59 protein-coding genes, 2 pseudogenes and 1 riboswitch are annotated in these 56,212 nt (G+C 53.7%); of the genes and pseudogenes, 43 read left to right on the top strand and 18 right to left on the bottom strand.

Translation table 11 applies throughout. The features are described from left to right. Positions 1-50: 50 nt before the first annotated feature. Both BRO54_RS06860 and BRO54_RS06855 read left to right on the top strand, forming a co-directional pair. Complete coding sequence (locus BRO54_RS06860) at positions 51-1,361, top strand: DEAD/DEAH box helicase (RefSeq protein WP_074043520.1); 1,311 nt, start codon at positions 51-53, stop codon at positions 1,359-1,361. A 41-nt stretch (positions 1,362-1,402) separates the two neighbouring features. Further along, complete coding sequence (locus BRO54_RS06855) at positions 1,403-2,302, top strand: deoxyribonuclease IV (RefSeq protein WP_074043519.1); 900 nt, start codon at positions 1,403-1,405, stop codon at positions 2,300-2,302. A gap of 20 nt (positions 2,303-2,322) precedes the next feature. Here the strand turns inward: BRO54_RS06855 and BRO54_RS06850 are convergent, their stop codons facing one another. Beyond that, positions 2,323-2,583, bottom strand: a complete 261-nt coding sequence (locus BRO54_RS06850; protein WP_074043518.1) for a DUF2624 domain-containing protein — start codon at positions 2,581-2,583, stop codon at positions 2,323-2,325. Between the two features lie 96 nt (positions 2,584-2,679). On the opposite strand from BRO54_RS06850, the gene BRO54_RS06845 reads away from it, so the two are divergent. The 4 genes from BRO54_RS06845 to BRO54_RS06830 all read left to right on the top strand — a co-directional run bounded on the left by BRO54_RS06845 (position 2,680) and on the right by BRO54_RS06830 (position 5,693). Then, entirely contained in the window at positions 2,680-3,561 is an 882-nt protein-coding gene (locus BRO54_RS06845; protein WP_079936347.1) for a YitT family protein, read from the top strand. Between the two features lie 83 nt (positions 3,562-3,644). After that, positions 3,645-4,400 carry a metal ABC transporter ATP-binding protein gene (locus BRO54_RS06840; protein ID WP_074043517.1) on the top strand — a complete coding sequence of 252 codons (756 nt, stop codon included), beginning with the start codon at positions 3,645-3,647 and terminating at the stop codon, positions 4,398-4,400. A 37-nt stretch (positions 4,401-4,437) separates the two neighbouring features. Continuing rightward, positions 4,438-5,271 (top strand): metal ABC transporter permease, encoded by an 834-nt coding sequence (locus tag BRO54_RS06835; RefSeq protein ID WP_074043516.1) that lies wholly within the window; start codon positions 4,438-4,440, stop codon positions 5,269-5,271. Then, a complete protein-coding gene (locus BRO54_RS06830; protein ID WP_042381080.1) occupies positions 5,268-5,693 on the top strand; it encodes a Fur family transcriptional regulator in 426 nt (141 codons plus the stop codon). The genes BRO54_RS06835 and BRO54_RS06830 overlap by 4 nt, the downstream gene beginning before the upstream one ends. Positions 5,694-5,709: 16 nt before the next feature. Here BRO54_RS06830 and BRO54_RS06825 read toward each other — a convergent pair whose 3' ends face one another. Continuing rightward, complete coding sequence (locus BRO54_RS06825; protein ID WP_042381078.1) at positions 5,710-6,276, bottom strand: nucleotidase; 567 nt, start codon at positions 6,274-6,276, stop codon at positions 5,710-5,712. A 97-nt stretch (positions 6,277-6,373) separates the two neighbouring features. Here BRO54_RS06825 and BRO54_RS06820 point away from each other — a divergent pair, with 97 nt between their 5' ends. Next, positions 6,374-6,721 carry a hypothetical protein gene (locus tag BRO54_RS06820; RefSeq protein WP_011231947.1) on the top strand — a complete coding sequence of 116 codons (348 nt, stop codon included), beginning with the start codon at positions 6,374-6,376 and terminating at the stop codon, positions 6,719-6,721. 61 nt (positions 6,722-6,782) lie between these two features. Here BRO54_RS06820 and ispG read toward each other — a convergent pair whose 3' ends face one another. Next, on the bottom strand, positions 6,783-7,907 hold the full coding sequence (gene ispG / locus BRO54_RS06815; protein ID WP_023634660.1) for a flavodoxin-dependent (E)-4-hydroxy-3-methylbut-2-enyl-diphosphate synthase: 1,125 nt from the start codon (positions 7,905-7,907) through the stop codon (positions 6,783-6,785). 82 nt (positions 7,908-7,989) lie between these two features. Then, positions 7,990-8,304: a LysM peptidoglycan-binding domain-containing protein gene (locus tag BRO54_RS06810; protein WP_042381076.1), complete on the bottom strand. Its 315-nt coding sequence runs from the start codon at positions 8,302-8,304 to the stop codon at positions 7,990-7,992. 298 nt (positions 8,305-8,602) lie between these two features. On the opposite strand from BRO54_RS06810, the gene BRO54_RS06800 reads away from it, so the two are divergent. From BRO54_RS06800 to pstA, 3 genes are read left to right on the top strand one after another with little or no spacing between them, the layout of a single operon-like run. Continuing rightward, entirely contained in the window at positions 8,603-9,493 is an 891-nt protein-coding gene (locus BRO54_RS06800) for a phosphate ABC transporter substrate-binding protein PstS family protein (RefSeq protein ID WP_074043515.1), read from the top strand. A gap of 56 nt (positions 9,494-9,549) precedes the next feature. Further along, positions 9,550-10,446 (top strand): phosphate ABC transporter permease subunit PstC, encoded by an 897-nt coding sequence (gene pstC / locus BRO54_RS06795; RefSeq protein ID WP_371878453.1) that lies wholly within the window; start codon positions 9,550-9,552, stop codon positions 10,444-10,446. A 1-nt stretch (position 10,447) separates the two neighbouring features. Beyond that, complete coding sequence (gene pstA, locus BRO54_RS06790; protein WP_074043514.1) at positions 10,448-11,371, top strand: phosphate ABC transporter permease PstA; 924 nt, start codon at positions 10,448-10,450, stop codon at positions 11,369-11,371. A 38-nt stretch (positions 11,372-11,409) separates the two neighbouring features. Here the strand turns inward: pstA and BRO54_RS06785 are convergent, their stop codons facing one another. Both BRO54_RS06785 and BRO54_RS06780 read right to left on the bottom strand, forming a co-directional pair. Continuing rightward, entirely contained in the window at positions 11,410-12,183 is a 774-nt protein-coding gene (locus BRO54_RS06785; RefSeq protein ID WP_074043513.1) for a DUF1189 domain-containing protein, read from the bottom strand. Positions 12,184-12,278: 95 nt separating this feature from the next. Next, a complete protein-coding gene (locus BRO54_RS06780; protein ID WP_074043512.1) occupies positions 12,279-13,958 on the bottom strand; it encodes a methyl-accepting chemotaxis protein in 1,680 nt (559 codons plus the stop codon). Positions 13,959-14,160: 202 nt separating this feature from the next. On the opposite strand from BRO54_RS06780, the gene sodA reads away from it, so the two are divergent. The 4 genes from sodA to pstB all read left to right on the top strand — a co-directional run bounded on the left by sodA (position 14,161) and on the right by pstB (position 19,393). Then, on the top strand, positions 14,161-14,775 hold the full coding sequence (sodA, locus tag BRO54_RS06775; protein WP_044730821.1) for a superoxide dismutase SodA: 615 nt from the start codon (positions 14,161-14,163) through the stop codon (positions 14,773-14,775). Positions 14,776-14,917: 142 nt separating this feature from the next. Then, positions 14,918-16,210, top strand: a complete 1,293-nt coding sequence (locus tag BRO54_RS06770; protein WP_074043511.1) for an MFS transporter — start codon at positions 14,918-14,920, stop codon at positions 16,208-16,210. Between the two features lie 71 nt (positions 16,211-16,281). Then, positions 16,282-18,396 (top strand): peptidoglycan D,D-transpeptidase FtsI family protein, encoded by a 2,115-nt coding sequence (locus tag BRO54_RS06765; RefSeq protein WP_074043510.1) that lies wholly within the window; start codon positions 16,282-16,284, stop codon positions 18,394-18,396. 187 nt (positions 18,397-18,583) lie between these two features. Beyond that, complete coding sequence (pstB, locus tag BRO54_RS06760) at positions 18,584-19,393, top strand: phosphate ABC transporter ATP-binding protein PstB (protein ID WP_119878022.1); 810 nt, start codon at positions 18,584-18,586, stop codon at positions 19,391-19,393. Between the two features lie 146 nt (positions 19,394-19,539). Here the strand turns inward: pstB and BRO54_RS06755 are convergent, their stop codons facing one another. Further along, complete coding sequence (locus BRO54_RS06755) at positions 19,540-19,989, bottom strand: endolytic transglycosylase MltG (RefSeq protein ID WP_074043509.1); 450 nt, start codon at positions 19,987-19,989, stop codon at positions 19,540-19,542. Continuing rightward, positions 19,986-20,336, bottom strand: coding sequence for a sigma factor-like helix-turn-helix DNA-binding protein (locus BRO54_RS06750; RefSeq protein ID WP_021322339.1), 351 nt, complete (start codon positions 20,334-20,336; stop codon positions 19,986-19,988). The genes BRO54_RS06755 and BRO54_RS06750 overlap by 4 nt, the downstream gene beginning before the upstream one ends. A 159-nt stretch (positions 20,337-20,495) precedes the next feature. Between BRO54_RS06750 and rpmG the strand changes: the two genes are divergently transcribed. The 5 genes from rpmG to BRO54_RS06725 all read left to right on the top strand — a co-directional run bounded on the left by rpmG (position 20,496) and on the right by BRO54_RS06725 (position 23,603). Next, positions 20,496-20,645 carry a 50S ribosomal protein L33 gene (rpmG, locus tag BRO54_RS06745; protein WP_011231931.1) on the top strand — a complete coding sequence of 50 codons (150 nt, stop codon included), beginning with the start codon at positions 20,496-20,498 and terminating at the stop codon, positions 20,643-20,645. 53 nt (positions 20,646-20,698) lie between these two features. After that, positions 20,699-21,271: a 5-formyltetrahydrofolate cyclo-ligase gene (locus tag BRO54_RS06740; protein WP_031206527.1), complete on the top strand. Its 573-nt coding sequence runs from the start codon at positions 20,699-20,701 to the stop codon at positions 21,269-21,271. Further along, entirely contained in the window at positions 21,261-22,034 is a 774-nt protein-coding gene (locus BRO54_RS06735; RefSeq protein WP_021322341.1) for a DUF92 domain-containing protein, read from the top strand. The genes BRO54_RS06740 and BRO54_RS06735 overlap by 11 nt, the downstream gene beginning before the upstream one ends. 77 nt (positions 22,035-22,111) lie before the next feature. Continuing rightward, positions 22,112-22,291: a hypothetical protein gene (locus BRO54_RS06730; RefSeq protein WP_021322342.1), complete on the top strand. Its 180-nt coding sequence runs from the start codon at positions 22,112-22,114 to the stop codon at positions 22,289-22,291. A 151-nt stretch (positions 22,292-22,442) separates the two neighbouring features. Continuing rightward, positions 22,443-23,603, top strand: coding sequence for a rhomboid family intramembrane serine protease (locus BRO54_RS06725; protein WP_074043526.1), 1,161 nt, complete (start codon positions 22,443-22,445; stop codon positions 23,601-23,603). Here the strand turns inward: BRO54_RS06725 and BRO54_RS06720 are convergent. Continuing rightward, complete coding sequence (locus BRO54_RS06720) at positions 23,600-24,463, bottom strand: hypothetical protein (protein ID WP_074043508.1); 864 nt, start codon at positions 24,461-24,463, stop codon at positions 23,600-23,602. The genes BRO54_RS06725 and BRO54_RS06720 overlap by 4 nt on opposite strands. 125 nt (positions 24,464-24,588) lie before the next feature. On the opposite strand from BRO54_RS06720, the gene BRO54_RS06715 reads away from it, so the two are divergent. The 4 genes from BRO54_RS06715 to BRO54_RS06700 all read left to right on the top strand — a co-directional run bounded on the left by BRO54_RS06715 (position 24,589) and on the right by BRO54_RS06700 (position 28,732). Beyond that, on the top strand, positions 24,589-26,052 hold the full coding sequence (locus BRO54_RS06715; RefSeq protein ID WP_074043507.1) for a spore germination protein: 1,464 nt from the start codon (positions 24,589-24,591) through the stop codon (positions 26,050-26,052). Positions 26,053-26,147: 95 nt separating this feature from the next. Then, complete coding sequence (locus tag BRO54_RS06710) at positions 26,148-26,360, top strand: YqgQ family protein (protein ID WP_074043506.1); 213 nt, start codon at positions 26,148-26,150, stop codon at positions 26,358-26,360. Positions 26,361-26,367: 7 nt separating this feature from the next. Next, entirely contained in the window at positions 26,368-27,321 is a 954-nt protein-coding gene (locus BRO54_RS06705) for an ROK family glucokinase (protein WP_074043505.1), read from the top strand. A gap of 250 nt (positions 27,322-27,571) precedes the next feature. Further along, complete coding sequence (locus tag BRO54_RS06700; protein WP_074043504.1) at positions 27,572-28,732, top strand: M14 family metallopeptidase; 1,161 nt, start codon at positions 27,572-27,574, stop codon at positions 28,730-28,732. A 34-nt stretch (positions 28,733-28,766) separates the two neighbouring features. Here the strand turns inward: BRO54_RS06700 and BRO54_RS06695 are convergent, their stop codons facing one another. Beyond that, on the bottom strand, positions 28,767-28,943 hold the full coding sequence (locus BRO54_RS06695; protein WP_044730834.1) for a DUF2759 domain-containing protein: 177 nt from the start codon (positions 28,941-28,943) through the stop codon (positions 28,767-28,769). Between the two features lie 169 nt (positions 28,944-29,112). On the opposite strand from BRO54_RS06695, the gene BRO54_RS06690 reads away from it, so the two are divergent. Together BRO54_RS06690 and BRO54_RS06680 are read left to right on the top strand one after the other, a co-directional pair. Continuing rightward, entirely contained in the window at positions 29,113-29,745 is a 633-nt protein-coding gene (locus BRO54_RS06690) for an MBL fold metallo-hydrolase (RefSeq protein WP_074043503.1), read from the top strand. A gap of 760 nt (positions 29,746-30,505) precedes the next feature. Further along, positions 30,506-31,639 carry a class I SAM-dependent methyltransferase gene (locus BRO54_RS06680; protein WP_074043525.1) on the top strand — a complete coding sequence of 378 codons (1,134 nt, stop codon included), beginning with the start codon at positions 30,506-30,508 and terminating at the stop codon, positions 31,637-31,639. Between the two features lie 83 nt (positions 31,640-31,722). On the opposite strand, the gene BRO54_RS06675 is transcribed toward BRO54_RS06680, so the two are convergent. Beyond that, entirely contained in the window at positions 31,723-31,965 is a 243-nt protein-coding gene (locus BRO54_RS06675; RefSeq protein ID WP_008879854.1) for a DUF2626 family protein, read from the bottom strand. Between the two features lie 158 nt (positions 31,966-32,123). Further along, a complete protein-coding gene (locus BRO54_RS06670) occupies positions 32,124-32,822 on the bottom strand; it encodes a helix-turn-helix transcriptional regulator (protein WP_074043501.1) in 699 nt (232 codons plus the stop codon). A 191-nt stretch (positions 32,823-33,013) separates the two neighbouring features. Here BRO54_RS06670 and comGA point away from each other — a divergent pair, with 191 nt between their 5' ends. The 8 genes from comGA (at position 33,014) to BRO54_RS06630 (ending at position 37,448) form a co-directional block, all read left to right on the top strand. Beyond that, entirely contained in the window at positions 33,014-34,087 is a 1,074-nt protein-coding gene (comGA, locus tag BRO54_RS06665) for a competence type IV pilus ATPase ComGA (RefSeq protein WP_074043500.1), read from the top strand. Next, positions 34,084-35,112 carry a competence type IV pilus assembly protein ComGB gene (comGB, locus tag BRO54_RS06660; protein ID WP_074043499.1) on the top strand — a complete coding sequence of 343 codons (1,029 nt, stop codon included), beginning with the start codon at positions 34,084-34,086 and terminating at the stop codon, positions 35,110-35,112. The genes comGA and comGB overlap by 4 nt, the downstream gene beginning before the upstream one ends. A gap of 187 nt (positions 35,113-35,299) precedes the next feature. After that, complete coding sequence (gene comGC, locus BRO54_RS06655) at positions 35,300-35,596, top strand: competence type IV pilus major pilin ComGC (protein ID WP_015375395.1); 297 nt, start codon at positions 35,300-35,302, stop codon at positions 35,594-35,596. Then, positions 35,586-36,023, top strand: a complete 438-nt coding sequence (comGD, locus tag BRO54_RS06650; protein WP_074043524.1) for a competence type IV pilus minor pilin ComGD — start codon at positions 35,586-35,588, stop codon at positions 36,021-36,023. The genes comGC and comGD overlap by 11 nt, the downstream gene beginning before the upstream one ends. Further along, positions 36,007-36,333, top strand: a complete 327-nt coding sequence (locus BRO54_RS06645) for a competence protein ComG (protein WP_074043498.1) — start codon at positions 36,007-36,009, stop codon at positions 36,331-36,333. Before comGD ends, BRO54_RS06645 begins: the two co-directional genes overlap by 17 nt. Further along, on the top strand, positions 36,312-36,758 hold the full coding sequence (comGF, locus tag BRO54_RS06640) for a competence type IV pilus minor pilin ComGF (protein WP_074043497.1): 447 nt from the start codon (positions 36,312-36,314) through the stop codon (positions 36,756-36,758). The genes BRO54_RS06645 and comGF overlap by 22 nt, the downstream gene beginning before the upstream one ends. Before the next feature lie 75 nt (positions 36,759-36,833). After that, positions 36,834-37,223 (top strand): competence type IV pilus minor pilin ComGG, encoded by a 390-nt coding sequence (gene comGG, locus BRO54_RS06635; protein ID WP_074043496.1) that lies wholly within the window; start codon positions 36,834-36,836, stop codon positions 37,221-37,223. Between the two features lie 45 nt (positions 37,224-37,268). Continuing rightward, positions 37,269-37,448 carry a YqzE family protein gene (locus BRO54_RS06630; RefSeq protein WP_011231910.1) on the top strand — a complete coding sequence of 60 codons (180 nt, stop codon included), beginning with the start codon at positions 37,269-37,271 and terminating at the stop codon, positions 37,446-37,448. A gap of 102 nt (positions 37,449-37,550) precedes the next feature. Here BRO54_RS06630 and BRO54_RS06625 read toward each other — a convergent pair whose 3' ends face one another. Together BRO54_RS06625 and BRO54_RS06620 are read right to left on the bottom strand one after the other, a co-directional pair. Further along, the gene (locus BRO54_RS06625; RefSeq protein ID WP_074043495.1) at positions 37,551-38,345 is read right to left on the bottom strand and encodes a YqhG family protein; all 795 of its coding nucleotides are present in this window, start codon (positions 38,343-38,345) and stop codon (positions 37,551-37,553) included. Further along, the gene (locus BRO54_RS06620; RefSeq protein ID WP_074043494.1) at positions 38,332-39,996 is read right to left on the bottom strand and encodes a DEAD/DEAH box helicase; all 1,665 of its coding nucleotides are present in this window, start codon (positions 39,994-39,996) and stop codon (positions 38,332-38,334) included. Before BRO54_RS06620 ends, BRO54_RS06625 begins: the two co-directional genes overlap by 14 nt. Before the next feature lie 219 nt (positions 39,997-40,215). Next, positions 40,216-40,305, top strand: a riboswitch (glycine riboswitch). Positions 40,306-40,490: 185 nt separating this feature from the next. Here BRO54_RS06620 and gcvT point away from each other — a divergent pair. The 4 genes from gcvT (at position 40,491) to BRO54_RS06595 (ending at position 45,933) form a co-directional block, all read left to right on the top strand. Next, entirely contained in the window at positions 40,491-41,585 is a 1,095-nt protein-coding gene (gene gcvT, locus BRO54_RS06615) for a glycine cleavage system aminomethyltransferase GcvT (RefSeq protein WP_074043493.1), read from the top strand. A 35-nt stretch (positions 41,586-41,620) separates the two neighbouring features. Then, positions 41,621-42,967 (top strand): aminomethyl-transferring glycine dehydrogenase subunit GcvPA, encoded by a 1,347-nt coding sequence (gcvPA, locus tag BRO54_RS06610; RefSeq protein ID WP_074043492.1) that lies wholly within the window; start codon positions 41,621-41,623, stop codon positions 42,965-42,967. Next, positions 42,960-44,432 carry an aminomethyl-transferring glycine dehydrogenase subunit GcvPB gene (gene gcvPB, locus BRO54_RS06605; RefSeq protein ID WP_074043523.1) on the top strand — a complete coding sequence of 491 codons (1,473 nt, stop codon included), beginning with the start codon at positions 42,960-42,962 and terminating at the stop codon, positions 44,430-44,432. The genes gcvPA and gcvPB overlap by 8 nt, the downstream gene beginning before the upstream one ends. Before the next feature lie 313 nt (positions 44,433-44,745). Beyond that, a complete protein-coding gene (locus BRO54_RS06595) occupies positions 44,746-45,933 on the top strand; it encodes an ROK family transcriptional regulator (protein ID WP_083221531.1) in 1,188 nt (395 codons plus the stop codon). Positions 45,934-45,989: 56 nt separating this feature from the next. Here the strand turns inward: BRO54_RS06595 and BRO54_RS06590 are convergent, their stop codons facing one another. After that, on the bottom strand, positions 45,990-46,364 hold the full coding sequence (locus BRO54_RS06590) for a rhodanese-like domain-containing protein (RefSeq protein WP_068894988.1): 375 nt from the start codon (positions 46,362-46,364) through the stop codon (positions 45,990-45,992). 209 nt (positions 46,365-46,573) lie between these two features. On the opposite strand from BRO54_RS06590, the gene BRO54_RS06585 reads away from it, so the two are divergent. The 4 genes and pseudogenes from BRO54_RS06585 (at position 46,574) to BRO54_RS06565 (ending at position 52,177) form a co-directional block, all read left to right on the top strand. Further along, positions 46,574-47,410 (top strand): lipoate--protein ligase family protein, encoded by an 837-nt coding sequence (locus BRO54_RS06585; RefSeq protein WP_066230505.1) that lies wholly within the window; start codon positions 46,574-46,576, stop codon positions 47,408-47,410. A gap of 254 nt (positions 47,411-47,664) precedes the next feature. Further along, positions 47,665-48,450, top strand: a pseudogene (locus BRO54_RS06580) (ribonucleotide reductase N-terminal alpha domain-containing protein); the annotation flags it as partial. A 401-nt stretch (positions 48,451-48,851) separates the two neighbouring features. After that, positions 48,852-50,639, top strand: a pseudogene (locus BRO54_RS06570) (vitamin B12-dependent ribonucleotide reductase); the annotation flags it as partial. A gap of 125 nt (positions 50,640-50,764) precedes the next feature. Next, complete coding sequence (locus BRO54_RS06565) at positions 50,765-52,177, top strand: glycoside hydrolase family 18 protein (protein WP_074043490.1); 1,413 nt, start codon at positions 50,765-50,767, stop codon at positions 52,175-52,177. Between the two features lie 39 nt (positions 52,178-52,216). Here the strand turns inward: BRO54_RS06565 and BRO54_RS06560 are convergent, their stop codons facing one another. Further along, positions 52,217-52,615, bottom strand: a complete 399-nt coding sequence (locus BRO54_RS06560; RefSeq protein ID WP_011231899.1) for a hypothetical protein — start codon at positions 52,613-52,615, stop codon at positions 52,217-52,219. Positions 52,616-53,391: 776 nt separating this feature from the next. On the opposite strand from BRO54_RS06560, the gene mntR reads away from it, so the two are divergent. Together mntR and BRO54_RS06545 are read left to right on the top strand one after the other, a co-directional pair. Beyond that, entirely contained in the window at positions 53,392-53,817 is a 426-nt protein-coding gene (mntR, locus tag BRO54_RS06550) for a transcriptional regulator MntR (protein ID WP_011231898.1), read from the top strand. Between the two features lie 87 nt (positions 53,818-53,904). Next, positions 53,905-54,786: a patatin-like phospholipase family protein gene (locus BRO54_RS06545; RefSeq protein ID WP_074043489.1), complete on the top strand. Its 882-nt coding sequence runs from the start codon at positions 53,905-53,907 to the stop codon at positions 54,784-54,786. A gap of 78 nt (positions 54,787-54,864) precedes the next feature. Here the strand turns inward: BRO54_RS06545 and BRO54_RS06540 are convergent, their stop codons facing one another. Continuing rightward, complete coding sequence (locus tag BRO54_RS06540; protein WP_074043488.1) at positions 54,865-55,221, bottom strand: SA1362 family protein; 357 nt, start codon at positions 55,219-55,221, stop codon at positions 54,865-54,867. 22 nt (positions 55,222-55,243) lie between these two features. After that, positions 55,244-56,167, bottom strand: coding sequence for a DUF1385 domain-containing protein (locus tag BRO54_RS06535; protein WP_176202421.1), 924 nt, complete (start codon positions 56,165-56,167; stop codon positions 55,244-55,246). Positions 56,168-56,212 lie beyond the last annotated feature (45 nt).

Below are 56,212 nucleotides of genomic sequence, written 5' to 3'. Positions count from 1 at the left end.
CTAAGCGTTAGCGTAGGTGGGAGAGCGTTCAAAGAAGGGAGTGGTGCTTGATGACAGAAACGCAGTTCACTCGTTTTCCATTTCAACCGTTTATCATCGAAGCGATCAAGACGCTTCGTTTTTATAAACCGACGGAAATTCAAGAGCGCATCATTCCGGGGGCGCTGCGCGGCGAAAGCATGGTCGGCCAATCGCAAACCGGAACGGGAAAAACACATGCGTACTTATTGCCGATCATTGAAAAAATCAAACCGGAACGCGCCGAAGTGCAAGCCGTCATCACGGCGCCGACGCGCGAGTTAGCGACGCAAATTTATCACGAAACGCTGAAAATTACGAAGTTTTGCCCGAAAGATCGGATGATCGTCGCCCGTTGCTTGATCGGCGGGACGGATAAGCAAAAAGCGCTCGAAAAGCTCAACGTGCAGCCGCATATTGTCATCGGCACGCCGGGGCGCATCAACGATTTCATCCGCGAGCAGGCGCTTGATGTGCATACGGCCCACATCCTTGTCGTCGATGAAGCCGACTTGATGCTCGATATGGGCTTTATCACTGATGTCGACCAAATCGCTGCCCGGATGCCGAAAGACTTGCAAATGCTCGTCTTTTCAGCGACGATTCCAGAAAAGCTGAAGCCGTTTTTGAAAAAATATATGGAAAACCCGACCTTTGTCCACGTCGACCCGAAACAGACGGCGAACGAAAACATCGAACATGTGCTCATCCCGCTGCGCGGACGAGAGAAAACAAAACTTCTTCATGATGTGCTCATCAGCTACAACCCGTATTTGGCCATCGTATTTGTCAACACAAGGAAAATGGCTGATGAGGTCGCCGACCGTCTCGCTGAACAAGGGGTGAAAGTCGGCGTGTTGCACGGCGATTTGACGCCGCGCGAGCGGAGAAAGATGATGAATCTCATCCGCGATTTGGAATTTCAATATGTCGTAGCCACTGATTTGGCGGCGCGCGGCATCGATATTGAAGGCGTCAGTCATGTCATCAACTACGAGCTGCCTGATGATCTGCAGTTTTATATTCACCGCGCCGGACGGACGGCGCGCGCCGGCTATAGCGGCATTGCGGCGACGATTTACGAGCCGTCTGACCAAGATGCGATTGCCAGGTTGGAAAAAATGGGCATTTCGTTTGTCCACCGTGATCTCGTACGCGGCGAATGGAAGGAGCTGCCGCCGTGGAACCGGCGGAGCAAGCGGGCAGGCGAAAAAGACGACGAACTGGCGCTGCTTTTCGCCAAACTGAAAAAAGCGAAACCGGTGAAGCCGGGCTACAAAAAAAAGCTGCGCGCGGAGCTGGAGAAGAAGAAAAAGCGGCTTGGCCGCTTCAAAAAATCATAATAGCCGTCCGCCTTCAACGCAAAGAAAAGGGAGAGAAGAACATGTTAAAAATCGGTTCACACGTTTCAATGAGCGGAAAGAAAATGCTGCTGGCCGCCAGTGAAGAAGCGGCCTCCTACGGAGCGAACACGTTTATGATTTACACCGGGGCGCCGCAAAACACAAGGCGCAAGTCGATTGAAGAGCTCAACATCGAAGCCGGGCGCAAGCATATGCAAGCGCACGGCATCGAAGAGATTGTCGTCCACGCCCCGTATATCATCAATATCGGCAATACGACCAATCTCGATACGTTTTCGCTAGGCGTCGACTTTTTGCACGCGGAAATCGAGCGGACGGAAGCGATTGGAGCAAAACAGCTCGTGCTGCACCCAGGCGCTCATGTCGGCGCGGGGGTGGAAGCCGGACTTCGGCAAATTATTCGCGGACTGAATGAAGTGTTGACGCGCGAGCAGACGGTTGAAATCGCCCTAGAAACGATGGCCGGCAAAGGGTCGGAATGCGGGCGAACGTTTGAGGAGCTCGCGTACATTATCGACGGCGTCGCCTATAATGACAAGCTGTCCGTTTGCTTTGATACGTGCCATACGCATGACGCCGGCTATGACATCGTCAACGATTTTGACGGCGTCCTTGAGGAGTTTGACCGGATCATCGGCCTCGGGCGGCTGAAAGTACTGCACATCAACGACAGCAAAAACCCGCGCGGCAGCCGGAAAGACCGCCATGAAAACATCGGTTTCGGCCATATCGGGTTTGCTGCGCTCAACTATATCGTCCATCACCCGCAGCTTGAGGATATTCCGAAAATTTTAGAAACCCCATACGTGGGCGAAGACAAAAACAACAAAAAACCACCGTACAAATACGAAATCGCCATGCTGCGGGCGCAGTCGTTCGATGATCAGTTGCTTGAAAAAATCACCGCTGGGGCGGAATGAAAAAAGGGCTATGCGCCCTTTTATTTTTTTTGCACGAATTTCAAAAATAGCTCGTTCGCCTTTCGAGCGATGTCCGGCGAAGTGATTTTCGCTAACTCTCGCACCCATTTTTTCCGCTCCTCGGGGTCAAAGACGTTAATGTCGTTCGTCCGGGCGAGATGAAGAATTTGTTTCGCTTGGCTGACCGTGATGGGCAAGCCGTACTCTCGGCTGTACGCAACGAGTTCTTCCGGGGTGATCGTTTTTAATTTTTGCTTGACAAGCTGTTGGTAAATGTTCATAGCAGCCGCCTCCTTGCTTCTGTTCCATCATATGACGTGAATGGAAAAGGCGTGTATGGTATAATAGAAAAAAGCAAAAAGGGAAAGGGTGGTAGTTTGGCGCCAAAACAGCATAAAAAAGAACCGCTAGGCCATGTGATGTATCGAGTGTTGATGATCGCCATCGGCGCCTCTTTGGCGGCGTTTGCCATCGAGCGGCTGCTCGTTCCGAACAAAATGATCGACGGCGGCATCATTGGCATATCGCTGATTCTTGACTACTTGACTCCGGACGAATGGCGGCTGCTCAATTTCGCCACGCTCGTCATCCTCTTAAACGCCCCGTTCATGTATTTCGGCTACAAGCAAATCGGGAAAACGTTCATGCTGTCAACGATTTTAGGCGTCGTCATCCTCGGCGTCACCGAACGGCTGTTTCACCATTTTTCCCCGCTGACAACCGAGCCGATTTTAGCCACCGTTTTTGGCGGGTTGTCGCTCGGGCTTGGCGTCGGATTGGTCATCCGTCATGGCGGATCGCTCGATGGGACGGAAATTTTAGGGATTTTGATGACGAAAAGAATCCCGTTTTCGGTCGGCGAGTTCGTCATGTTTGTCAACGTCTTTATTTTTGGCTGGGCGGCGTTTGTGTTTGGCCTCGAGCCGGCAATGTATTCGGTGATGACGTACTACATCGCCTCAAAAACGATCGATGCGGTCATTGAAGGGCTTGACGAGACGCGGGCGGCCTTTATTGTGACCGATCATTATGAGGAAATTTCCGACGCCATTTTGCACCGGCTCGGCCGCGGGACGACAAAATTGCTCGGCAAAGGCGGATATACGGACGAGCAAAAGGAAATCATTTATGCAGTCGTCACGCGCTTGGAAGTGACAAAACTAAAATCGATCGTCAATGAAATCGACCCGGATGCGTTCATCACCATTATGCCGACGCATGAAGTGCGCGGGGCCCGCTTTAAATCAGCGATTCATTGAGGTTTACAAAACGCCGATGGTGGGGTATACTTGCATTAGGAAGGTAAATCGGAATGATTCTGAATTATCAAGGGAGAACAGCCATGGAAAATGGGCTTGTTGTGCAAATCGAGGATGTGTCGTTCCGCTATGAAAAAGAGAACGTGCTTGAGCATGTCAGTTTAACGGTGCCGAGAGGGGCGTTTTTAGGATTGGTCGGCCCGAACGGCTCGGGAAAATCGACGCTGCTTAAATGTGTGCTTGGTTTGTTAAAACCGAACAGCGGCCGCATTTTCTTGTTCGGCGAGCCGATCGAATCATTTCGCGAATGGCATCGGATCGGTTTCGTGTCGCAAAAAGCGAACAGCTTCAACCGCAGCTTTCCGGCGACGGTTGAGGAAGTGGCGGCGAGCGGATTGGTGGCCAAACGCGGCTTGTTTCGGCCGCTGACACACGAAGACCGCCGGACGGTCGAAGCAGCGCTCGCGGCCGTTGGGCTAAGCGGCCTGGCAAAGCGCAATATCGCGGAGCTGTCCGGCGGCCAGCAACAGCGGGTGTTTATCGCCCGCGCGTTGGCGAGCAAGCCGGATTTGCTCATTTTAGACGAGCCGACGGTCGGCGTGGACGCCCGCCATGTGCACGAGTTTTACGAGCTGCTTGGCGATTTGAACCGCCGCGGCTTAACGCTCATCTTAGTGACGCATGACATCGGGACGATCACGGACCGGGTGACCGATATCGCCTGCTTAAACAAGCGTCTCTATTTCCATGGAAAGGCGGAAGAGTTCGAACATCTTGGCAACGAGGCGATTTCGCAGTTTTATGGTCATCCGCTCCACGTTCTCTCTCACGAGCATTAACGGGCGGAACGAAACGATGACGGTGGAGGAATGACACGTGTGGGAAGCCATTTGGCAATACGAATTTTTGCGCAATGCGTTTGTTGCCGGCGTTTTGACCGGTTTTGCGGCGCCATTGCTCGGTGTCTTTATTGTCGTTCGGCGACTGTCGCTCATCGCCGATGCATTGAGCCATGTGACGCTCGCCGGCATTGCCGCCGGGCTCTTGCTCGGTTCATCGGCCCCGGCGGCCGCCAGCTGGAATCCGCTTTACATCGGCATGGGCTTTTCCGTCGCCGGGTCGCTTTTCGTCGAGAAGCTGCGCGCCGTTTACCGCCATTATGAGGAGCTCGCCATTCCGATCATTTTGTCGGCTGGCATCGGCTTGAGCGTCATTTTCATTTCGATGGCCAACGGGTTTACGACCGATTTGTTTTCCTATTTATTCGGCAGCGTCAGCGCCGTCAGCCGCGCTGACGTTTGGACAGCGTTTGCTGTCGCCGCAGCTGCCGCGATGGTGATTTTGACGTTTTACAAAGAGCTGTTTCTCCTTTCATTCGATGAGGAATACGCCCGTGTCTCCGGTGTCCGTACCAAATTTATCCACTTTTTGTTTATTGTGCTCGTCGCGCTTGTCATCGCCGCATCCATGCGCATCGTCGGCGTGCTTCTCATCTCGTCGCTCATGACGTTGCCGGTGGCGGCGAGCATCCGCATCGCCAAAAGTTTTAAACAGGCGATCGGGCTTTCGATTTTGTTCGGGGAGCTGGCCGTCATCGCCGGGCTCTGGGCGGCGTATGAGCTCGATTGGGCGCCGGGCGGGACGATCGTCATCGTAGCGGTTGCCATTTTACTTTTCGTATTGGGATGGAAAAGGGGGCGGCAGCGATGAATATTGGTGAAGCGTTGCAGTTGATGAAAGAGAAAGGATTTAAATATACGGAAAAACGGAGACAAATGTTGGAGTTATTTGCCGAAAGCGACAAATACTTGACGGCCAAAGACGTGCTTGAAGCGCTCCGTCCCGCTTATCCGGGCTTGAGCGTTGATACAGTGTACCGCAATTTGTCGCTCTTTACGCTGCTTGGCATTTTGGAGATGACCGAGCTGTCCGGGGAAAAACATTTCCGTTTTGCCTGCGGCGCCCGCCGCCATCACCATCATTTCATTTGCATCCAGTGTGGAAAAACAAAAGAAATTGACGCATGTCCAATGGATGTGCTCGCCGAGAAGCTCGATGGTTATGAGATCGCTGACCATAAGTTTGAAATTTACGGCACATGTCCGCAATGCCAACAACATCTCCCTGTATAAGCAGGGAGATGTTATTTTATGGCCGGAGGCGCTGTTCGATTTCTCGCTTTGCTTCGAGCCAGTTGTTGACGCGGATGACGTTTTCGGGGAGCGGGCCTCGGTTGTATGGGGTGTCAAACAAAATGACCGGAATGCCACATGCTTCGGCGATTTCACAGGCATTGTCGTACTTGTCTTCAAAGAAGGCGGACAGCTTATATTGGCGGACGGCGGCGATTTTGTCGTGCGACCCGATCAGATCAATATGGTGGTAATGGACGCCGTGCCGCCGAAACCAGTGCTCGGTGAGATCGTACAAATGGCGGCCACGGGCGCTGATGTAATACAACTCATACCGGTCTTTCCAGCTGTCGATCACCTCAAGCGCATAGCGGGCAAGCGGAGCGCGCTCATAAATATCCGCTTCGTTTTCCTCAAGCCAGCGGTCCATTTCTTCCTCCGTCACGCCGTATAACGGCGCCAAATTGTATTGCGTAATATCGCTTAATGCGAGCTCTTTGCCGAACGCTTCGTTCAAATACGGAATGAATGTGCTCGGGCATGTCACCGTGCCGTCAATGTCGATGCCAAGCCGTTTTTTCACCGTTTCACCCTCCTGTTAGAAAATATTCACACTGATAAAATAACGCCGGTTTCCCATACTAATAATGCTTCTTACTTTAGGAAAGCGAGGGAAGCATATGGCAGACGACCGCGAGCGCACGTATAACGGAAGTTACGTGCAATCGATCGGAAAAGAGGAACCAGAACGCAATTTTATGGAAGAAACAGCGGCGGAAGTCGCTGAACCGATTCGCCGCGGCGACGAACGGGACGAAGAACGTGCGGACGGCGCCGGGCTCGGCTGGCTCGCTTTGGCCCTGTCCATCATCGCCTTGTTTATCTGGCCGATTTTGTTAGGGGCGGCCGGCATTATTGTCGGGTTTATCGCGCGCCGGCGCGGCGCAGAAACGCTCGGTGCGTGGGCCATCGGCATCGGCGTCATCGCCATTCTCGTCCGCCTGTTTATTATGCCGTTTTATACGTAAAAAAAGCGAGAGGGTGTCCCCAAGCGGGGACGCCCTTTTTGGTTGTGCAGGAAAATTCCGCTCATTGGGCGGCGTTGCCTTTCAGAGCGGCTTTGTTTTCCTTTTGCTTTGCAAAATATTCTTCCGCCAGCTTGTCGATTTCTTTTTTCAGCTCTTCCACCATTTGCTCTTCCGGTACTTTTCGGACGATTTTGCCGTGGCGGAACAACAAGCCTTCGCCGCGGGCGCCGGCAATGCCGATGTCGGCTTCCCGTGCTTCCCCTGGTCCATTGACAGCGCAGCCGAGCACGGCGACTTTGATCGGCGCTTGAATTTTGGCGATATAGTCTTCGATTTCGTTGGCGATGCGAATCAAATCGATCTCAATCCGCCCGCACGTCGGGCAGGAAATGAGCGTCGCCGCATTGGAAGCGAGTCCGAACGTTTTTAAAATTTCGCGCGCCACTTTTACCTCTTCAACCGGGTCGGCGCTTAACGAAACGCGGATCGTATTGCCGATGCCTTTGCTTAAAATGGCGCCGAGTCCAACCGCGCTTTTGATCGTGCCGGAAAAAAGCGTTCCCGCTTCGGTGATGCCGACATGGAGCGGATAGTCGAACGTGCGCGCCGCTTTTTCGTACGCTTCAATGGCGAGGCGTACGTCGGACGCCTTTAACGAAACGATAATATCGTGAAAATCAAGTTCTTCTAAAATGCGGATATGATATAAGGCGCTCTCAACCATGCCGTCGGCCGTTGGATAGCCATATTTTTCCAAAATGCGTTTTTCAAGCGATCCGGCGTTGACGCCGATGCGAATCGGTACGCCGCGCTCTTTCGCCGCTTTCACGACCGCTTCGACTTTTTCGCGGCGCCCGATGTTGCCTGGATTGATGCGGATTTTATCGACGCCGCCTTCGATCGCTTTCAGCGCCAATTTATAGTCAAAGTGGATGTCGGCGACAAGCGGGATGTTGATTCGCTTTTTTATTTCCGGTATGGCCTCAGCCGCCCGCTCGTCCGGGCAGGCGACGCGGACGATTTGGCACCCCGCTTCCTCGAGGCGGTGGATTTGCGCCACCGTCGCTTCGACATCGTGCGTTTTTGTCGTCGTCATGCTTTGAATGATGACTTCGTTGCTGCCGCCGATTGTCAGCGGACCGACGCGGACCGGCCGCGTCTTTGAACGATGGATGATTTCACCCACGGGAATTCGCTCCTTTAACATTCAAGTCGCTTTCTGCATTATTGTAACAGTGCCATCCGCCGTTTGACAAGCGATTCGTCGGTTAGCGATAGATCGGCACTTTATAAGTTTTCCCGATTTTTAATGTTTGCGCATGTTCGCCTGGATTTAACCGTTCAAAATCACGGATCAGCTGCTCAAGCGGAACGGGCAATGGACCGTCGAGTTCTTTCTCGACGATGGACAACAACGTATCGCCGGGGCGAACTGTCACGGTCCGGTACGGCATGGGCGCTTGTTTCGACTGGACAATGGCTGCTGCTGTTTCAGACGAAGGGTGGAGCGTTCCGATGGCAAGATCGCGGTAAACGATATAACTGGAAAGAATGAGAAATAGGAGAAGAATGAATTTTTTCATGGCGCTTCCTCCGCTTGTGTACATCTATCGTTCATTCATATGTATGCTTGTCCAGAGAAAATATGCCTTTCTTAGTAAGGTCGTTGATTTCATGGGGAAAACCCCTCAACAAAAGAATGTCTCCAATTTTGAAAAACGGCATCACAGTTCTTCTTTGCCTTCAAGGCTCGACGGCTTTGAAAATATTCCTGTTTTTGGTCTTTACAGAAACTTAACAACCGCTTTATAAGGGCCTAACAATGTCTCGCTACAATGGTCTTGTACGTTGAAAGTACGAAAACAAAAGGGGGATTACTTGATGTGGAGCAAACGAGTTAAATTGGGATTGGCCGCCTTGTTGATGACCGGCGTTTTGGCCGGCTGCGGGCAGACTGAAAATAACAGCGCGGGCGGCAATGAAGGAACGACGAAGAAAGAAGAAACTTACTCCGGCACTATCTCCCTAGCGGGATCTACAGCGCTTCAGCCGCTGGCAGAAGAAGCGGCAAACGCGTTTATGGAAAAATATCCGGACGTGTCGATCACCGTTCAAGGCGGCGGCAGCGGCACGGGCGTCAACCAAGTGGCAGCTGGCGCCGTGCAAATCGGCAACTCTGATGTGCCGGCGGCGGAGAAACTGGACGACAAATCGAAAGCGTCAGAGCTCGTTGACCATAAAGTGGCCGGCATCGCCTTTGCGATTGTGGTCAACGACGATGTGAAGGTCGATAATTTAACAACGAAGCAAATTCAAGATATTTTCAGCGGAAAGATCAAAAACTGGAAAGAAGTCGGCGGACCGGATGAAGCCATTCACGTGATCAACCGTCCGGCGTCATCGGGCACGCGGGCGACATTTGAGAAAACGATCATGAAAGACGTGAAAATCAACGATTCGATCGGCACGGTTCAGGATTCAAACGGGGCGGTCGAGCAAGCGATCAGTTCGACGCCGGGCGCTGTTAGCTATGTAGCGATGTCGTATTTAATCGGGGAAAAGAAAAACTTAAAAACAGTAAAAATTGACGGCGCTGAACCGACGGTGGAGAACATCCGCACGGAAAAATACCCGTTTTGGTCGTATGAATACATGATTACCAAAGGGGAAGCGAAGGAAGAGGTGCGAGCGTTTATCGACTTTGTCAAGAGCGAAGAATTTGCGCCGACCGTTAAAAAGATGGGGTATATCCCGATGACGGAATTGGAGTAGAGAAGGGCGGAAGGCCGGCTCGTTAGGCCGGCCTTTGACAATGGAGGGATGAAGCCATGCAACAAATGCATACGAAACGGCGGAATCGCTGGCTTGAAGAATACATCGGCCGCACGTTTGCGGTCATCTGCGGCTGGCTGATCGTTCTGATTACGGTGACGATGATCATCTTCTTAGCGGTAAAGGGAATTCAGTCCTTTACGGACAGCGGTCTTTCGCTTTCTGACATGTTGCTTTCGGCGCAATGGGATCCAAATGGCACGCCGCCGAAGTATGGGGCGCTCATTTTTATTGTTGGCTCGATGCTCGTCTCGCTTGGCGCTTTGTTGATCAGTGCGCCGATCGCTTTGGCGTTGGCGATTTTCATGAACTTTATCGCTCCCAAATGGTTCGTTTCGTTGCTCAAGCCGGTGCTGGAGCTGCTTGTCGGCATTCCGTCGGTGGTGTATGGCTGGCTTGGGGTGACGATTCTCGTTCCGCTCTTGCGCGAATGGTTCGGAGGCTCCGGCTTTAGTCTGCTTGCGGGGATCATCGTCCTTAGTATGATGATTTTGCCGACCATCACCAGCATTGCGGCCGACGCCTTGGCCAATGTCCCAATGGCGTATATGGAAGCATCATACGGGCTTGGCTCTACGCGTTGGCAGGCGATTTCCCGCGTCATCGTTCCGGCGGCGAAAGCCGGGATTGCCACTGGCGTCGTTCTCGGCTTGGCGCGGGCGTTCGGCGAGGCGCTTGCCGTGCAGATGGTGATCGGCAATACGATTAAGCTGCCTTCAGGCCTTGACAGCCCGACGGCGACGTTAACAAGTGTATTGACGATGGATATGGCGAATACGATCAACGGAACACCATGGAACAACGCGTTATGGACATTGGCGCTCATGTTGCTCTTGATCTCGTTTTTCTTCATTGCCGTGATCCGTTTGGTCGGTCCGAGAAAGGAGCGATAAGATGACAGCGCGGATGATCGATAAAGTATGGACAGGCATTTTCTATGCGGTGGCTGCTGCGGTCATCGGGTTGCTCATTTTCTTTTTTGCCGTTGTGTTGTCGAAAGGAGCGGGGTTTTGGCAACCTGAGTTTCTGTTCGGACGGCCGAGCAATACGCAAGCGGGCGGTGGCATTGGTCCGCAGTTGATCAATTCGTTTTATATGTTGGTTGTGACATTGCTTTTGTCGGTCCCGCTTTCGTTGGGAGCTGGAATTTATTTGGCCGAATACGCCAAACAGGGGCGGATCGTCGGGTTCATTCGCCTTTGCTTGGAAACGATGGCATCATTGCCGTCGATTGTCGTCGGGTTGTTCGGATTGTTGGCGTTTGTCACCTTGACGGGTTGGGGCTATACGCTGCTCGGCGGAGCGTTAGCCGTCACGATCATCAATTTGCCTGGATTGACGCGCATTTGCGAAACGGCGATTTTGGATGTTCCGTCCAACATTAAAGAGGGAAGTCTTGCCCTTGGAGCGACGCGCTGGCAGACGTTGGTCAAAGCGGTGCTTCCGGCCGCCATCCCGCAAATTGTCACCGGCGTCATTTTATCGGCCGGGCGCATTTTCGGCGAAGCGGCTGTTTTCATTTATACCGCTGGGCTGACGACTCCGATGCTTCGTTGGGATGCGGATTGGGGCAGCCAGGCCAACCCGCTGAACGTGTTCCGGCCGGCCGAAACGCTGACCGTGCATATTTGGAAATTGAATTCCGAAGGCATTGTCCCAGACGCGAAGCTGATCGCGGCTAAATCGGCGGCTGTGTTGATGGTGGCCGTTCTTTTATTCAATTTGGCTGCACGGCTCGCTTCTTCCTTGCTTGCGCGGTATTTCTCCGGGGGGCGGCGCGCGCGTCGAGGACGAGGAGAAAGAAGCAAAGCAGCGTAAGCACAAAAAAAGCTGTCCTGCATCAACAGGCAGCTTTTTTATATTTCCCGTTTGGCTGATGGCACTTCCTTGACTGCCAAAAAGAGGACGACAAGCGAAACGAACCAATGGATCAACGCGCCGTAGGGCACGACCGCTTGCACCGTTTCCATCACGGTGAAAAAGACGGTCGACAGCGTAATGGCGTAAGCCGACATCACCCATGTATGGCGGTAGCGCAACGTTTTGTCGAGCACGCCGGCAAGAATCAGGCCGAAAAAGGCAAAGATGCACACGCTGATGAATTTCCCGGCGCAGGCGAGCACGTATAAAACGAGCCCAAAAAGCGGGATGAGGACAGGGAGAAGCGACTGAAGACCGGCGATGAACGCGCGAACGTCTTCGTCGGTAATGGTCACATCCGGAAACGTGGCATAGCTGTAATGCTGCGCCTGATGGCCGGCGACGAGCACGGCTTCATGCTTCAAGAGCGCGATGGCGTTCGGAAACTGCTCGACTTTCTCACTCGTCACTTTGCCGGTGCTGTCAAAAATGATCGTAAATCCGCCTTGATCAATATGAATCGGCGTGGCCGCCTCCGAGTGAAGTTCGCCGTTTTCAATCGAAAACGGCGGCAACTCGTTATTCAATAAGGCGCTCGTTGTGCGGATGCCTTCAGTGAGAGACGAGGAGACATAGTAAAACGTCGGAAGAATGGACAGCAAAGTCAGCAAAAACAAATAACCGATCGTTTTCCCAATTCCCTGAAATCGAAAGCGGGCGATGTCTTTCGGAGAATATAAGCTTTTCCACAGCTGGACGAATACGTTCATCGCAGACACACCTTTCTTTGTCTCCTTTTCCATTGTAGCCGGGAAAGAGGAAGAATTCAACTTGGGACGAAGAAAAAAGCGGGCATCTTCCCGCTTTAGTCAGAAGGCAAATGAAAGGTTTCAAGCAAGGCGCGCCATTGCAACACCCGTTCATTTAGTGCATCGGCTTCGGAACGAATGGCAGCCATGGCATTGTGCTGGCCGTCGGTAAAATTCGAAATTTGCTCCATCGACGAAGCAATCTGTTGGGCAACGGTGGCAATCCCTGCGATATGTTCACGCATTTCGCTGATTTGCCGCTCAATGGCGGCGAATTGTTCTGAAATTTGCAGCGTATGTGCGGATGAATGCGACACCATTGTGGTGATTTCTTCAAAGGCTTGTTGGCTTTCCGTGAACGTTTTTTTCGTTTCATCGAGTTGTTTTGCGCTTGCTTTCATCGATTGAACCGCGGCCTCGATTTGGCTTTGCACATCTTGGACAATGGATTGAATTTGTGCCAACGCTTGTCCTGTTTGCGCCGACAGCGCCCGGATTTCTTTCGCAACAACTGAGAACCCCCGGCCATGCTCCCCTGCTTTGGCTGCTTCAATGGCAGCGTTTAGGGCGAGCAAGTTCGTTTGTTCAGCGATGTTTCCGATTAGTGACAGAATGCTGGCAATATGGCGCGAATGGTCTTTCAATGCATCGATTGTGTACATCGTTTTCGCAATGGATTGTTGCAGGTAAGCCATGTCGCTGCTTGCCCGTTGAACAAGCCGGTTGCCGCTTTCCGCTTGGGAATGGGCTTGTTCTGTGGAACGACGGGCTTCCTCCATTCGAAAGGACATTTGTTCCATTTCATCTGCCAGTTGTTGAAAAAAAGAGGCGATGTCAGCCGATTTGCGCGCTTGTTGCTCTGCCCCGTACGCCGTGTCTGCCACCGCCGCTGCGATTTGTTCAGAAGCCGCTGTTGTCTCAGAGGATGTTTGGTTTAAAATGTTGGTAGCCGCTGCGATTTGCTCGGAGCTGAAGCGCATATGTTCGATAAGAACGGCCAAATTGCTGGACATCTGATGGAACCCATCGGCGAGGGCGAGAATATCTTTTGTCGCTGCATGCAATTCGATGCGCGACCGCCAATCGCCAGATCCAAGCCGTTCCATGGCTTGCTGGAGCCAAGCAATGGGGCGGGTGGCGCGGCGGATGATCCTCCATCCGGCCAGGCATACGGTCAAGATGGCGGCAACAGACCCTGCCAAGTTTGCTGCTTGCTGTTTCAAAAGCGGCCACAAATAATCCTTTTCCGGAATGGCGATCATGTAGACCGCTCCTTGCAAATCGCTTGAACTGGAAAATGCGGCCAGCCATTGGTCTGTATGCAAAACCCCTTGCTTCTTTTTCAATATATCGCGCACGACCTGTTCGGGCAGTGTTTGGTTGGGCGAGGATGGCCGTTTCGCCACCGTCTTTCCCGTTTTCGTTAAAATCAATTGCACCGGATGAAGGTGTAAGGCATGGAATTTCCGTTCATTTAAGGTCAATGAGTAGTTCAGTTTTTGAGAAAATGCTTCATTGGTCGTTGTAGCCTTTAAAATGGAAATTTTTTCAACCATGGTTTCGCTTGATAGTTGCAATTGTTGTTGGATCGACTGAATAGCTGAATGGCGCCCTTGAATATAGCCGATTGAGGTGATGACAAGGGCCGACAACGTCGTTGTGAGCACCATGGCCATCATGACAATTGTCTCAAGTCGAAAGGCGTTCCATAAAGAACCTGATCGTTTCGTTTCCATTTTCGCTGAGTTCCCCCTTAACTGGAAGCTACTTTATACTATAACTTGCCATTATGAAGAAACGGTCAACGGTGTGTTGAAAATATGTAAACAAAAAGGGAGGACAAACAAATCGATTGAAACAATGTGCCAACTTTGGTAAGCTAATCTCAAACGGACGCTTTGGCGTTCGTGTACATAAACCAAAAAGGAGGAGATCGGTATGCCATTTGAATTGCCAGCATTGCCGTATCCGTACGATGCGCTTGAGCCGCACATTGACAAAGAAACGATGAACATTCACCACACGAAGCACCATAACACATACGTCACGAATTTGAATGCGGCGCTTGAAGGGCATCCGGATTTGCAAAACAAATCGCTCGAAGAATTGCTCAGCAATTTGGAAGCCCTTCCGGAAAGCATTCGTACGGCGGTGCGCAACAACGGCGGCGGTCATGCGAACCACTCGCTTTTCTGGACGATTTTGTCGCCAAACGGCGGCGGTGAGCCGACGGGTGAGCTGGCTGAGGCGATCAACAAAAAATTCGGCAGCTTCGCCGCGTTTAAAGACGAGTTTTCGAAAGCAGCGGCCGGCCGTTTCGGTTCTGGCTGGGCATGGCTTGTCGTGAACAACGGCGAGCTGGAAATTACGAGCACGCCGAACCAAGACTCGCCGATCATGGAAGGCAAAACGCCGATTCTCGGCTTGGACGTTTGGGAGCATGCGTACTACTTGAAATACCAAAACCGCCGTCCGGAATACATTGCCGCATTCTGGAACATTGTCAACTGGGACGAAGTGGCGAAACGGTACAGCGAAGCGAAAGCGAAGTAATCAAAAAAGCGGGGCGAAACAAAACGCCCCGCTTTTTTTAGCGATGGAGGGTGCAGGCAAAGGAAGCGGTTTTCTTCGTGCCGGGTGCATAGCCATAGCGGAAATGGCCACACTACCGGATAGATGAAAAGGGGAGTTTGCAATGGCATTTTTCCAAAAACTAACCGGCCAAGAACAAGTGAACCGCGATTTGTTGCTTTTGCTTTGCATCGGTGGGTTTTACGCGCTCGGTGTTTCCCTGTCGAACACGTTTGTCAACATTTATTTATGGAAACAGACCGGCGATTTCCGCGACTTGGCGCTATACAATTTGGCGATTGTCACGATGCAGCCGCTGACGTTTATTTTCGCCGGCCGGCTGGCAAAACAAATTGACCGTATTCTCATTTTGCGGCTTGGCGTGTCGTGTTTAGCCGTTTTTTTTGTCACCGTTTTATTGGTCGGCTCTCGCGCCCATCAATATTTGCTTTTTCTCGGCGCGCTGCTCGGCGTCGGCTATGGTTTTTATTGGCTGGCGTTTAACGTGTTGACATTTGAAATTACCGAACCGGAGACGCGCGACTTTTTTAACGGTTTTTTCGGGGTGTTGACCTCATCCGCCGGCATGATCGGGCCGATTGCCGCCGGTTATATCATCTCGTCGCTTCATGGAGCGAAAGGGTATACGTTCGTTTTCTCGCTGTCGCTCGGCTTGTTTCTTGTTGCTGTGCTGCTCAGCTTTTTCTTGAAGCGCCGCGAGGCCGCGGGGAAATATTTGTTCGTCCGCATTTTAAAGGAGAGGAATGAAAACCGGAACTGGCGGCTCATTACGAATGCCCACTTTTTTCAAGGATTGCGCGAAGGCACGTTTGTGTTTATCATTTCCGTGCTTGTGTATGTCACTTCTGGAAGTGAATGGGCGCTCGGCAAATTCGGGCTTGTCAACTCGTTTACATCGTTTGTCGCCTATTATGCCGTCTCCCGGCTGATCAAGCGTGAATATCGGATGAAAGCCATTCTATTTGGGGGAGCGCTGCTATATGGGGCGATTTTTTTGATCGTTTTTCATCCGACCTATCCGCGCCTCATTCTTTATGCCATCACGATCGCCATTGCGTATCCATTGCTGCTTGTTCCGTATTCCTCCTTGACGTTTGACGTCATCGGGAAGAGCTGGAAATCGGCCGAGGCGCGCGTCGAATACATCGTTGTCCGCGAATTGTTTTTAAACGCCGGACGGGTGGTGTCGATTTTAGCCTTTTTGACGGCTGTGGCGCTCTTTGGCGAAGAGGCTGGCATTCGGGTGCTTATGTTTGTGTGCGGAGCCGGGCATTTGGTGATTTATTGGTTTGTCCGCCGCATTCGCTTTACCGATGGCCGTTCGGAGCGCGATCAGCGCGAGCGGCTTTTGCTTCGGCCGAAACTGGCCGGCGAACGAGGCCGTTCGCCGGTGTGAGGGGCCAAGTTTTTCCCTAGCCATGCCCGCCTTTTTCTTTTACAATAGGGGGAGGGAAGGAGGACCGGGGGATGAAACGGAAAAAGCGGGCGCAAGTGCCGATTCGGTTAAACATTTTGTTTTTCTTTGTTTTTTTGCTGTTTTCAGCGCTGATTTTGCGCCTTGGCGTCGTACAGATCGTCTATGGTGAAGATTATCGGCGCGAAGTGGAGCGGACGCAGGATGAAATCGTCAGCACGCCGGTGCCGCGCGGCAAAATTTACGATCGGTTCGGCCGCGTGATCGTCGACAACACACCACAAAAGGCGATTATGTACACGCGCTCAAAAACGACACAGCCGGAAGAAATATTGGACATAGCAAGGAAACTTGCTCAATACATCGACATTCCCGATGCTGAGAAAAAAGTGACTGAGCGCGATATGAAAGATTATTGGATTTTAACGCATCCGAAAGAAGCGAAACAGAAGGTGAGCGAACAAGAACGGAAAAAGCTCGCTGATCAAGGATTGACGCAAAAAGAGATCGACAAAAAAGTGTACGAGTGGACGCTCGATCGCATCACGAAGCAAGATTTGGCGCAAATTTCGAAAGCGGAGCTTGAAGTGATCGCCATTAAACATGAGATGGAAAGCGGCTACGCCTTGACGCCACAGACGGTCAAAAGCAAAGGAGTGACCGACCGCGAATATGCGGTCGTCAGCGAGCATTTGAGCGAGCTGCCCGGCGTCAATACGACGGTGGATTGGGACCGGAAATACGTCTATGACAACACATTCCGCTCTGTGCTCGGCAGTGTGACTGAAGAAGACGAAGGCGTCCCGCGCGAACGGCTCGATTACTTTTTAGCCCGCGATTACAGCCGCAATGACCGCGTCGGCAAAAGCTATTTGGAGATGCAGTATGAAGAAGTGCTGCACGGCAAAAAGGCAAAAGTGAAAAACGTTGTCGACAAATCGGGCAACGTCATCTCGGTTGAGCAAGTGTACCCAGGCGAGCGCGGCAAAGACCTCGTGTTGACCATTGATGCCGAGCTCCAGCAAAAGGTTGAGCAAATCATTCAACAAGAGATTTTGGCGACGAAGCGCAAAGGCCGGTCGCCGCTCTTGGACCGGGCGTTTGTCGTCATGATGAATCCGAAGACGGGCGAAGTGTTGGCGATGGCCGGCAAGCTTCTTCAAGACGGCAAATTTGTCGACTTTGCCATCGGCAACATCACGTCCGCCTATGCGATGGGATCGGCGGTGAAAGGGGCGACTGTTCTCACCGGCTTTCAAACAGGGGTGCTTCATCCGAATACGTATATTAAGGACGAGCCGCTGTATATTAAAGGAACCCCGGTGAAAAAATCATGGAAGACGATGGGGACGATCAACGAGCTGACGGCGCTCAAGCAGTCGTCGAACGTCTATATGTTCAAAACGGCGATCGCCATCGGGGGCGGTGTGTATCGTCCGCACGCGCCGCTTCGCATCAATCCAGAGGCGTTTACGACGATTCGCCACTATTTCAGCCAATTCGGCCTTGGCGTGAAAACGGGCATCGATTTGCCGAACGAACTCGGCGGCTTCCAAGGCCAGAGCACGCGCGGCGGGTTTTTGCTTGACTTAGCCATCGGCCAATACGATATGTATACGCCGATGCAGCTGGCGCAATACGTCTCGACGATCGCCAACGGCGGCTATCGGATGAAGCCGCAGCTTGTCAAAGAAATTCGTGAGCCGTCGGCTGACGGAAAAAAGCCTGGCCGGATCATGAAACGGTTCGAGCCGGTCGTGCTAAACCGGATCGATATGAAGACGGAATACATCAAGCGGGTGCAAGAAGGATTCCGCCGTGTGATGCAAGAGCCGGGCGGAACGGCGTATTCGTACTTTGCGAGTGCTTCGTACAAGCCGGCCGGCAAAACGGGGACGGCAGAGGCGTTTTACGATGGGCCGATCCAAAGCCGACGGAATGATCCAACGTACAACTTGACGCTCGTTGGCTATGCGCCGTACAACGATCCAGAAGTGTCGTTCGCCGTTGTCGTCCCGTGGGCGACGCAAGGGGAGAGCGACGGAATCAATGACCGGATCGGCCGCCGCATTTTGGACGCCTATTTTGAATTGAAAGCGAAGCGGGCGGCCGGAGGCGGGAGCAGCTTTGATGCGCAAGGCGGCGCGGAGGCCGCCGATGCGCGCTGACATGAAAGGCGCCTGAACGGGCGCCTCTTTTTTGCGCTTGCAAAAAAATATGTTCGTTTACAAAAACTTTACATACCGTCCACACAGCGTTAACGATCGTTTTGTATGCTCATATATAGAGGAAACATCGATCTTCCGCTGCCAGTGAGGGCGGAAGGAAATGAAAGGAGTCACGCCGATGAGTACGATGGCGGTGGTGGAGCGCCGAAAAGAGGACATTCCTTCGGCCCAGTTGGTGAAAAAAGAGGTCGTTTACGAAACGAATGGACTGAACGTATGGTACGGCGAGCATCATGCGTTAAAACATATTCACCTGTCCTTTTACGAACGCGAGATTACAGCGATTATCGGCCCGTCAGGATGCGGCAAGTCAACCTATATCAAAACGCTCAATCGAATGATCGAGCTCATTCCAAACGTCCGGCTCGAAGGGGAGATTTTGTATCGCGGCCGCCGCATTTTTGACACGTCATACCCTGTTGAACAGCTGCGGACGCAAGTGGGCATGGTGTTTCAAAAGCCCAACCCGTTTCCAAAGTCGATTTATGACAACGTCGCCTATGGACCGCGCATTCATGGGATCCGCGACCGGCGGCGGCTCGATGAGATCGTCGAAAAAAGCTTGCGACAAGCGGCGCTCTGGGAGGAAGTCAAAGATCGGCTTCATGAAAATGCCCTCGGTTTATCGGGCGGCCAACAGCAGCGGCTGTGCATCGCCCGCTGTTTGGCCGTCGAGCCGGATGTCATTTTAATGGATGAACCGACATCAGCGCTCGATCCGATTTCGACAGCGAAGGTCGAGGAGTTGATGGGCGAGCTGAAAACAAAATACAGCATCATCATTGTCACGCATAATATGCAGCAGGCGGCTCGCATTTCCGATCGGACGGCGTTTTTCTTAAACGGAGAAGTGATTGAGTACGGCGAGACAAAAACGTTGTTTTCTCGTCCAGCTGATCAGCGGACGGCGGATTATATCGCCGGGCGGTTCGGATGATAAAAGCGGCCGGGCTGCGTCGGCAACGACAGACAAAGAGTTCGTTTCAAAAAAGGTGTGTTTCTTTCAAAAAAACGGCTGTTTGATGCGCAGACACGGCCATAAGAAAAGGTGTCCCGGTCCTTTGGGAGGGACACCTTCTTTCGTTATGGTTCGGCAATCAAACGGCCGATCGCTGCGTAGTCCATATCGCTCCGCACGTTGTAGACGCCGGGGCGGATGGAGCGCGTCAGCCCATGTTGTTCCAAGTAGTCGTTGAAGGCGCGGGCGCTTTGAACGATGCCAGCCTCTTCAAGTTCGCGGGCAAATGTCTCTGGCGTATCTCCTTTCTTAATAACGAGTCGATATACGTAAACGGTTTGCACTGATGGTTCGGACATCTCCTTGGCCGGCGCTTTCGAAGCGGCGTTCGGCTGAGCGCTGCGAAGCTTGTCGTATTCCTCTTTCGCCACGGCGACGAGCCCATGCTGTTTGAGGAACGCCTTGACTTCCGCTTCCGTCGGTGCAGCTGGGGGCGAAGCGTAATACGAGGCGCCGATCAGCGCTGTCGATACAAGCAACCCGAGGGCAAACGAACGCATCGATCGCTTGTTCATCGGCGCAATCTCCTTACCGCCCGTTCGACTTCCGCAACGGTCAGCCCCGTCTCGCGGGCAATGTCTTCGAGCGGGAATCCTTGTTTATGCAAAAACAAGATGCGCCGATCGTCCGGCGACAACGATCCGCTGCGCCGCGGCGAAGCTGAGCGTTGTCGCTCAGGGATGAGGAGCTCCTCCTCGATGACTTGCAACCGCTTTTTGATCTGGTACGTTTCCTGCGCCAGTGAAACGGTCAAATGATCGATTTGTTCTTCGAGCGGTTTCAGTTCATCCTTAGCAAAAAAGGAAATAACAAGAAAAATAATGGCTAGAGCTGCCAAAGCGATGATCGCATATTCCACCACGTGCATCCCTCCCCTTTTCACTATACCATATCATTCTCTGCTTGTGGCGCTCTTATTGAACAAAGATGAAATTTAGAGGTGGAAATCGCCGAAGAAAAATGGTATCATAGAAAGGTCTGATTATATATAAAGTATAAAGCTCGTTTGGAGGGAAAAAAGATGCGCGTGAACATTACATTGGCATGCACAGAATGCGGCGAACGCAACTATATTACATCGAAAAATAAACGCAACAACCCAGAGCGTTTGGAATTGAAAAAATATTGCCCGCGCGATCGCAAAGTCACGTTGCACCGCGAAACGAAGTAAGCAGTGGGAAGATGATTCCTGCTGCTTTTTATCTTTATGGGAGGAAGGGGAAGATGATGGACGGCAAACAGGAATGGCGCCAGCGCATGTTGAATCAGCTTCGGCAGCTTAAAGCGGCAGAAAAAGAGATGTACGATCGGCAAATCGCCGCTCATTTATATCGGTGGCCATTATGGCAAACGGCGCGGACGATCGCCATGACGGTGTCGAGAGAGACGGAAGTCAACACCTTGCCGATCATTGAACAGGCGTGGCGGGAAGGAAAAACGATCGGCGTCCCGAAATGCGATCCAAGGGCGAAAACGATGTCCTTTCGGCGGCTCGCGTCGTTTGCCCAGCTCGAAAAAGCGTACGCCGGATTGTTTGAGCCGATTGAAAAACAAACAACGCCGATCGACCGCGATGAGTTTGATCTCATCATTGTCCCGGGGGTCTGTTTTGCCAAAACCGGCTACCGGATCGGCTATGGCGGCGGGTATTACGACCGATATTTGCCGGGAGCTTCGGCGGTGACGGCAGCGCTGGCTTACTCCTTTCAAGTGATGGACGACATTCCGACCGAGGAGCATGATGTGCCGGTGAAATTCATTATTACTGATCAAGGAGTTCTTCACTGTGAGCGATGAATGGTGGTATATCGCGGTCTCTGCCCTCGCCGCCGGCGGCGGGTGGTTGTTGCGCTCGTTGTCCATATCAGGAGCGGCGGCAACCGTTGTCATCGGCGCAGCGGTTGGATGCGGCTTTTCATGGGGCGGAATATGGGTGTTAGGCTGCTTTTTTGTCAGCTCCAGCTTCTTTAGCCACATCGGAAAGCAACGCAAGGCAAAACTGTCTGAAAAATTGGCGAAAGGCGGGCGGCGCGATGCCATCCAAGTGCTGGCCAATGGCGGGGCGCCGGCCGTGTTGGCGCTATTGGCCGCTGTCCGTCCCGACCCGATTTGGGATGATCTGTTTGTTGTCGCCGTCGCTGCAGCGAACGCCGATACGTGGGCGTCTGAAATCGGTTCTTTAAGCCCGTGGCCGCCTCGGGTTTGGCCGAGCTTTCGGCCGGTGGAAGCCGGCACCTCAGGGGCTGTGACGCTCCTTGGCACGGCTGCTTCGTTTGCCGGCGCACTGTTTATCGCGGCCGCTGGCGCATTTTTTCTCGATGTCCGGCCTGCTTTCGCCCTGTCGCTCTTTGGTTGGCTCGGCAGCTGGTTCGATACGTGGCTTGGCGCGGCTTGGCAAGCGGCTTACCGCTGTCCGGCATGCGGGGCGACGACTGAGCGGAAACGGCATTGCGGGCAGACGACCATTCATATGAAAGGCTGGCGGTGGCTTGACAATGATGCGGTGAACTTTCTGGCGATCATCGGCGCGGTGCTGGCCGCCTTCGTGCTGGAGCGTTAGACGCGCCCCGCTTCATATTTGGAGAGAAAAAGGGAAAAAGAATAACGAGCATGTCATATGATGAAGGAGGAACAACGATGAATAAATGGACGTACTCGCTGCTTGTCGTTGCCGCTGGATGTCTTGCTTACCGCTATCGCTACCGAATGGCCGCCTTCGCATTGCGCGTTCCGTCGTTGCGAAAGCAACTTGTCCGATTTGCGCTCCACATTCCTCCCGTGCGCAACGCCCTTGTTTCGCAAATGTTGCGTCCATGATGCGGCAGCGGTGAATCATTTTTGAAGAAGTCGGTTATGAAAAAACCGGCCCATTCGCTCCGGTTTGCCGGACGGTCGATGAGTTGGCTTTGTTGCTGTTTGTCGGACTTGGCCTCGCCAGGGAAAGGGAGAGGAGAACGTGATTGGAACGATGGATGTACTGTTTTGGCAGCTTGTTCAGCGTTTGTCTCGCGGCGGCTACCGCATCGTACGGATGTCTGAGCAGGCCGATGAAGTATGGCTGGAATCAAACCATTGGCGGCGCCCAACACTCATCCGCCTCGTGCGCGCTGATTTTGATTGGAGCCGATCGTTGCGCCTTGATATGGAATATACATGGCAATTTGTTCAGCAAATGAGGGGATGGAATTTCAGCAAAGCGGGCCGGGTCATCAATGTTTATGTGATGGTGTATCCGCCGGTTGACGATTGGGAATTTCTTGTCGCCGAGCCGTTGCCGCTCTCTGGAATGTCCGATGGCGTGCTTCATACGCTCCTCCTTCACAGCGGCAATATGGGGGACGTGCTGCCGCGGCTTGCGGAGATGACGGGCGTTGCGCTCCGTTTTGAGCCGCCTGTGGAAACGTCCGATCCGTTTGCTGCCGCCGAGCGCTTAAAGCGCGAGGTGGTCCGCGAATGGCGGCGCCGCTGTGAGGAGGAACGGCGCATTTTTGAGTATGGCAAGCCGATGTTCACCCGGCTGTTCATCGTCGTGCAGGTTGCGATGTTTTTGGTTCTCGAATGGAGCGGCGGGAGCACGAATCCGGATGTGTTGATCCACTACGGCGCCAAATTCAATCCGCTCATTGAAGCGGGAGAGTGGTGGCGCTTGTTGACGCCGATGTTTTTGCATATCGGGTTTTTGCATCTGTTGACAAACACCCTTGCCTTGTATTATTTAGGGATAACGGTTGAGCGGCTGTACGGCTCGCTTCGCTTTTTGTTCATTTACGTAACGGCCGGATTTTTCGGAGCGCTGGCGAGTTTTTTGTTTACACCATCATTATCGGCCGGGGCGTCGGGAGCCATTTTCGGGCTATTCGGGGCTCTTCTTTACTTCGGCACTGTCTACCGGCATTTATTTTTTCGGACGATGGGGATGAACGTCATCAGTTTAATCATCGTCAACCTGTTGTTTGGCCTGCTTGTTCCCGGCATCGACAACGCCGGTCATATCGGCGGGCTTGTCGGCGGCTTCTTGGCGGCCAGCGTCGTTCATTTGCCAAAACACACCGCTTGGGGGCGGCAGGCGGGGGCGCTGGCCGCTGCGGTGCTGCTGGCTGCTGCCGGCTTATGGATCGGGTTTCGTTAAAGAAGCTGCACGAGCATGACTTTTTCCCCGGTTTTCGCTTCAATAAGAACGAAGAGCCTACTGTAATCTTTGCGAATGAGAATGAGCGGCATCGTGCTGCCGATTGGCGAGAGGATGGATCCATCCTCTTTTTTTATGCCAAGGATGTACGACTTGTACAATCCTTCCCAAAGACGGCCGATGACGGTTTGCGTTTTTGCCGTCGACAAGCCCGGCAGCGGCTGTTCCGTGTAGGCGACGAGCTCCGGCAAATAAAGGGCGTAATAATCTTTCTTTGACAAAGAAAAGTGGGTGAGCAGCTCGTCCGCTTTATGACGAAGAAATTCATTCGTGGCTTTGTTCAAGACGCGCTGCCATTCGCGCTCGTCATCTGTTCTTGGCCGCCGGAACGATGCGCGCGGATGGTACGGTGAGTCAATGACGTACAAATAGCTGCTTGACATCGTTTGGCTGCTTGTGATGTTCTCTCCTGTATGCAGCTCGCCGTGGTGGAACGAGACGGCCTGGAAAAAGCGGCTGTCCTGCATCCGGACCGTCTTTTCCATGTTGATCGCATCCGTGTTCGTTTTCCATTTCGACAGCACATCGGCCAAACGGCCGTCGGCGAACAACAAGGAGACATCTTGGCGCAAATAGGCGCGGCGGTTTAAAACGGAGGCAACTGACCAACGGAGCGCATAGCGCCCGCGTTCGTTGCTATTGCCGAGCGCAAGCGTTGTTTTCGCTTCAATGAACGCCGCTTCGCGATCAATCGGGAAAAACTTGATCGTTTCAGCGGTCTGATCGTGCTCCCACCGCGAGGCGAGCGCGGCGGCAAGGAAAAAAGCAAGCGCCATGAAGGGGATCATCCATCGTTTCATGACATCCTCCCGGATTGGACAAGGTTTTCACCAATATATGCATCGCAAGGAACATTTATGTATGAATTTCCTCATGCTTGTCTATGATGGGGAGTATACAGTGCAAACGATGCAGGGGGATGACGATGGAGAAACAGATGCCCAAACGCCCGGCGTACCGCCGCCTTCATGACAATGCATCCTATTTAGCCGAACGGCTTGGAGTCGGCAAGAGCTTCGATGTCATTCGCCTTGACGTCGAATATGGCGGCCGGGCGATGGCGTTGTTTATGATTGACGGATTTGTCAAAGACGATATTTTGCATTATTTGATGAGATATTTGTCCCGGCTTGAGGAACACGAACTGGACGTTCACCCGCTTGAGAAGCTCCTGAAAAAATATCTTCCGTACGTCGAGATCGGGCAGACAGACGACTTGGAAGAAGCGGTCGCGATGGTGCTTGCTGGGCCGACGGCGTTAGTCGTTGACGGCGTTGAGCGGATCATTTTGATTGACGCCCGCACGTATCCGGTGCGCGGGCCGCAAGAGCCGGACACGGAACGGGTCGTACGCGGGGCGCGCGATGGTTTTGTCGAGACGATCGTCTTTAACACCGCGCTCATCCGCCGCCGCGTCCGCGACCCTTCCTTGCGCATGGAGTACGTGCAGGTGGCGCGGCGCTCGAAGACCGATATTTGCATTTGCTATATCGAGGAAATCGCCGACCCGGAGCTCGTCCACCGCGTCCGGCAATCGATCACTGCTATTGATACGGACGGTCTGGTCATGGCCGAAAAAACGGTGGAAGAGTTTATTTCCGGCCGGCATTGGAACCCGTACCCGGTCGTCCGCTATACGGAGCGTCCCGATACAGCGGCGGCCCATTTGTATGAAGGGCATGTGCTCGTCATTGTCGATGGATCGCCAAGCGTCATTATCACCCCGGCAACGTTTTGGCATCATTTGCAGCACGCTGAAGAATACCGAAACAAGCCGATCGTTGGAGCGTATTTGCGGCTCGTCCGCTTTTTGGCTGTCTGGGCGTCAGTGTTTTTGCTGCCGCTTTGGTATTTGCTGATGACTGAGCCGGAGCTGTTGCCCGGGCCGCTCTCGTTTTTAGGAAAGGCCAAATTGGGCGATATTCCGCTGTTTGCGCAAATTTTGATGATTGAACTCGGAATGGATATGCTGCGGATGGCCGCCATTCATACGCCGTCTTCACTGGCGACCGCGCTCGGCCTTGTCGCCGCGCTTATGATCGGCGGCATCGCGGTCGAAGTCGGCCTTTTCTCCAATGAGGTGATTTTGTATTTTTCTGTTACTGCCATCGGTACGTTTGCAACGCCGAGCTATGAAATGAGCTTGGCAAACCGGCTCGTCCGCATCGCCTTGCTCATTTTGTCGGGCCTGTTCGGCCTGTACGGTTATGTCATCGGCATCATCGTTTGGATCCTTGCCTTGGCGCGGATGACGTCGTTTGGCATTCCGTACTTATGGCCGTTCATCCCGTTCTCCTACCGAGCGATGCGCGATGTGCTCATCCGTTCGCCGATGCCGCTCAAAAACCGGCGGCCGGCGATTCTTCACCCACGCGACCCTGACCGCTGACGCAGGTGCTGTTGCTTTGGCGCCTGCATTTTTTGTCTTGACGGTTGCGGCCGTTTGCCGCTACATTAAAAGGGGAAAAAGGAGCATGAGTGACGATGAAGACGGTATACGACGTACAACAGCTGCTGAAACGGTTTGGCACGATCATTTACGTCGGCGATCGGCTCGCTGACTTGGAGCTGATGGAGGAGGAAGTGAAAGAGCTGTACCAGTCCCAGCTGATCGATGCGAAACAGCTGCAAGCGGCCTTGTTTATTTTGCGGCAGGAAGCGCAAATTGAGCGGGAAAAACGGATGAAAAAAGGATGAGGATGCAATGGAACCATGGTTGGTAGGCATTGACCTCGGGGGCACAACAATCAAAATGGCGTTTGTCACCACCGAGGGTGACATCGTGCACAAATGGGAAATTCCGACGAACACCGCCAATCGCGGTGAGCATATCGTCGCTGACATTGCCCGGTCGCTTGATGGAACGCTCGCCCAGCTCGGCGGAGCGAAAGAGAGGCTGCTTGCCGCCGGCATCGGCGCCCCCGGGCCGGTCGAAGAGGAAACCGGCATGTTGTATGAGACGGTCAATATAGGGTGGACGAATTATCCATTGAAGCAACGGCTGGAAGAGGCGACGGGGCTGCCCGTTTCGGTCGATAATGACGCCAATCTCGCCGCGCTTGGCGAAATGTGGAAAGGAGCAGGGGGAGGAGCGCGCCATTTGTTGTTTGTGACGCTTGGCACCGGCGTTGGCGGCGGTGTGATTGCCAACGGAGCCATTGTGCGCGGCATAAACGGCGCCGGCGGAGAGATCGGACATATGACGATGATCCCTGATGGCGGCGCCCGTTGCAACTGCGGCAAAACCGGATGTTTGGAAACGATTGCGTCCGCCACCGGCATCGTGCGGATCGCCAAGGAGAAATTGACCGCAGATGAGCGTCCGAGTGAGCTTCGCAACGGGGATGTGACGGCCAAAGCGGTGTTTGACGCCGCCAAAGCGGGCGATGCGCTGGCATTGGAAGTGGTCGATGAAGCAACGTACTATCTTGGTTGGGCGTTGGCGAATGCCGCCAATGTGACGAACCCGGAGAAAATCGTGATCGGCGGCGGCGTGTCCAAGGCGGGTGACATGCTTGTCGAGCGTGTGGCCGCCCATTTCCGCCGCTTCGCGTTCCCGCGCGTCGCCGCTGGGGCGGAGCTTGTTTTAGCGACGCTTGGCAACGATGCCGGCGTCATCGGCGCCGCCTGGCTGGCGAAAGAGCTTGTCGGCGCGTAAACAACGGAAGGTGTCCCAAAAAGGTTGGGGCGCCTTTTCTTATTGTTGGAGGATATGTCTAGAAAGGGCGCACGGTGGATGCCTTGGCACTAGGAGGCGCCTTTTCTTATTGTTGGATGATATGAGATTGGAACGAACTTTGAAGAAGGAGATGTTTGCGAACATTCGTGCACTGCCGCTTGCCAGGCGCTCATTTTTTGCCGTCTGCCGACATATGTTAAGGTAAAGAAATGGGAAGGGGAGACGGCGCATGCACCTTCAAGCATGGCCCGGCGATACGTTTGAAACATATGGACGATGGTTTTCGGTGCCGACTGAACTGATCATCGATTCGAATCCGCATGTGGAAGAGGGATTGCGCCCTGGGCAGACCGTTGCCATCCCGGGATACGCGCCGATCGATACGTGGGAAGCGCTCGCTGACCGCCTATCGCTGCCGACGGAGGTGCTGCGGCGGCTGCCGGGGGCGATGGCGGTCATCAACGGAACAGCGCCGCTGCCGAAGCGGATTTCGTCCCCGGTCGTCCGCAGCGTCCGTCCGTACGATTTTGCCGCTTTGATGGAGGATATCACCGCCCTCGTCTGCCACTATCCGTTTGTGCGCCAGCGGACGATCGGCCATAGTGTTCTCGGCTTGCCGCTCGTTGAACTGCAAATCGGCCGCGGACCGGTGCGCGTGCATATGAACGGATCATTCCACGCGAATGAGTGGATCACGACAGCAGTGATCATGGCGCTCATCGACGAGTACGCGCGGGCGCTGGTTAACGATGACGAGCTTGCCGGCCATCGGGTGCTTGATTATTACCGTAAAGTGACTCTTTCCGTTGTGCCGATGGTCAATCCTGACGGCGTCAACCTTGTGCTGAACGGCCCGCCGGAAGAAGAGCCGCATCGGAGCGAAGTCGTCTGCATCAACGGTGGGTCGCTCGATTTTTCGCAATGGAAAGCGAACATCCGCGGCGTTGATTTAAACAATCAATTCCCATCTAACTGGGAAATAGAACAGGCCCGCAAACCGCCGAAAGCGCCGGCACCGCGCGATTTTCCAGGATTCGCCCCGCTTACGGAGCCGGAGGCGAAAGCGATGGCGGCGCTCGCCGAGTCGGGCGATTTTGCGATGGTCGTCGCGTTTCATACACAAGGCAAGGAAATTTATTGGGGATATGAAGGGTTCGAGCCGCCGGAGGCGGAGGCAACGGTTCAGGCGATGGCTGAAGCAAGCGGCTACCAAGCTGTTCGCTACATTGACAGCCATGCCGGCTACCGCGATTGGTTCATTCAAACGTGGAAGCGGCGCGGCTACACCGTGGAGCTCGGCGAGGGTGTCAATCCGTTGCCGCTCTCGCAGTTTGCGCGAATATACCGCGACAGCCTCGGCTTGTTTTTAGCAGCGCTCAAAATGGCATAAAAAACGCAAGAGGCATGATTCGCCTCTTGCGTTTTCAGTGCGTGCCGGTTGGAATGCCGTGATCCAAAATGGTCATGATGGTAAACCAGCCGAATACAGCGGCAGTGGCAAGTCCAAACAAAAATCCGAGCACGTTTTTCTCGCGCAATGTACGGAGCATTCCATAAAGGGCAAGCAGCGTCACAAGTGCAAAAATAATGACCGTACCCATCGTTTTACCCCCTCATGAAACAGTATGTACAAACGTGTCCATTCTTTTTCATTGTAATCTTTTTTCCTCCATTTGTCGAGGTCCCTTTCTCTTTTCTCTTCCATCGCTTGAAAAAAAACAGTAAAATAAAGTTAAATATTGGACATGTCAAGGAAAGGAGGAGATGGCCATGGAATGGACGCGTATTCCCGTCGGCCCGATTCAGGCCAACGCTTACTTGTTGTCGTCTGCAGACCGACAATGCCTGATCGTTGACCCCGGCGCGGAAGGCGCGGCGCTCGTCCGCCGGATCGAGGAAAAAGGGCTGACCCCGCTGGCGATTTTGCTGACGCATGCGCATTTTGACCATATTGGCGGCATCCCGGACGTGCTTGCCCGCTGGGACATTCCAGTGTATTTGCACGAAAATGAAAAACAATGGCTGCAAGATCCGGCATTGAATGGCTCGCTTTATTTCGGCGGTCCGGTCGCTGTCCGCTGCGAACCGACATGCCTTAAAGGGTCGACGGCGCTGAACATTGGTCCGTTTGCGTTGGATGTCCGCGAAACGCCGGGTCACTCTCCGGGCAGCGTCTCGTATTATTGCAAACAAGCCAATATTGTGTTTTCCGGCGATGCGCTGTTTGCCGGCAGCATCGGACGCACTGACTTGCCAGGCGGCAACCATCAGCAGCTGTTGAAAAGCATTCATGACGAACTGCTTACGCTGCCGGAGGAAACGATCGTTCTTTCAGGCCATGGGCCAGAGACGACGATCGCTGCGGAGATGGATACAAATCCGTTTTTGCATGGGTTTTCGTAAGAAGAAAGCAAAAGGCCGTCGTTTGGATTTCACAAAAAAAGAGCACTCGCGAGGTTCGGGCCAAGCGCCGCTTGGATCAGCAGTGTGACGAAGGCAAGCCTGTGGCTTGCCTCCAACAGTCGGAAAACATAGACGACACGATTTTGGGCCAACGAGAGGTTAAGCCTGCCAGTTGTATTTATGCAGACAAGAGGCTAGCCGGGGCGGTGCAGCGGTTTGTTGGGTGGAAAACACAAAAAACCCTTCTTAGCCGCGCCAAGAAGGGTTTTTGGGGGATGTTCTATCCACAATAATGGGAGGGGATATAGTTAAGCTGCTACTATAACAATATATGATTATTTTCACTATGTCAACATTGAAATACTCCACCTTATTTCTAACAAAATTTGAAGGTGGAGATTCCTGCGAACACCAGTGTATTCACCAGTTTTTTAGCAGGCGCTGCCCGTCGTTCCAACTCTTATACGTTGAACAAGCCACACTACCTGCTTCCGCTTGGTTATCGCCTTTTGGTGAGCGTGGGGGGATCGAACGTTGAAGATTTTACGTGACAGACAAATTTCCTGTCACAACCCCCTATCTTCAGTTTTCACAGAACAACGTACAAGAACAGGATAGCACGTTTGTTCGGGGGGATTCAACGATTTAGGCTAGACATCCCGACATTCATCTCCCACTTAGTTTTTGGGTTGCGCCCTGCACAAAATGGAAGTGGGAGCCTTCTGTCGGGAAATAATAAAAACGAGGTAGAAAAATGGTGATGGATCGATTGTACGAACAGATTGCCGCGGCGCCGGGCGGGCGGGTGTCGTACGCCGATTACATGCAGATGGCTCTTTACGACGAACGATTCGGCTACTATATGCGAGAGCGGGCGAAAATCGGCAAGGAAGGCGATTTTTTTACGAACAGCTCATTCGCGCCGGTGTTTGGCAAAGCGCTTGCTTCGCTTTGGGTTCGGATGGTGGAACACAGCGGCCTGCCGCCGGCTGTTTGCGAGTGGGGGGGCGGAGACGGAAGATTGGCGCTTTCGGTATTGGAAGAATGGAAGGAAAAAAGTCCGCATACATACGACCGCTTGTCGTATACGATCATCGACCAAAGCCCGTTCCACCGCCGGCGCCAGCGCGAAACGCTTCAACCCGTCGCCGAGAAGGTGGAGCAATATGACGATGTCTCTCGCTGGTTGGCCGAGCGTGGGCCGTTTTCCGGCATTGTGTTTAGCAACGAATTTTTTGATGCGTTTCCCGTTCACGTCATTGTAAAGGAAGGCGGCGTTTTGCACGAATGTTTTGTCGCCGCTCGCGATGGCCGGCTCGTTGAAGAAAAGGCGCCGCTTTGCCGTCCCGCTATTGTCCGCTATTTAAATGAGCGCGGATTGGATCTTGCTGAAGGGCAAAGGCTTGAGGTGCCTCTCGCGATGAAGGCGTTTTGGCTCGATGTTGGGCCGCTGTTTCATCAGGCGGTGATGGTGACGATCGACTATGGCTATACGGACGAACAGTTGCGCGCCCCGGCGCGGCGGCATGGAAGCTTGCGCGGATATTTCCGCCATCAGCTTGTTGCCGACCCGCTTCGCCATCCGGGGGAGATGGACTTGACGAGCCATGTACAATGGGATGCGCTTCGCTTGTACGCCCGTCAGGCCGGGTGGGAGGAAGTGGCGTTCGTTCGCCAAGATCGGTTTTTGCTCGCGGCCGGCCTTTTGCACGAATGGAACGTTTCAGAAGGCGGCGATTTCTTTTCGCCGGCAAACCGCCAAAACCGAATGATCCGCGCGCTGATCGCCGACGATGGCGTCAGCCGCTTTTTTGACGTGCTTATTTTGCAGAAAGGAATGAGTCTCCCCGCGCGAGACTTTTGGCCAGCGCCCGAGTTTTTGCCGGTCGATTAACTGCTTCCTTCGCCTATCTGCAATGGAGAAAAGGGGTTCCGGTCAAAGCGACAAAAAAACAGGCAGGAGGTTCTGCCTGTTTTTTATTCACCCATGCCGGGCACCATCATAAAAGTTGTCCAATACGTAAACGCCGCGAAGAAAATCGTCAAATACGCCCCGAAAATGTAAATGTACATTCTCTCGGTCAGCTTTAAAAAGCCGAGGAACAGGAAAAACACCGTTTGGCCAAAGAAGATGAGCGACGTCGTATGCATATGGCCAAGGTAAAACATGACAGCAAAAATGCCGGTCCAAAAGGCGAGCACGCGGAACATGCGGTCCATTATGTATCCCTCCTTTGTTTGTGCAAACCATTGGTCCTTACTTATTATAATGTACAATGATTGGGAATGTAAATAACGCTTTCGGACAAGTGGTAAGAAATGATGCCAATGCCGGCCGTTGCTTGCTCCAGACAAAAAAGAAGGAAGGAGGGACGCTGTCACGGACGGATGACGATGCGGTAGGCGCAGCGGTGGCTGCCTTCCATCATATTTTCCGTTTCCGTTACTTCAGCACCGGCAAACAGCGTCTCGACCATTCCCTCCAAAAAGGCGTGGTGCATGCCGCAAACGGTATCAGGTGCTTGCGCGGCGATTTCTTTGAACGGGCAGTTGAAAATATCGAGGTATAGCACTCCTTTTTCTTCATCATAGTGCAATTGCGGCAAAAATCCAGCCGCTTCGGCCGCCTCTTCCATTATGGCGATTTTGTCCGCCATGGTGAGCGCGCTCGCTGTGCCGTTATGCGGCAAACGGCTGGCGATGAGCTCACGGCCGAACCGCTTTCCTGTTTCACGCAACGCCTCGCTTCCAATGGGACCGAGTTTGGCCATCGTTTGAATGGCGATGCGGGCGAGGAGTTGATAATCGCGGAACGGAAAATACAGCCCGATCACTTCGTCGGACAGGCGGTACAGCCGGCTCGGCCGTCCGCCTTTTCCCGTTTTTTGCGTATCCGATACGACCATGCGAACGTCTTCAAGCTTCGTTAAGTGCAAGCGGGCAACGTTTGGATGGATATGGAATTTTTCTGCGATTTCTTGAACAGAAACTTCGCGATGCACTTTTGCCATGTATTCATAAATATGAAATCTAGTCGGGTCAGACAATACGCTTGTGATTTTCAGTGTTTGTTCCATTGTTTTCCCTCCTAAATGAATCATTGATATGGTTATTATAATGAAATCGTTCAAAGCCAGGAATGATTTTTGTCACTATTGGCAGTGAGTGGACTGACATTCAAAAAAATTTCACAAAAAGCTGCGCCAAAAGCAGGATAACGACTCATGCTCGTCGAAATACAAAGCAGTCTGTCGAAAGGAGGGAATATGTGCTGAACGAGATCGAACAAACGGCAAACCGCCTTCTCGCCGAAGCGGTGCAGCGCCGCGCCTCGGATCTTCACCTCGTTCCGCGCCGCCGCGATGCCGCCGTTCGTCTTCGGCTTGATGGCATGCTTGTCGACGTTGGCGTGCTTCCGAAAGAAACGGCGGAACGTCTCATCGCCCACTTTAAATTTTTAGCCGGCATGGACATCGGGGAACGACGCCGTCCGCAAAGCGGCGCCATGGAAGTGGCTGAGTTTGGGGAAACGGTGTATTTGCGTTTATCGACATTGCCGACGCTCTACGATGAAAGCCTCGTCATTCGCCTTCTGCCGCAGCGCCTCTCGCTGCCGCTTCGCGAACTATCCTTATTCTTCCGCTCCACCGCACGATTATTTTCCTTCATGCAGCATCCGCAAGGGCTCGTGCTGTTGACCGGCCCGACGGGGTCGGGAAAAACGACGACCCTGTACACCCTTCTTGATCTTTGCCAAGCTGAAAGGCAACGCAACATCATCACGCTTGAAGATCCGATCGAAAAACAGAACGAACGATTGTTGCAAGTGCAAATCAATGAAAAAGCAGGCATCACGTACGCCGCCGGGTTAAAAGCGGCGTTGCGCCATGACCCGGATGTGTTGATGGTCGGCGAGATCCGCGATCATGACACGGCGGCCATTGCCATCCGTTCAGCGTTGAGCGGCCATTTGGTCGTCTCGACCATGCACGCCGCCGATGCAGTCGGCGCCGTCTACCGGCTGCATGAATTCGGCATTCCGCTCGGCGATTTGGCCGAGACGCTGCTTGCCGTCTCTGCCCAGCGGCTTGTCGAGCTTTGCTGCCCGCTGTGCGGCGACGATTGCCATCCATCGTGCGGCCGTCTTGGGCGACGCCGGCGCACGGCTGTTTATGAGTTGCTTTGCGGTTCAGCGCTGGAGGACGTTATTCGTTCCCTCTCCAATGGGAGAGGGAAGCCAAAGCGCTCTTATATGACTCTGGCTCGCTTGATCCGCAAGGGGATTGCGCTCGGCTACCTGCCCGTCCGCATGCTTGAGCTCGTCGGAGGGGGAGAAAGATGAAACGCAAAATGTGGCCGCTCGCTGAACAGGCGTTGTTTTTCACCCGGCTCGGCCGGTTGCTCGAGCGCGGTTACCCCCTTGGGCAAGCGCTTGAGTTTTTGGCCATCCAGGCTCCAACACACCGCCGGCTGGAAGTGGAACGCTGTCTGCAGCAGCTGCGCGCCGGGCTGCCGCTGTTTGCGGCTGTCGAAGCGCTGTCGGTCGACCGCATGGCGGTTAACCTTCTCTTTTTTGCCGAACGGCATGGCGATTTACCGCGCGGCATGGCAGAGACAGGGGAAGCGCTGGCGCAAAAAGCGCGCTTCCACGAGCAGCTGCGCCGCTTCAGCCGCTATCCGCTGTTCCTTCTTTCTTTGCTCATCATCATGCTCGTCTTGATGGAATGGTGGCTGCTGCCGCAGTTTGAACGGGCGGCGGCGGCGTTTTCCCCACAACGCGGGCACACCGCTTGGCTGCTTGCGGTGATCGCCCATGCCCCTATGGCGATGGCGGCCATCGCCGTCTTGGCGGTGTTCTCCGGGCTGTTTTACGCTGCTTGTTTCCGCCGTTGGCCGGTCTCCCGAAAACTTCAATTCGTTTTGCGAATTCCAGGGCTTGCTTCGTTTCTGAGACTGTTCCTCACCTGCCTGACCGCCCGCCAGCTCGGGCGCCTGCTGCAGGCCGGATTGTCGGTTTATGATGCGCTCGGCGTGTTCAGCGAGCCGTCGTCCTGGCCGTTTTTGCAAATGGAAGGCCGGCGCCTTCGCGACGGGTTGATGAAAGGGATGACGCTTGACGGATTAATCGGCGCCGCCCGCTATTACGAACAAGAGCTGGCGCTTGTCATCCGCCACGGCCAGTCGAACGGCGAACTTGGCAAAGAACTTGAACATTACAGCGAGTTTTTGCTGCAGGTGATGGAACAACGAATCGAGTCGGTCTTAAAACGAATGCAGCCGCTTTTGTTGGCGGTCGTTGGCGCGTTTGTCGTCGGCATGTATTTGGCGATTTTGCTGCCGATGTTTTCGATGTTGAATGAACTGTAAATCTCTTCTGTATAACAAGGATGGGACGGCTCTGCAGGAACAAGATGGCCATTCTTGATGTGTTGGCTCCTTGAGAGAGGGGCGCGCCCCTCTTCCCAAGGCCCAATCTATGAACAGATTTGATGCTCAAGAAACAAATCGAACTTAGGCGCTCTTTCTGAAATTTCGTATGCGAGGAGGAGTGACAATGAATCAAAAAGGATTCACATTGATCGAAATGTTGATCGTGATGATGGTGATTTCTGTTCTGCTGCTGATTGCAATTCCAAATATTACAAAGCACAACAGCATGATCAATTCGAAAGGATGCGAGGCGTTTTTGAACACCGTGCAAGCGCAGGTGAAAGCGTATGAGATGGAGCATAACAAAATTCCGACGGTGCAGGAATTGCTCGCTGGCCGCTATATTAAATCGGATAAATGCCCGAACGGTCATGCGATCCAAATCAGCACGAACGGCGATGTGAGTGAAAGTGGCTCGTAACGGCGGGTTTACGCTGCTTGAGATGCTGATCGTTTTCTCGGTGGTGCTGGTGCTTGCCGCGCTGGCTGTTCCGATGCTTGGCGGCGCTGTGCGCCATCAGGAGGAGGCGTATATGCTGGCTGTGCTGCGTGCGGATTTGTATGGCGCGCAGCAGCATGCCATCGCCCGGCGGGTGAATGTAGCGGTTTTTTTTACCGACGGCGGCGCTGGGTACAAGGCGATTGATGCATCGAGCGGCCGGCAGGTTGTCGCTCGTTCGCTCCCTTCTCCGTGGCGGTTTCAGCTCGGCACGCTGCGCAATCCGCTCATCTTTACCGACAACGGCAACATTGAACGGGCTGGAACCATTTGGATACGGGGCGGCCAAATGACTTATAAAGTCACCTTTTTGCTGGGGAAAGGGCGATTTTATGTACAAAAAATGTAGCGGCGGATTTTTGCTCGTTGAAGCATTGTTCGCTTTGGCGCTGCTATGGACGACAGCGGCCGTTCTTCTTCCACTGTTGATGCAAATGGCGCATGAGCGCAACAGCCTCGTTCTCGAGGAGAAAGCGCGCCGGCTGTTGGCCATCGCGTTGTATGAGGAGCCGCTTGCCGGAGAAACCATGATCGCCGACGGGCGCACGGTATTTCGACTGCAAGCGAGCGATGAAGGGGGACGAATGTGGAAAGTATGCGTGCGTTGGAACGATTACGCCGGCCGCGAGATGGAGCGGTGCGGGTATGGCAAGCGGTAGCGGCAAAAGAAAACGGGTTTACGATGATCGAAGCGCTGTTGGCGCTGGCGGCTGCGATGGCGGTGGCGGCGGCCGTTCCGGCGCTGTTGTCCGTCCGCTTGCTGGCTCCGGAGCCGACGGACGCGTTTTCCCGATTGGAATGGCGGCTGTTTTTGCAACAGCTGCAAATCGAGCTGAATGAAACGAGGCAGTGGTCGGCAGGCGACCATGTCCTCTATTTGCAAAAATGGAGCGGTGAGACGGTCAGTTTTTCTGTTGTTGCGTCAAGAGCCGAACTGATCCGCCAGGTGGACGGCGCTGGCAATGAAACGGCGCTCCGTCATGTGCGCGCTGTTTCGTACCGCGCCGGCGCCCGCGGGATATTTTTGCAAGTGACGGCTGATGACGGCACCGTTTGCGAGGCGTTTGTGGCGCGGGCGTTTTAGCGGGCGGCTTGTACGGTGAGACCCCCTTGACCGCCGCTTCCCCCTTTTAGACTGGAAAAACGAGGGGAAGGAGAAATGGGTCGACAAGATGGCGTTATTTTTCCGATTGTGGCTGTCGTTTCTTTGTTGCTTGTCTTTTCTGTCACGCATGTCTTGCTCCTCTATGAAGCGGAACGACAGGCGGCTTATGCGGCCCGGCAGGCAGCCGAGGCGGACGAGCTTGTGCAGATGGCCGTGTTTGACGTAAAAGAACGCATCGCATCAGCCGGTCCGTCGACCGCGGGAGAGGCTGGGGAATGGACCTATCCGCGCGGAAGGGCCGCCTACCGGTGGGTGCGGGAAGATGCAGCGCACGTTCGGGTTTCTTTGTCCATCCGTTCGGCCTCTGGGCTGAGGCGCGCTGTCATGTTTACTGTCACGCTTCCGGCGCTTCATATTGTCGAATGGAGCGAGCAAAACGGTTAAAAGAGGAAAGAAGCGGAAAAACTAAAAGAAAAAAGGGGGGATTTGATGGCGGTCAACGATTATGTCAAGTTTGTCACCCAACAGTTTGTCGCCTACATGGACTTGCCGAAAGAGGAGCGGAGGCAGCGGCGTCAGGTGCGGAAACAAGAGCAGCTTCCGCTTTCATACCGCTTGTTTGGCATGGTGCCGCTTTCGCTTCGCTTGCTGTTTCGGCGCCGCCCGTAGCAGCCGCCCGCTGGCCTAGGCCGGCGGGCGGCTTTCGTGCCGACGGAAGGGAGTTCGTCGGTTTGAGCGCTCCGAGCCGGATGGGCCGATCCCGGGGTTGATTCACGATGAGCGGGGCAGCAAATAAAACAGTCCGCCGTTGATGACGGAAACGGTGATGCGCGGCTTGTACTGCTTTTCCAACGCTTCCTTCTCAATATAATAGCACTCCGGCTTTTCTTCGCAGTCTTTGTAAAATTCATCAAGCAACGCCAAATCGTCGGCCCAGCGTCGGCGCGCCTCATCCGCCCACGCGTGGTTGTCGGCGGCGATGCGGCTGCGTATGTATTGCTCGAGACGGCCGATGCCGCTTCTCGGTTTAATGAGCGGGGATATGGTGAAACAGTAATCAGGGATTTTCGGCGTCAGCCGTCGCTCGCGCATCCGCTCATGAAACGACTCGACGATCGTTCCGCTAATGAGGTGAAGGCCAAGGGAGACGATTTCATCTTTTTTTCGGTCGCATTCGTACGAAATCGTGACGTTCATGCCGAGCCATGGATGGAGGGCGGCGTTGCCGTCCAAAGGCGCGCTTGGCTCCTCATACAGGCGGATGAAGCTGCCGCGTTTTTGCGCTGAGCGGAACAGCTGGTGCAGCCGGGGAGCGCCGAAATGGAGGCGCTCGCCTTTGAGTTTGTCCGTCCGTTCGCTCGCGCGGGTGATGAGCGTCAGTTGCATCGGCTGCGGGACGCCGCCTATCCGTTCGATATAATGCCAGTAAAACGGCCGGTTCATCAGCTCTTTGTCCATTTCTGCCGTCAGTTGCACGGTGAGGTAATCGTCGCTTGCTTCCACAAACGTGCAGCCGTTGGCCGCAAAATAGCGTTCGACAAAGCGGCGGATTTCATGTTGTTGCATGCCGCTCTCCTCCTTCCTTTCCGAGCTGCTCCGCCAGCTCGATCATCGCGACGATGTTTTCCATTTTGATTTTCATCTCCCTTTCGCTCCGTGAATGAACGAAGGCGTCTTCGAAGTAGCGCTCCAGGTTGGCGAGGTTCATTTTCGCCAAAATGTCGTCCAGCTCGCCGACGACCCGTTCAAACAGGCGGATTTTTTCGTACAGAAGCGTTAAAATATGTTCTTCGACCGTCTGTTTGACAGCGAAGTTATAAATGTAGACGTCATCGGTCTGCCCGAGCCGGTGGACGCGGCCGATCCGCTGCTCAAGGCGCATCGGGTTCCACGGCAAGTCGTAGTTGATGACATAGCGGCAAAACTGCAAGTTGATGCCCTCGCCGCCCGCCTCGGTGGCGATGAACACTTGGGCGTGGTGTTTAAACAGTTCCTGCATCCAGTCTTTTTTGCCGCGCCGGAAGCCGCCGCGAAACGGAACGGACGAGATGCCGTGCTGCTTTAAAAACCATTGCAAATAAAACTGCGTCGCCCGGTATTCCGTGAAAATAATGACTTTGTCATTAATGGAACGGATGAGCTCGAGCGCTTTTTCCGCCTTCGAGTTCGTCGTGACGGCGTTGATTTTTTCCAATACGCGCTCAAGCGGCTCTGGAACCGCCCCGCCGCATTTGTCGATCATGTTTTTGATCGTGAGAAACAGCGCCTCGCGGCTGCTGCACGCCTCGCGAAGAAGCGTGATGAGCGAAAACGAGCCGGCGAACGATTCGCGGCGGAGCGCCTTGACCGCTTCATACAGTTCCCGTTCCTCATTCGTAAACTCGATCAGCACCGGTTCAACGTGGCGCTTCGCCCATTCGATCGGCGTGTCGGCGCGGCGGTTGCGGATCATCACTTTGTTGACGAGCGCTTTTAAATGGTCGTTCGTCTGTATGGCCCGCGTTTTTCCGTACGTTTTGGCAAACTGTTCCGCGTTGCCTAAATGGCCGGGTTTCAACAGCGAGACGAGGTTGAAAATTTCTTCGATCCGGTTTTGGATCGGCGTCGCCGTCAGTAGCAAACAAAACTTCTTTTTTAAATTTTGCACAAACTCGTAGTTTTTCGTTTTGTTATTTTTCAGTTTGTGCGCCTCGTCGATGATGATCATGTCGTACGACTGCCCGTAGATGATGTCACGGTGCGGCGGTTTTTTCGCCGTGTCGATCGATGAAACGACGATATCGCACTGCTCCCAGACGTAGCTCTTTTTCTGCTGGACGGCCGGGATGAAAAATTTTTCGTTCAACTCTCTCACCCATTGCGAAACAAGGGAGGCGGGAACGAGAATGAGCGCTTTTTTCACAAGGCCGCGAATCATATATTCTTTTAAGACGAGCCCGGCCTCGATCGTTTTTCCAAGCCCGACTTCATCCGCCAAAATGGCTTTGCCGTTCATCTCCTCGACGACGCGGCGCGCCACTTCAATCTGGTGCGGAAGGATCGTCAAGTGGGGCAAATGTTTCGGCGCCTGCAAGCCATTAAATTCTGGGACGCTTAAATGATGGGCGGCCTCAAGCGCCAGTTCGTACATTTCCCAGCTCGCCCACGGACCGTCTTTTTCGACGCGTGCCAAAAATTCCTCCTTCCATGTTTCATCCATTTCAAGGTCAATGTTCATGGCGATCCCCTTCCCTTGTTGCGAATGTTTATATAGATTACATTTGGTATGTTGGGTAAAACAAGAACATTATTATGACTAATTACCATGAAAGTTCGATTATTTCCTATTGCCCTTTGGCTGCAGTTGATGGTAGTATAAATTTAGAACATTCGCATGACTCATTGATGAGGGCGTTTGTTAGTATGCCCGTTTTGAAAACAATTTATCGATGGGCGGATGACGGCAAGGGGAGAGACTACGGAATGTAGCGCCGAAGGAGCAAGCGGAAAACGCGAATCTCTCAGGCAAAAAGACTCTTGCTTGACGCAGCTCTGGAGAGCGCCTGCGTTCACGCAGGCCACCCAAGAGGAAACCGATCGGCCCCACGGACCGCGAACGGACGCGCCAAACGGCCGGCGGGAAACTTTCAGGTGCCAGGACAGAGCCCCCTTACTTGTTGATAGGGGGAGTCTGTCCTTTTTTGTGTGATGTGGATCAAAGGAGGGAATCAGATGCTAAAGCGCACGCCCCTATTCTCGGTGTACGCCCGTTGCGGCGCCAAAACGATTGAATTTGGCGGCTGGGAGATGCCGGTGCAGTTTTCCAGCATCAAGGAAGAACATGAGGCCGTAAGAACGCGCGCCGGGCTGTTTGACGTCTCCCATATGGGGGAAATTGTCGTCCGCGGCCGCGGGAGTCTTGCGTTTTTGCAAAAACTAATGACCAATGACGTCGCCAAACTGCGGCCCGGCCGGGCGCAATATACGCTCATGTGCTATGAGGACGGCGGCACAGTCGATGATTTGCTCATTTATCAAAAAGCGGACGACGACTATTTGCTTGTCGTCAACGCCGCGAATACGGAAAAAGACTTCGCCTGGCTAAGCGAGCATGTTGAGGGCGACGTCGAGCTCAAGGATGTATCGGCCGAAACGGCTCAGCTTGCCTTGCAAGGACCGGCGGCAGAGCGCGTTTTGCAGCGATTGACGGATTTTGATTTGGCGGCGTTGCGCCCGTTTTCGTTCGCCGACGGCGTCGAAGTCTCGGGCGTGAAGGCGCTCGTTTCGCGTACCGGCTACACGGGCGAAGACGGGTTTGAACTATATTGCCAAGCAAAAGATGCCGTTGCGCTATGGGATGCCATCATCGCGGCCGGAGCTCGTGACGGCGTCCTCCCATGCGGGTTGGGGGCGCGCGATACGCTCCGCTTTGAAGCGTGTCTGCCGCTTTACGGCCAAGAGCTGTCCGACTCGATTTCACCGGTTGAAGCCGGACTCGGTTTTGCCGTCAAAACGGAAAAAGAGCCGTCGTTTATCGGCCAAGCTGTGTTGAAACGGCAAAAAGAGGAGGGGCCGCCGCGCCGGCTCGTCGGCATCGAAATGATCGACAGAGGCATTCCGCGCCACGGATACCTTGTATTTGCCGACGGCGAAGAGGTCGGTTTCGTCACGACCGGCACACAGTCGCCGACGCTGAAGAAAAACATCGGCTTGGCCTTGGTGGAAGCGGATGTGGCCGCCATCGGCCGGGAGGTGGAGGTGGACATCCGCGGCAAACGGCTGAAAGCGAACATCGTGCCGATTCCGTTTTACAAGCGGGCCAAGTGACGATTCCAAAGCGACAAGGAAAGGGGAAAAGCGCTGTGCTCCATCGTTATTTGCCGATGACGGAAGAAGATAAACAGGAGATGTTGAAGACGATCGGCGTCGCCTCGATTGACGACTTGTTTGCCGATATTCCAGAACAAGTCCGCTTCCGCGGCGAGCTGAAGGTGAAACCGGCCAAATCGGAGCCGGAGCTGTGGAAAGAGCTTGCGGCCTTAGCGGAAAAAAACGCCAACGTAAAACAATACGTTTCCTTTTTAGGAGCCGGGGTGTACGACCATTACATTCCAGCGGTTGTGGATCATGTCTTGTCGCGCTCTGAATTTTATACGGCATATACGCCGTATCAACCGGAAATTTCCCAAGGCGAGCTGCAGGCGATTTTTGAGTTTCAGACGATGGTGTGCGAACTGACCGGCATGGATGTCGCCAACTCGTCGATGTACGACGGCGGCACGGCGCTGGCCGAAGCGGTGCTCCTTAGCGCCGCGCATACGAAGCGGAAGAAAGTGCTCATCTCGACCGCCGTTCATCCGCAATATCGGGAAGTCGTGCGCACGTACGCCAAAGGACAGAAGCTCGAAGTGAAAGAAATTCCGTATGACGGCGGCGTCACCGATCTTAAGGCGCTTGATGCGGAAATGGGGGATGATGTGGCGTGCGTTGTCGTCCAATACCCGAACTTTTTTGGTCAAATCGAGCCGCTGAAAGCGATCGCGCCGCTTGCGCATGAAAAGAAAAGCTTGTTTGTCGTCGCCAGCAACCCATTGGCGCTTGGCGTGCTGACTCCACCCGGGGCGTTTGGCGCCGACATTGTGGTCGGCGACATGCAGCCATTTGGCATTCCGACGCAGTTTGGCGGCCCGCATTGCGGCTATTTCGCTGTCAAAGCGCCGCTCATGCGCAAAATTCCAGGCCGTCTTGTCGGGCAGACGACCGATGAGGACGGGCGCCGCGGGTTTGTCTTGACGCTTCAAGCGCGCGAACAGCACATCCGCCGCGATAAGGCGACATCCAACATTTGCTCCAACCAAGCGTTAAACGCCTTGGCCGCTTCCGTTGCGCTGTCGGCGCTTGGCAAGCGGGGCGTGAAAGAAATGGCGGCGATGAATATTCAAAAAGCGCATTATGCGAAGGTGGAACTTGAAAAGCGCGGACTGTCGTCGCCGTTTGCCGGTCCGTTTTTCAACGAGTTCGTCATCCGGCTCGGACGGCCGGTTTCTGATGTGAACGATCGCCTGCTCGAAAAAGGGATCATCGGCGGCTATGACCTTGGGGCTGACTATCCGGAGCTTGCCGGTCATATGCTTGTTGCTGTCACCGAACTGCGGACAAAAGAAGAAATCGATCGGTTTGTCAATGAATTGGGGGATGGCCATGCGTAACGATCAACCGCTTATTTTCGAACGAAGCAAGCCGGGGCGCATCGCCTACAGCCTGCCGGCGCTTGATGTTCCGTCTGTTGATGTCAGCGAACTCATTCCAGACGATTACTTGCGCACAGAGGAGCCGGAGCTGCCGGAAGTATCGGAGCTTGACTTAATGCGCCATTATACGGCGCTGTCGAAACGAAACCACGGCGTTGATTCCGGGTTTTACCCGCTTGGGTCGTGCACGATGAAATACAATCCGAAAATCAATGAGAACGTCGCCCGCCTCGCCGGGTTTGCCTACATTCATCCGCTTCAGCCAGAGAAAACGGTCCAAGGGGCGCTTGAACTCATGTACGATTTGCAGGAGCACTTAAAAGAAATCACGGGCATGGATGCGGTCACCTTGCAACCGGCGGCCGGCGCCCACGGCGAATGGACGGGGCTGATGATGATCCGCGCTTACCATGAAGCAAACGGCGACTTCAACCGGACGAAAGTGATCGTCCCGGATTCAGCGCACGGCACGAACCCGGCGTCGGCAACGGTCGCGGGTTTTGAGACGGTTACTGTCCGCTCAACGGCTGACGGGCTTGTCGATTTGGATGACTTAAAACGCGTCGTCGGTCCGGATACAGCGGCGCTTATGCTTACGAACCCGAACACACTCGGGCTGTTTGAAGAGCATATTGTCGAAATGGCCGAAATCGTCCACAAAGCCGGCGGCAAGCTGTATTATGACGGCGCGAATTTCAACGCGATTCTTGGCAAGGCGCGCCCGGGCGACATGGGTTTTGACGTTGTTCATCTAAACTTGCACAAAACGTTCACCGGCCCGCACGGCGGCGGAGGCCCAGGCTCCGGCCCGGTCGGGGTGAAAGCCGACCTCATTCCGTTTTTGCCGAAGCCGGTCATCGAAAAAGGGGAAAACGGTTATTACCTTGATGATGACCGTCCGCAATCGATCGGCCGCGTCAAGCCGTTTTACGGCAATTTCGGCATCAACGTCCGGGCGTACACGTACATCCGCTCGATGGGGCCGGACGGCTTAAAAGCGGTGAGCGAATATGCGGTGTTAAACGCCAACTATATGATGCGCCGGCTTGCTGAGTATTACGATTTGCCGTATGACCGCCATTGCAAGCATGAGTTCGTTCTCTCCGGCCGCCGGCAAAAGAAGCTTGGCGTCAGAACGCTCGACATCGCCAAGCGGCTGCTTGATTTCGGGTTCCATCCGCCGACGATTTACTTCCCGCTCATCGTCGAAGAATGCATGATGATCGAGCCGACGGAGACGGAGTCGAAAGAGACGCTCGACGCGTTTATTGACGCCATGATCCAAATCGCCAAAGAGGCGGAGGAAAATCCGGAAATCGTTCAAGAAGCGCCGCATACGACCGTTGTGAAGCGACTTGATGAAACGACCGCAGCGCGCAAGCCGATTTTGCGCTACCAAAAACCGAAACATAGCAATAACTGACGTTTGAGCATTGATGAGCGCTCGCTCCCTAACGGAGCGGGCCGTTTCTTTGTACGACGGATGAGTCATTGACAGAAATGTCGAATTAGTTTATTATATAAACTAAGATCAAGAAAGAAAAAGCATGTGTCCATATGGAGAAGTTAGCCTTAACAGTCGGTGCACGGGCGCCCGACGGCTTGGGCGAAAAAGCTGATGGTCAAGAGTCGAACACGGCAGGAATCGATGGATACAGCAACCGCCATAATAGCGAGGCGCCCCTGCCCTTTCGCAAGACACATTCGATCAATCAAATGAAAAGGATGACAGAGACGTGCGGATAGGAAATATTTCCCTTGTCAAAAAAATGAATAAACAGCTCGTCTTAAAATTGATTCGCGACCAGCATCCGATTTCACGCGCCGATATCGCCAAGACAACCGGATTGAACAAGGCCACTGTCTCCGCGCTTGTTGACGAACTGATCGCCGAGCATTTCGTCCATGAAAGCGGAATCGGCGAGTCAACCGGCGGGCGCCGGCCGCTCATGCTTCGTTTCAACGCCGACGCCGGCTCGCTTGTCGGCGTTGAGCTGGGGGTGAACTATTTGTATGCCGTGTTGACCAATTTAAACGCGGACATTCTTTGGGAGCAACGGCGTTCGTTCCGCCCGTCCGAAGGGCAGGAGGCGATCATCGGCGAAATGATGGAGCTCATCGAGGCGGCCATCCGCCGGGCGCCGGCGACGCCGTACGGCGTGATGGGAATCGGCATCGGCGTGCCGGGCGTCGTCCATACTGAAAGCGGGACGGTCATTTTTGCCCCGAACTTGCGTTGGGACGATGTCGCCTTGGCGGCTGTTTTGCGGCAACGGTGGCCTGAGCGTCCTGTCATTGTCGAGAATGAGGCGAAACTGGCGGCGCTTGGAGAAAAGTGGTTCGGCGCCGGCAACGAGTTCGCCCACTTTGTTTACATCAGCGCCGGCATCGGCATTGGCGCCGGCGTCGTTCTTCACCATCAGCTCTATCGGGGTGTCAGCGGTCTAGCTGGTGAAATCGGCCATCATACGATCGATGTCAACGGCATTCGCTGCAGCTGCGGCAACATCGGCTGCTGGGAAATGTATGCGTCGGAAAAATACATTGAACGCCGTTTGGCTGAAGAAGGGCGTTCCGAATGGCTCGATGACCGCTTTTCCATCGCTGCGATGGCGTTGGCGGCGGAAAGCGATGAACAGCTGGCGCGCATTTTGGAGGAAACGGGGCGCTATCTCGGCGTTGGGTTGTTGCAGGTGATTTATGCGTACAATCCAGAAGCAGTCATCATCGGCGGTCCGCTTGCCCAAGCGGGCGAGTATGTGATCGGTCCGGCGCGCCAAGAAGTGAGAAAGCGAATTCTCGTCAAAAAAGAAAGCGAGCCGTCCATCATCGCCTCCAAGCTGAAAGAGAAAAGCTGCGCCATCGGCGCGGCTGCTTCGGTGCTTGAGGCGGTCGTCCTGCCGCCGGAATTTGCGGCGGTCTAGCGCATGCGAAAAGAGGCGCCTGCCTGTTTGGGCAGAGCGCCTTTTTGGTTAACGGGCTACGCTTTTTTCTTCACTTTCCCGGTCCATGTTTTAAATCCGCCTTTTAAATGGTACAAGTCGCGGTACCCTTTTCGGTAGAGCATTTGCGCGGCCCGCCCGCTGCGCAGTCCGTTTTGGCAGTACAAATAGATCGGCTGGTCTTTGCGCAATTCTTTCATGCGCACGCGAAGCTGCGTGAGCGGGATGTTGCGAGCCCCTAAAATATGTCCAGCCGCAAACTCATCCGGTTCGCGGACGTCGACCAATTGCGCTTTTCGGTAGCCGGCGCGGAATTCTTCTTCCGTCAACGATTTGACAATTCGTCTTTGCCAAATGTATGTGATCACCGAATAAATGATGATCGCGCCGACAATGATCAGCAAAACTTCCACCCGTCATGCCTCCTTTCGCTTCGTCTGCTATTTCCTATTATATAAAGTCGCCGCCGGGAAGCAAAGAGGTTTGCGCGATGCCATTTTTCTTTCCTTCACCGGCGTTGTTTGCTAAACTAATAAAGGCGGCCAAAAGCGTCCCGCCCCTTGGCGGTGGTGGACAAGCCGCCGCAGCGTTTAGAGTATGGAACAATAGAGAAGGTGGAACGATGGCAAAAGAAGTATGGCGCTTTATCGATTCCGGCGATGGCTCGCCGTCGTTTAACATGGCGCTTGATGAAGCACTTCTCGATTGGCACAGCGAAGGCAAAATTCCGCCGACGGTCCGCTTTTACGGCTGGAATCCGCCGACGTTGTCGATTGGTTATTTTCAAAAAGTGGAGAAAGAAATTGATTTAGAGGCGGTCAAACGGCACGGCCTCGGCTTTGTCCGTCGGCCGACCGGCGGGCGCGGCGTCCTGCACGATAAAGAATTGACATACAGCGTGATCGTCTCCGAGTCGCACCCGGCAATGCCGCAGACAGTGACGGAAGCGTATCGCGTCATTTCCCAAGGCATTTTGGAAGGGTTCCGCTATCTTGGGTTGGATGCGTATTTTGCCGTGCCGAAAACGGAAGAAGAGAAGGCAGATTTGCGCAGCCCGCGCTCGGCCGTTTGCTTTGACGCGCCGTCGTGGTACGAGCTTGTCGTTGAGGGGCGGAAAATCGCCGGCAGCGCGCAAACGCGGCAAAAAGGCGTCATTTTGCAGCACGGATCGATTTTGCTTGATCTGGACGAAGAGCTGCTGTTCAGCTTGTTTAAATATCCAAACGAGCGGGTGAAAGAGCGTCTGCAGCGCGATTTTAAAAAGAAGGCAGTCGCGATCAATGAGTTGACTAGCCGCACGGTGACGATCGAGGAAGCGAAAGAGGCGTTTTACAAAGGATTTGAAAAAGGATTGAACATCGTATTGGAACCGTACACGCTCACCGCCGAAGAGCGGGCGTACGTCGAAGAGCTGGCGCGGACGAAATACGAAAGCGACGAATGGAACTTCAAGCGCTGAACAGCGACGCGGTAAATCGTTCGTTTTTCGGCAAAAACGGCGGCACTCCCCCGTTTTTCTCCGCTTTTCGCCGTGTTTTGTTTTTTTTTGCTTGACAAAATGAAATCATTTGTTCTCTTTAACAATATATAGTATGATTTTCATAAAAAATCATACTATATATTGTTTTTTTCTGTTTGATATGGTAAGGTAGAGAAGACAGGACAACTTTGCCAAAAACATGAGAGATTATATAAAAGAGGAGAGATAGGAGAATGACGGTGGCGTCATCCGAAAAAATGAAGATCAATATTGACAAGCTGAACGAGGATATCCGCCTATTTCCGCAAGTGCATCCGATTACGCCGGATATGCACATCACCCATAAAGGCGTATCCCGTTTGGTCATGCTTGACCGGTATTCGTTCAAAGATACGGAGAAGCTGACGCTCACACCGGGCGACTTCGTCGTGTTGACGATCAAGGAGGATCCGAAATTCCCGGCACGAGGGCTCGGGTTTATCGTCGACATCGATTGGGAGGCGAAAAAGGCGCGCGTGTTGATTGAAGACGAATACCGGCACGTGCTCGAAGGGGAAGAGGCGGAGACCGGCATTGTGGTTCGGTCGCTCGACATTATTGATAAGCCGCTCGAGATTTTCTATGAGCAAATCGCCAAGCGCAATGCGACTGGGCTGGCGGCGGTGGAAAAGACGGAAGAAAAGCGGAAAGAGTGGTTCGAAAAGTTTTATCAAGAGCTCGCCAGCTTGAATTTTGTTCCGGCCGGCCGCGTGTTGTACGGGGCGGGTTCGGGCAAGGAAGTGACGTATTTCAACTGCTATGTGATGCCGTTTGTGAAAGACTCGCGCGAAGGAATTTCCGAACATCGGAAGCAGGTGATGGAAATCATGAGCCGCGGCGGCGGCGTTGGGACGAACGGCTCGACATTGCGGCCGCGCCATACGCTTGCGCGCGGGGTGAACGGCAAATCGTCCGGGTCGGTCTCGTGGCTTGACGATATTGCGAAGCTGACCCACCTTGTCGAGCAAGGTGGCTCCCGTTGATGAGGCGCCAGACGGCGGGAGTAAAATCTCGCGAATTGCTGGAACACCCTAAAGCCAACTTGACCACAACGCAGCCGGCGACGGCAGACGTGACGGTTGGAAAACAAGTTGGATGCAACAATGGGCAACCAGCAGCCAAGCATCTCTGGAAACGGAGATGAAGGTTCAACGACTATTGAAACTTCCTACAGCCCTCGGTACAATGAGGATAACGAACGTTGTTTCGGGGGGAGAGGGCCATGGAAGGAGTAAATCGTAGCTTACGGCGACGGGGCTACGAGGCGCGAGACAGGGAAGCATTCTCTTCCCTGATGATATAGTCTGATCTCCGACCGAAAGGCGGAGAGCTAGGCAGAAATGACCTAGCCCACTCGTGAAAGCGAGTGAGTAACAATGTGCGCGGCGCCCAAATGATTATGCTTGCCGACTGGCACCCGGACATTATCGAATTCATCGTCTCGAAAATGCAAAACCCGCGCATTTTGCGCTACCTGCTCGAAAATATGGAAGACGAAGGCATCAAAAAAGCAGCGCGCGACAAGCTGAAATTCACGCCGCTCACCGAGCGGGAGCGGGCGATGTACGAAGCGATCGTCCGATACAAGAACGCGCCTGACTACGGCGGTTTCACTGAGGAAATCATCAAAGACGCCGAAGAAAAACTGCGCACCGGCGGTACATATACAGTGCACAACCCAGACTTTTTGACCGGTGCGAACATTTCCGTCTGCTTGACGAAAGAGTTCATGGAAGCGGTCGAAAAGGACGAAGAATACGCGCTCCGCTTCCCGGACGTGGAAACCTATTCCGAAGAGGAAATGCGCATTTACAACGAAAAATGGCATGAAGTCGGCGATGTACGCGAATGGGAGAAAATGGGCTATCGTGTCCGCGTCTACCGGAAAATCCGCGCCCGCGAACTGTGGAAGCTGATCAACATTTGCGCGACGTATTCGGCCGAGCCGGGCATTTTCTTCATCGACAACGCCAACGAAATGACGAACGCCCGCGCGTACGGGCAAAAAGTCGTTGCGACCAACCCGTGCGGGGAACAACCGTTGGCACCGTATTCGGTGTGCAATCTGGCCGCCATTAACTTGGCGAACATGGTGGACAAAGAACGGAAGGTCATTGACTACGAAAAACTGAAACGCACGGTCGAAATCGGGGTGCGGATGCAAGACAACGTCATTGACGCCACGCCGTACTTCCTTGAGGAAAACAAAAAACAAGCGCTCGGCGAGCGCCGCATCGGCCTTGGCGTCATGGGGCTTGCAGACTTGCTCATTTACTGCGAAAAAGCATACGGCTCTGAGGAAGGAAACCAGCTCGTCGATGAGCTGTTCCGCACGATCGCCACGACCGCATACCGGGCATCGATCGAGCTGGCGAAAGAAAAAGGCAGCTTCCCGTTTCTTGTCGGCGAAACGGAGGAAGAGACGCGCAAGCTGCGTGAAGCGTTCATCAACACCGGCTATATGAAACGGATGCCGGAAGATATTCGTCAAGATATTTTGAAATACGGCATCCGCAACTCGCACTTGCTGACGGTGGCGCCGACAGGATCGACGGGAACGATGGTCGGCGTCTCAACCGGGCTTGAGCCGTACTTCTCGTTCTCGTACTACCGGAGCGGGCGCTTGGGCAAATTTATCGAAGTGAAAGCGGACATCGTCCAAGAATATTTGGACAAACACCCGGAAGCCGACCCGAACCACTTGCCGCCTTGGTTTGTGACGGCGATGGACTTGCCGCCGGAAGCGCACGCCGATGTGCAGTGCATCATTCAGCGCTGGGTCGACTCGAGCTTGTCGAAAACGGTCAACGCGCCAAAGGGCTACACCGTCGAGCAAGTGCAAAAAGTGTACGAGCGTTTATGGCGCTGCGGTGCGAAAGGCGGAACCGTCTATGTCGACGGCAGCCGCGATGCGCAAGTGTTGACGTTAAAGGCTGAGGAGAATCAGATCGAGGAGCAGCTCGAATTGCTTCCGGAGGAACTCGAAGAAAAAGAAACGAAACGCCCCGTCGTGCTCGTTGATACGATTCAAGATGTGCGCGCCACCGATGTGACAATCGGTTCCGAAATCGGCAATATTTGCCCGATTTGCCGCGAAGGGACGATCGAAGAGATCGGCGGTTGCAACACGTGCACAAGCTGCGGCGCGCAGCTGAAGTGCGGCCTGTAATGGCGATACGGATGGGTTTGGATGGATGAAACGCTGGTTTCCGTAGAGGAACCGGCGTTTTTTTTTACATAAAAGGCAAAAGCAAAAATATAGTGGTAAAAGGAGGGAACGAAAGGGGGAGCGTCATGATTGTTCATGTCGTCCAACGCGGGGAGACGCTTTGGCAGTTGGCTCAGCGCTACGGCGTTCCACTCGAGCGGATTGTCGCCGCCAATGAACTGAGCGACCCGAACCGGCTCGCTGTTGGGCAGGCGGTTGTCATTCCGGTGCCGTATCGATACCATACGGTCCGCAAAGGGGAAACGTTATGGCAAATCGCCCGTCAGTACGGAGTGGCGGTTGAAGCCATCGTGCAGGCGAACCGAGTCGCCAACCCGGCGCTCATTTATCCAGGCGCTGTGCTATTGATCCCGGCTCGCCTTCATACGGTGCGCCCCGGGGAAACGTTAGGGCAAATTGCCGCCACCTACCAGGTCAGCGTCCAGCAAATCATTGAGTTCAATCCAATCGCCGATCCCAATATGATCGTCCCCGGACAGCGGCTCATCATCCCGCCGGCGAAGCCGCTCATCGAGGTGAACGCATTTACGGTGGACCAAGGGGAGAAAGGAGCGGAGCAAGTGCGCGAAGTCGGCCGCCATTTGACATATGCCGCGCCATTCGCCTACACGATCCGCGCCGATGGCGGGCTCAATCCGATCAATGATACGGCATTCATTCAGGCGGCTTATGCCGCCCGTGTCGTGCCGATGATGACGATCACGAACTTTACGTACCAAGACCCGGGCTCGAGGCTGGCGCAGACGATTCTGGCCGACGTTGCGCTGCAAACGCGATTGCTTGACAACGTCATTCAAGTAATGCGAGCAAAAGGGTACCGCGCGTTGAATGTCGATTTTGAAAATGTCTATCCGTCCGACCGCAAGCGGTATAACGAGTTTTTGCAGCGGGCGGCCAACCGGCTTCACGCCGAAGGGTATGTTTTATCGACGTCGCTGGCGCCCAAAATAAGCGCTGAACAAAAAGGGCTGCTGTACGAAGCGCACGACTACCCAGCCCACGGACGCATCGCCGATTTTGTTGTCCTTATGACCTATGAGTGGGGCTACCGGTTTGGGCCGCCGCAAGCCATTTCGCCGGTGAATCAAATTCGGCGCGTGCTCGATTATGCGGTGACAGCCATTCCGCGTAGCAAAATCATGATGGGGTTTCAAATTTATGCCCGCGACTGGGTGCTGCCGCACGTGCAAGGGCAAGAGGCGGAAACGTTCAGTCCGAAAGAGGCGCTAGAGCGCGCCATTCGCTACGGGGCGTCCATCCAATACGATGCGGCGGCGGCTTCGCCGTTTTACCGCTACACGGACGAACAAGGGCGTCAGCACGAAGTATGGTTTGAAGACGCCCGCAGCGCGTTGGCGAAATTTGAATTGGTGAAAGAATACGGATTGCGCGGGATCAGCTACTGGGTGCTCGGGTATCCGTATCCGGAAAACTGGGTGCTGTTAGAAGACAATTTCCGCATTCGCAAGCGGGGATAAGCGGTTCGAGCGTATGCGCCGATCATGGGGCATGCGCTTTTACTTTGTTTCTTGGAGTTCGAGCCGCTTTTTTAGTTGATAAATTTCCAGATCGTGCTGGCCGATCTTATGGTTTAAATATTCAATCGCAATGTTCGCGTTGCGCCAATCATGTGACAATATCTCGAACATGCGCCGATGGTCGGCCAGCTCGTCCTCAATTTTTTTGAAATGGCTGCGCGTCTCGATGATGAAATGATCCAACTTTTCCTCGAGGCGTTGTTGCTGTTCTTCGAGGCGCTGTTGTCGTTCTTCGAGGCGTTGTTGTCGTTCTTCGAGGCGTTGTTGTCGTTCTTCGAGGCGTTGCTGTCCGGCTTCTAGGCGGTCGAGACGTTCATGAATGGGCTGCAACTCCTCTTTCAGAACCGAGCGAAGCAATTCGACAAGTTCGTGAGACATTTCTCATATCCCCCCTTCGGTTTAATTTTATTATATCATTGCGTCCACTAGGTGTCATGACGAATCTCAAAGGTGTGCGAATGTTTTGAAAGGAAATCAGTATGTTGGAACATGATCAATGGCCGAGAATGCCGGCAAATCGTTGCTGAAACCGACGGCCATGCCCGCTGGTTTCGCTGGGAGGCGGATGGATGTGGATGAGGAGCGACAATGAGACGAAAAAAGAATTCCAAATAAAGTAAGATAACGACTCCCCCGTTCCCGTCCATACTAACCATAAAGATGGACGAAATGGGGGGAAACGATGAAACCGTTTGTGCCCAAGCTTGTGTATTTCGAGCCGGAGGCGTTGTCGTATCCGCTCGGAAAGGTATTGCTCGCTTTTTTCCATCGGCTCAGGTGCAGTATTTTACGTAATATCCCCATCATGGTATAATGGGATTGATTGCTATTTTTTGTTTGCCTAGGCGGCCGACTGCGGCAGAAAAGCTGAAAATAGAGCTTTCTCATCTATATAGATGCAACGAAAACGTTTAACATATCCTTGACGGAAAAGTCGCTTATCCATTTTTCGACTGTCGAGGGCAAGCTGTAGGCTTCTCCATCACGCCAAGGCGTGACAGTCGATCAAATGCTCGGTAAAAGCTGCAAATGTTAAAGCTTCAAATTGCATCTATATCGTTTTTATTGGTTCATCAACACGCCTGTTTCATGAGAGATGCTGACGGCCGCTGCACTTGTCTGCGGCAGACAAACGTGATGGGAGGGGACAAACGTTGCCGACACCAAGCATGGAAGATTATATTGAGCAAATTTACATTTTGATTGAAGAAAAGGGCTATGCCCGCGTCTCTGACATCGCTGAAGCGTTGTCCGTCCATCCCTCCTCGGTGACGAAAATGGTGCAAAAGCTCGATAAAGATGAGTATTTAGTGTATGAGAAATACCGCGGACTCGTCTTGACGCCAAAAGGAAGAAAAATCGGCCAGCGGCTCGTCTACCGCCATGAGCTGCTTGAGCAGTTTCTCCGTTTGATCGGTGTCAGCGAAGAAAACATTTACCGCGACGTGGAAGGGATTGAACACCATTTGAGCTGGAACGCCATCGACCGGATCGGTGATTTGGTGCAATATTTTCAAGAGGACGAACGCCGCCTTGAAGCGCTGCGCGATGTCCAAAAGCGCAATGAACAAGGAGAGTAAGCTGAGGCTTGCTCTTTTTTGTTTGCCGTACTAAACGCCGCTTCTTTCTCTTACATATGTATAAAGAGCGAGAAAGGGGAGGCAGCGGTGGACATTGACATCGTCTTTTCCGGCGGCGGGGTGAAAGGGTTTGCGTTGCTTGGGGCGTACGAAGCGATTGAGGAAAAAGGGCTGCGCTGGAAGCGGCTCGCCGGAACGAGCGCGGGATCGCTGCTTTCGGCGCTGTTGGCGGCGGGCTACAGCGCCCGCGACATCGCCCGACTGCTTGAGGAGTTGGAGTTGGAGCAGTTTTTGGATGAACGGCCGCTATGGATTCCGTTTCCGCTTTGGAAATGGGTGCGCCTGTATTGGCATCTTGGGCTGTATCAAGGAAAGGCGTTTGAGCGGTGGCTCGAGGCGGCGCTCGCCGCCCGCGGCGTGCGGACGTTTCAAGATGTGCCGGCCGGCAGTTTGTATATCGTCGCTTCCGACGTGACGAACGGGCGCATCGTCGTGCTGCCGGATGATTTAGCCATATACGGCATTGACCCTGGGTCGTTTTCCATCGCCAAGGCGGTGCGGATGAGCATCAGCATTCCTTATTTCTTTGAGCCGGTCCGCCTCCGCGGGCGAAACGGTGTATCCCTCATCGTCGACGGCGGGGTGTTGAGCAATTTTCCGCTGTTTTTGTTTGATGAGGAAAAGAAGAAAAAACGGCCGGTGCTCGGCGTTCAACTAAGCCCGAAGCCAGGCGAGCGGCCGAAACGAATCATCGCCAATGCCCTCGACTTGTATGAAGCGCTGTTTGCGGCGATGAAGGAGGCCCATGATGCCCGCTACATTTCGCGCCGCCATGAAAAAAACATCGTCTTTTTGCCAGTGGACAACGTCATTTCCACCGAATTTTCCATTGATCCGGAAGCACGCCGGCGCCTGATCGATTACGGACGCGAGCGGACGCGGCAGTTTTTGCGACAATGGGTGTACTAGACAGGAAAGCGGCATATATGGCACACCTCTGCCGACGATTTTTAGATGAACGGCGGGGGCAAACAAAAAAGAATCAAGCTAAAACGAAGCTCGATTCTTTTTTTTGCCTTTTTTGCCCTCGATCACGGTCAAGTGCGGAATGGCCGTCCGTTTTTTCAGCGGCCGCTTCAGTTTCGCCGGCTTTGCTTGTTTGCGCCCGGAGCGGGGATGGAGCTTTTTCGACTGCCGCACCGCCTTTAAATACGATAACCGATCTTTATCGGTGCGGCGTTGGTATATGAACCGGTAGAAGAGATAAATGGCGGCTAAAAACAGCGCGACAAACAACAGCTGGCGGAACAGCACTGTCGGATGGGCAAAAAGGGTATAGACAATGCCAAGCGTTCCAAGCAAAATCATAAGCCCGACAAGCGGATGAATGGCCCGGCGCCGCAATGAGTCCACCCCCTTTGATCGATTACTGCACCGCTTGTTTCCTTTCGGCTTCCGCTTCCAAATGGAGAAGCCGCTGAAACGAGGCGATGGCCACTTCCACTTGGTCATCGTCCGGTTCTTTTGTCGTCAACCGCTGCAGCCATAGCCCGGGATAGCCAAGCCAGCTTAGCAGCGGAATATCCCTCAATTTATTTGTAAACTGCAAGACTTCAAACGAAACGCCAAGCACGACAGGAATTAAGGCGAGCCTGTTTGCGATTCGCAGCCAAAGCGGATCCGTCGGCACGAACAAATAAAGGAATAAGCTGATAATGACAGTAAATAAAATGAAGCTGCTGCCGCATCGGTAGTGAAGGCGCGAGGCGCGCTGGACGTGCTCAACAGTGAGCGGCCACCCCGCTTCAAAGGCGTTGATGACTTTATGTTCCGCCCCGTGGTATTGGAACACGCGCCTAACAAGCGGCGTCAACGAAATAAAGTAAATGTAGCCGAGCAAAAGAGCAAGCTTAAAGGCTCCTTCAAGCAAAATTTGCCCCATTTTCCCCGGTACGAGCGGTTTAAAGGCGTCGGCGGCGAGCGCCGGAACGAGCGTAAAAATGGTTTTGGCGAATAAAAACGATAGCACGCCGATGACGGCGGCGCCGAGAATCAGCCCGAATTTGGAGCGGCTTTCTTCGGCGGCCTGTTTTTCGTCCGAGGACGCCTCATATTGTTCGCTGGCAAACTGCAAATGCTTGGCCCCGTTCGCACTCGCTTCAATAATGGCGACAATGCCGCGGACAAACGGAATTTTCTTCAGGGCAGCCAGCGTCGGATGGCTGCGGCGAGGCAGCGTAAAATAGTCAATCGTCCCATCATGGCGGCGAATAGCGGTGACTGAGTGCGTCTTGCCGGCAAACATCACCCCTTCAACGACCGCTTGGCCGCCGTATAACGGTTTCTCCATTGATTTCATAAGGCCAACACCAACCTATTTTTTATTTTATTATTT

Origin of the sequence: Geobacillus proteiniphilus (assembly GCF_001908025.1) — a bacterium.
Taxonomy (GTDB): Bacteria; Bacillota; Bacilli; order Bacillales; family Anoxybacillaceae; genus Geobacillus; species Geobacillus proteiniphilus.
The sequence above is the reverse complement of the archived record's forward strand: the minus strand, read 5'-3'. Positions and strand labels throughout refer to the sequence as shown.

Coding starts and splice junctions, on each gene's coding strand:
- BRO54_RS06860 (WP_074043520.1), top strand. CDS start 51: ATGACAGAAACGCAGTTCACTCGTTTTCCATTTCAACCGTTTATCATC.
- BRO54_RS06560 (WP_011231899.1), bottom strand. CDS start 52,615: ATGTCTCACGAACTTGTCGAATTGCTTCGCTCGGTTCTGAAAGAGGAG.
- gcvPB (WP_074043523.1), top strand. CDS start 42,960: ATGCGTAACGATCAACCGCTTATTTTCGAACGAAGCAAGCCGGGGCGC.
- BRO54_RS06670 (WP_074043501.1), bottom strand. CDS start 32,822: ATGGAACAAACACTGAAAATCACAAGCGTATTGTCTGACCCGACTAGA.
- BRO54_RS06715 (WP_074043507.1), top strand. CDS start 24,589: ATGGAGAAACAGATGCCCAAACGCCCGGCGTACCGCCGCCTTCATGAC.
- BRO54_RS06765 (WP_074043510.1), top strand. CDS start 16,282: ATGAAACGGAAAAAGCGGGCGCAAGTGCCGATTCGGTTAAACATTTTG.
- BRO54_RS06830 (WP_042381080.1), top strand. CDS start 5,268: ATGAATATTGGTGAAGCGTTGCAGTTGATGAAAGAGAAAGGATTTAAA.
- sodA (WP_044730821.1), top strand. CDS start 14,161: ATGCCATTTGAATTGCCAGCATTGCCGTATCCGTACGATGCGCTTGAG.
- comGG (WP_074043496.1), top strand. CDS start 36,834: ATGGGTCGACAAGATGGCGTTATTTTTCCGATTGTGGCTGTCGTTTCT.
- BRO54_RS06625 (WP_074043495.1), bottom strand. CDS start 38,345: ATGCAACAACATGAAATCCGCCGCTTTGTCGAACGCTATTTTGCGGCC.
- comGC (WP_015375395.1), top strand. CDS start 35,300: ATGAATCAAAAAGGATTCACATTGATCGAAATGTTGATCGTGATGATG.
- BRO54_RS06820 (WP_011231947.1), top strand. CDS start 6,374: ATGGCAGACGACCGCGAGCGCACGTATAACGGAAGTTACGTGCAATCG.
- rpmG (WP_011231931.1), top strand. CDS start 20,496: ATGCGCGTGAACATTACATTGGCATGCACAGAATGCGGCGAACGCAAC.
- BRO54_RS06535 (WP_176202421.1), bottom strand. CDS start 56,167: ATGGAGAAACCGTTATACGGCGGCCAAGCGGTCGTTGAAGGGGTGATG.
- BRO54_RS06840 (WP_074043517.1), top strand. CDS start 3,645: ATGGAAAATGGGCTTGTTGTGCAAATCGAGGATGTGTCGTTCCGCTAT.
- BRO54_RS06740 (WP_031206527.1), top strand. CDS start 20,699: ATGATGGACGGCAAACAGGAATGGCGCCAGCGCATGTTGAATCAGCTT.
- BRO54_RS06695 (WP_044730834.1), bottom strand. CDS start 28,943: ATGGGTACGGTCATTATTTTTGCACTTGTGACGCTGCTTGCCCTTTAT.
- BRO54_RS06710 (WP_074043506.1), top strand. CDS start 26,148: ATGAAGACGGTATACGACGTACAACAGCTGCTGAAACGGTTTGGCACG.
- BRO54_RS06810 (WP_042381076.1), bottom strand. CDS start 8,304: ATGAAAAAATTCATTCTTCTCCTATTTCTCATTCTTTCCAGTTATATC.
- BRO54_RS06785 (WP_074043513.1), bottom strand. CDS start 12,183: ATGAACGTATTCGTCCAGCTGTGGAAAAGCTTATATTCTCCGAAAGAC.
- pstB (WP_119878022.1), top strand. CDS start 18,584: ATGGCGGTGGTGGAGCGCCGAAAAGAGGACATTCCTTCGGCCCAGTTG.
- BRO54_RS06850 (WP_074043518.1), bottom strand. CDS start 2,583: ATGAACATTTACCAACAGCTTGTCAAGCAAAAATTAAAAACGATCACC.
- BRO54_RS06800 (WP_074043515.1), top strand. CDS start 8,603: ATGTGGAGCAAACGAGTTAAATTGGGATTGGCCGCCTTGTTGATGACC.
- BRO54_RS06725 (WP_074043526.1), top strand. CDS start 22,443: ATGGATGTACTGTTTTGGCAGCTTGTTCAGCGTTTGTCTCGCGGCGGC.
- BRO54_RS06855 (WP_074043519.1), top strand. CDS start 1,403: ATGTTAAAAATCGGTTCACACGTTTCAATGAGCGGAAAGAAAATGCTG.
- gcvT (WP_074043493.1), top strand. CDS start 40,491: ATGCTAAAGCGCACGCCCCTATTCTCGGTGTACGCCCGTTGCGGCGCC.
- BRO54_RS06770 (WP_074043511.1), top strand. CDS start 14,918: ATGGCATTTTTCCAAAAACTAACCGGCCAAGAACAAGTGAACCGCGAT.
- BRO54_RS06630 (WP_011231910.1), top strand. CDS start 37,269: ATGGCGGTCAACGATTATGTCAAGTTTGTCACCCAACAGTTTGTCGCC.
- BRO54_RS06720 (WP_074043508.1), bottom strand. CDS start 24,463: ATGAAACGATGGATGATCCCCTTCATGGCGCTTGCTTTTTTCCTTGCC.
- BRO54_RS06780 (WP_074043512.1), bottom strand. CDS start 13,958: ATGGAAACGAAACGATCAGGTTCTTTATGGAACGCCTTTCGACTTGAG.
- BRO54_RS06705 (WP_074043505.1), top strand. CDS start 26,368: ATGGAACCATGGTTGGTAGGCATTGACCTCGGGGGCACAACAATCAAA.
- BRO54_RS06730 (WP_021322342.1), top strand. CDS start 22,112: ATGAATAAATGGACGTACTCGCTGCTTGTCGTTGCCGCTGGATGTCTT.
- comGB (WP_074043499.1), top strand. CDS start 34,084: ATGAAACGCAAAATGTGGCCGCTCGCTGAACAGGCGTTGTTTTTCACC.
- pstA (WP_074043514.1), top strand. CDS start 10,448: ATGACAGCGCGGATGATCGATAAAGTATGGACAGGCATTTTCTATGCG.
- BRO54_RS06645 (WP_074043498.1), top strand. CDS start 36,007: ATGTACAAAAAATGTAGCGGCGGATTTTTGCTCGTTGAAGCATTGTTC.
- pstC (WP_371878453.1), top strand. CDS start 9,550: ATGCAACAAATGCATACGAAACGGCGGAATCGCTGGCTTGAAGAATAC.
- BRO54_RS06700 (WP_074043504.1), top strand. CDS start 27,572: ATGCACCTTCAAGCATGGCCCGGCGATACGTTTGAAACATATGGACGA.
- BRO54_RS06565 (WP_074043490.1), top strand. CDS start 50,765: ATGATTGTTCATGTCGTCCAACGCGGGGAGACGCTTTGGCAGTTGGCT.
- BRO54_RS06680 (WP_074043525.1), top strand. CDS start 30,506: ATGGATCGATTGTACGAACAGATTGCCGCGGCGCCGGGCGGGCGGGTG.
- BRO54_RS06585 (WP_066230505.1), top strand. CDS start 46,574: ATGGCAAAAGAAGTATGGCGCTTTATCGATTCCGGCGATGGCTCGCCG.
- BRO54_RS06755 (WP_074043509.1), bottom strand. CDS start 19,989: ATGAACAAGCGATCGATGCGTTCGTTTGCCCTCGGGTTGCTTGTATCG.
- BRO54_RS06690 (WP_074043503.1), top strand. CDS start 29,113: ATGGAATGGACGCGTATTCCCGTCGGCCCGATTCAGGCCAACGCTTAC.
- BRO54_RS06620 (WP_074043494.1), bottom strand. CDS start 39,996: ATGAACATTGACCTTGAAATGGATGAAACATGGAAGGAGGAATTTTTG.
- BRO54_RS06675 (WP_008879854.1), bottom strand. CDS start 31,965: ATGGACCGCATGTTCCGCGTGCTCGCCTTTTGGACCGGCATTTTTGCT.